At 59.5% G+C, this 56,053-nt stretch carries 54 protein-coding genes (1 of these 54 cut by a window edge); 28 read left to right on the top strand and 26 right to left on the bottom strand.

Translation table 11 applies throughout. The annotated features are described in order from the left end of the window. Window positions 1-251 precede the first annotated feature (251 nt). Genes HMPREF1257_RS06115 through HMPREF1257_RS06125 form a run of 3 tightly spaced genes read right to left on the bottom strand, consistent with a single transcriptional unit; the run spans window position 252 to window position 2,403 of the window. Window positions 252-1,232, bottom strand: a complete 981-nt coding sequence (locus HMPREF1257_RS06115) for a hypothetical protein (RefSeq protein ID WP_023024463.1) — start codon at window positions 1,230-1,232, stop codon at window positions 252-254. Then, window positions 1,229-2,032, bottom strand: a complete 804-nt coding sequence (locus HMPREF1257_RS06120) for an ATP-binding cassette domain-containing protein (protein ID WP_023024465.1) — start codon at window positions 2,030-2,032, stop codon at window positions 1,229-1,231. The genes HMPREF1257_RS06115 and HMPREF1257_RS06120 overlap by 4 nt, the downstream gene beginning before the upstream one ends. After that, complete coding sequence (locus HMPREF1257_RS06125; RefSeq protein ID WP_034653268.1) at window positions 2,029-2,403, bottom strand: GntR family transcriptional regulator; 375 nt, start codon at window positions 2,401-2,403, stop codon at window positions 2,029-2,031. The genes HMPREF1257_RS06120 and HMPREF1257_RS06125 overlap by 4 nt, the downstream gene beginning before the upstream one ends. Before the next feature lie 208 nt (window positions 2,404-2,611). On the opposite strand from HMPREF1257_RS06125, the gene HMPREF1257_RS06130 reads away from it, so the two are divergent. After that, window positions 2,612-3,787 carry an NYN domain-containing protein gene (locus HMPREF1257_RS06130; protein WP_023024468.1) on the top strand — a complete coding sequence of 392 codons (1,176 nt, stop codon included), beginning with the start codon at window positions 2,612-2,614 and terminating at the stop codon, window positions 3,785-3,787. Here the strand turns inward: HMPREF1257_RS06130 and HMPREF1257_RS06135 are convergent. Together HMPREF1257_RS06135 and trxA are read right to left on the bottom strand one after the other, a co-directional pair. Further along, window positions 3,784-4,521, bottom strand: a complete 738-nt coding sequence (locus HMPREF1257_RS06135) for a PspA/IM30 family protein (protein ID WP_023024470.1) — start codon at window positions 4,519-4,521, stop codon at window positions 3,784-3,786. The genes HMPREF1257_RS06130 and HMPREF1257_RS06135 overlap by 4 nt on opposite strands. A gap of 91 nt (window positions 4,522-4,612) precedes the next feature. Then, window positions 4,613-4,984: a thioredoxin gene (gene trxA / locus HMPREF1257_RS06140; protein ID WP_023024472.1), complete on the bottom strand. Its 372-nt coding sequence runs from the start codon at window positions 4,982-4,984 to the stop codon at window positions 4,613-4,615. Window positions 4,985-5,103: 119 nt separating this feature from the next. On the opposite strand from trxA, the gene HMPREF1257_RS06145 reads away from it, so the two are divergent. Genes HMPREF1257_RS06145 through HMPREF1257_RS06160 form a run of 4 tightly spaced genes read left to right on the top strand, consistent with a single transcriptional unit; the run spans window position 5,104 to window position 9,307 of the window. Beyond that, window positions 5,104-5,304, top strand: coding sequence for a heavy-metal-associated domain-containing protein (locus tag HMPREF1257_RS06145; RefSeq protein ID WP_023024475.1), 201 nt, complete (start codon window positions 5,104-5,106; stop codon window positions 5,302-5,304). Window positions 5,305-5,313: 9 nt separating this feature from the next. Next, window positions 5,314-7,509, top strand: coding sequence for a cation-translocating P-type ATPase (locus HMPREF1257_RS06150; RefSeq protein ID WP_023024477.1), 2,196 nt, complete (start codon window positions 5,314-5,316; stop codon window positions 7,507-7,509). 3 nt (window positions 7,510-7,512) lie between these two features. Further along, window positions 7,513-8,814 carry an MFS transporter gene (locus HMPREF1257_RS06155; RefSeq protein ID WP_023024479.1) on the top strand — a complete coding sequence of 434 codons (1,302 nt, stop codon included), beginning with the start codon at window positions 7,513-7,515 and terminating at the stop codon, window positions 8,812-8,814. 28 nt (window positions 8,815-8,842) lie between these two features. Next, window positions 8,843-9,307: a VanZ family protein gene (locus HMPREF1257_RS06160; RefSeq protein WP_023024481.1), complete on the top strand. Its 465-nt coding sequence runs from the start codon at window positions 8,843-8,845 to the stop codon at window positions 9,305-9,307. 5 nt (window positions 9,308-9,312) lie between these two features. Here HMPREF1257_RS06160 and dnaB read toward each other — a convergent pair whose 3' ends face one another. The 8 genes from dnaB to HMPREF1257_RS06200 all read right to left on the bottom strand — a co-directional run bounded on the left by dnaB (window position 9,313) and on the right by HMPREF1257_RS06200 (window position 17,042). Continuing rightward, window positions 9,313-10,746: a replicative DNA helicase gene (gene dnaB, locus HMPREF1257_RS06165; protein ID WP_023031208.1), complete on the bottom strand. Its 1,434-nt coding sequence runs from the start codon at window positions 10,744-10,746 to the stop codon at window positions 9,313-9,315. Window positions 10,747-11,207: 461 nt separating this feature from the next. Then, on the bottom strand, window positions 11,208-11,660 hold the full coding sequence (gene rplI, locus HMPREF1257_RS06170; RefSeq protein WP_023024485.1) for a 50S ribosomal protein L9: 453 nt from the start codon (window positions 11,658-11,660) through the stop codon (window positions 11,208-11,210). A gap of 48 nt (window positions 11,661-11,708) precedes the next feature. After that, window positions 11,709-12,260, bottom strand: coding sequence for a single-stranded DNA-binding protein (locus HMPREF1257_RS06175; RefSeq protein ID WP_005275799.1), 552 nt, complete (start codon window positions 12,258-12,260; stop codon window positions 11,709-11,711). A 49-nt stretch (window positions 12,261-12,309) separates the two neighbouring features. Beyond that, entirely contained in the window at window positions 12,310-12,600 is a 291-nt protein-coding gene (gene rpsF, locus HMPREF1257_RS06180; RefSeq protein WP_023016353.1) for a 30S ribosomal protein S6, read from the bottom strand. A 122-nt stretch (window positions 12,601-12,722) separates the two neighbouring features. Next, a complete protein-coding gene (locus tag HMPREF1257_RS06185; RefSeq protein ID WP_023024487.1) occupies window positions 12,723-12,911 on the bottom strand; it encodes a hypothetical protein in 189 nt (62 codons plus the stop codon). Further along, the gene (locus HMPREF1257_RS06190) at window positions 12,908-14,299 is read right to left on the bottom strand and encodes a glycosyltransferase family 87 protein (RefSeq protein WP_023024489.1); all 1,392 of its coding nucleotides are present in this window, start codon (window positions 14,297-14,299) and stop codon (window positions 12,908-12,910) included. The genes HMPREF1257_RS06185 and HMPREF1257_RS06190 overlap by 4 nt, the downstream gene beginning before the upstream one ends. Before the next feature lie 16 nt (window positions 14,300-14,315). Then, window positions 14,316-16,592: a transglycosylase domain-containing protein gene (locus tag HMPREF1257_RS06195; RefSeq protein ID WP_023024491.1), complete on the bottom strand. Its 2,277-nt coding sequence runs from the start codon at window positions 16,590-16,592 to the stop codon at window positions 14,316-14,318. 75 nt (window positions 16,593-16,667) lie between these two features. Beyond that, entirely contained in the window at window positions 16,668-17,042 is a 375-nt protein-coding gene (locus HMPREF1257_RS06200; protein WP_023024493.1) for a DUF5318 family protein, read from the bottom strand. A 116-nt stretch (window positions 17,043-17,158) separates the two neighbouring features. Between HMPREF1257_RS06200 and HMPREF1257_RS06205 the strand changes: the two genes are divergently transcribed. The 4 genes from HMPREF1257_RS06205 (at window position 17,159) to HMPREF1257_RS06220 (ending at window position 20,343) form a co-directional block, all read left to right on the top strand. Then, window positions 17,159-18,247 (top strand): inositol-3-phosphate synthase, encoded by a 1,089-nt coding sequence (locus HMPREF1257_RS06205; protein ID WP_023024495.1) that lies wholly within the window; start codon window positions 17,159-17,161, stop codon window positions 18,245-18,247. Window positions 18,248-18,301: 54 nt separating this feature from the next. Beyond that, window positions 18,302-18,796 (top strand): MarR family winged helix-turn-helix transcriptional regulator, encoded by a 495-nt coding sequence (locus HMPREF1257_RS06210; RefSeq protein WP_023024497.1) that lies wholly within the window; start codon window positions 18,302-18,304, stop codon window positions 18,794-18,796. A gap of 94 nt (window positions 18,797-18,890) precedes the next feature. Further along, entirely contained in the window at window positions 18,891-19,862 is a 972-nt protein-coding gene (locus HMPREF1257_RS06215) for a universal stress protein (protein WP_023024499.1), read from the top strand. A 10-nt stretch (window positions 19,863-19,872) separates the two neighbouring features. Then, window positions 19,873-20,343, top strand: a complete 471-nt coding sequence (locus HMPREF1257_RS06220; protein WP_023024501.1) for a hypothetical protein — start codon at window positions 19,873-19,875, stop codon at window positions 20,341-20,343. 21 nt (window positions 20,344-20,364) lie between these two features. Here HMPREF1257_RS06220 and HMPREF1257_RS06225 read toward each other — a convergent pair whose 3' ends face one another. Both HMPREF1257_RS06225 and HMPREF1257_RS06230 read right to left on the bottom strand, forming a co-directional pair. After that, window positions 20,365-21,291, bottom strand: a complete 927-nt coding sequence (locus HMPREF1257_RS06225) for a rhodanese-related sulfurtransferase (RefSeq protein WP_034659474.1) — start codon at window positions 21,289-21,291, stop codon at window positions 20,365-20,367. Between the two features lie 42 nt (window positions 21,292-21,333). After that, on the bottom strand, window positions 21,334-22,830 hold the full coding sequence (locus HMPREF1257_RS06230) for a DUF1846 domain-containing protein (RefSeq protein ID WP_023024505.1): 1,497 nt from the start codon (window positions 22,828-22,830) through the stop codon (window positions 21,334-21,336). 118 nt (window positions 22,831-22,948) lie between these two features. On the opposite strand from HMPREF1257_RS06230, the gene HMPREF1257_RS06235 reads away from it, so the two are divergent. After that, window positions 22,949-23,764 carry an Fpg/Nei family DNA glycosylase gene (locus HMPREF1257_RS06235; RefSeq protein ID WP_023024507.1) on the top strand — a complete coding sequence of 272 codons (816 nt, stop codon included), beginning with the start codon at window positions 22,949-22,951 and terminating at the stop codon, window positions 23,762-23,764. A 17-nt stretch (window positions 23,765-23,781) separates the two neighbouring features. Continuing rightward, a complete protein-coding gene (locus HMPREF1257_RS06240; RefSeq protein WP_023024509.1) occupies window positions 23,782-25,374 on the top strand; it encodes a bifunctional ADP-dependent NAD(P)H-hydrate dehydratase/NAD(P)H-hydrate epimerase in 1,593 nt (530 codons plus the stop codon). Here HMPREF1257_RS06240 and HMPREF1257_RS06245 read toward each other — a convergent pair. Further along, window positions 25,361-25,996, bottom strand: coding sequence for an ABC transporter ATP-binding protein (locus HMPREF1257_RS06245; protein ID WP_023024511.1), 636 nt, complete (start codon window positions 25,994-25,996; stop codon window positions 25,361-25,363). The two genes, HMPREF1257_RS06240 and HMPREF1257_RS06245, sit on opposite strands and share 14 nt — an antisense overlap. Window position 25,997: 1 nt before the next feature. Then, window positions 25,998-26,981 (bottom strand): ABC transporter permease, encoded by a 984-nt coding sequence (locus HMPREF1257_RS06250; protein WP_023024513.1) that lies wholly within the window; start codon window positions 26,979-26,981, stop codon window positions 25,998-26,000. A 152-nt stretch (window positions 26,982-27,133) separates the two neighbouring features. Between HMPREF1257_RS06250 and HMPREF1257_RS06255 the strand changes: the two genes are divergently transcribed. Genes HMPREF1257_RS06255 through HMPREF1257_RS06270 form a run of 4 tightly spaced genes read left to right on the top strand, consistent with a single transcriptional unit; the run spans window position 27,134 to window position 30,834 of the window. Further along, window positions 27,134-28,231: a sensor histidine kinase gene (locus HMPREF1257_RS06255; protein ID WP_023024515.1), complete on the top strand. Its 1,098-nt coding sequence runs from the start codon at window positions 27,134-27,136 to the stop codon at window positions 28,229-28,231. Then, entirely contained in the window at window positions 28,224-28,841 is a 618-nt protein-coding gene (locus tag HMPREF1257_RS06260; protein ID WP_023024517.1) for a response regulator transcription factor, read from the top strand. The genes HMPREF1257_RS06255 and HMPREF1257_RS06260 overlap by 8 nt, the downstream gene beginning before the upstream one ends. Beyond that, the gene (locus HMPREF1257_RS06265) at window positions 28,841-29,824 is read left to right on the top strand and encodes an NAD(P)-binding domain-containing protein (protein ID WP_023024519.1); all 984 of its coding nucleotides are present in this window, start codon (window positions 28,841-28,843) and stop codon (window positions 29,822-29,824) included. Before HMPREF1257_RS06260 ends, HMPREF1257_RS06265 begins: the two co-directional genes overlap by 1 nt. Window positions 29,825-29,859: 35 nt before the next feature. Next, complete coding sequence (locus tag HMPREF1257_RS06270; protein ID WP_023024521.1) at window positions 29,860-30,834, top strand: MDR family oxidoreductase; 975 nt, start codon at window positions 29,860-29,862, stop codon at window positions 30,832-30,834. 77 nt (window positions 30,835-30,911) lie between these two features. On the opposite strand, the gene HMPREF1257_RS06275 is transcribed toward HMPREF1257_RS06270, so the two are convergent. Beyond that, complete coding sequence (locus HMPREF1257_RS06275; protein WP_023024523.1) at window positions 30,912-31,358, bottom strand: MarR family winged helix-turn-helix transcriptional regulator; 447 nt, start codon at window positions 31,356-31,358, stop codon at window positions 30,912-30,914. Between the two features lie 313 nt (window positions 31,359-31,671). Between HMPREF1257_RS06275 and HMPREF1257_RS06280 the strand changes: the two genes are divergently transcribed. Continuing rightward, window positions 31,672-32,310 carry a hypothetical protein gene (locus HMPREF1257_RS06280; RefSeq protein WP_232208529.1) on the top strand — a complete coding sequence of 213 codons (639 nt, stop codon included), beginning with the start codon at window positions 31,672-31,674 and terminating at the stop codon, window positions 32,308-32,310. Window positions 32,311-32,338: 28 nt separating this feature from the next. Here HMPREF1257_RS06280 and HMPREF1257_RS06285 read toward each other — a convergent pair whose 3' ends face one another. From HMPREF1257_RS06285 to leuS, 5 genes are all read right to left on the bottom strand, one after another. Next, window positions 32,339-32,905 carry an NADPH-dependent FMN reductase gene (locus HMPREF1257_RS06285; protein WP_023024527.1) on the bottom strand — a complete coding sequence of 189 codons (567 nt, stop codon included), beginning with the start codon at window positions 32,903-32,905 and terminating at the stop codon, window positions 32,339-32,341. Window positions 32,906-32,939: 34 nt separating this feature from the next. Beyond that, window positions 32,940-33,953 carry a class 1b ribonucleoside-diphosphate reductase subunit beta gene (nrdF, locus tag HMPREF1257_RS06290; RefSeq protein ID WP_023024529.1) on the bottom strand — a complete coding sequence of 338 codons (1,014 nt, stop codon included), beginning with the start codon at window positions 33,951-33,953 and terminating at the stop codon, window positions 32,940-32,942. 39 nt (window positions 33,954-33,992) lie between these two features. Continuing rightward, window positions 33,993-34,466: a class Ib ribonucleoside-diphosphate reductase assembly flavoprotein NrdI gene (gene nrdI, locus HMPREF1257_RS06295; protein WP_023016373.1), complete on the bottom strand. Its 474-nt coding sequence runs from the start codon at window positions 34,464-34,466 to the stop codon at window positions 33,993-33,995. Window positions 34,467-34,601: 135 nt separating this feature from the next. Beyond that, the gene (locus HMPREF1257_RS06300) at window positions 34,602-35,336 is read right to left on the bottom strand and encodes a metal-dependent transcriptional regulator (protein WP_023024532.1); all 735 of its coding nucleotides are present in this window, start codon (window positions 35,334-35,336) and stop codon (window positions 34,602-34,604) included. A 3-nt stretch (window positions 35,337-35,339) separates the two neighbouring features. Next, window positions 35,340-38,186: a leucine--tRNA ligase gene (gene leuS, locus HMPREF1257_RS06305; RefSeq protein ID WP_023024534.1), complete on the bottom strand. Its 2,847-nt coding sequence runs from the start codon at window positions 38,184-38,186 to the stop codon at window positions 35,340-35,342. A gap of 321 nt (window positions 38,187-38,507) precedes the next feature. Between leuS and HMPREF1257_RS06310 the strand changes: the two genes are divergently transcribed. The 3 genes from HMPREF1257_RS06310 (at window position 38,508) to HMPREF1257_RS06320 (ending at window position 43,394) form a co-directional block, all read left to right on the top strand. Beyond that, entirely contained in the window at window positions 38,508-40,061 is a 1,554-nt protein-coding gene (locus HMPREF1257_RS06310; RefSeq protein ID WP_023024537.1) for an alkaline phosphatase, read from the top strand. A gap of 113 nt (window positions 40,062-40,174) precedes the next feature. Continuing rightward, window positions 40,175-42,760, top strand: coding sequence for a hypothetical protein (locus HMPREF1257_RS06315; protein WP_023024539.1), 2,586 nt, complete (start codon window positions 40,175-40,177; stop codon window positions 42,758-42,760). 1 nt (window position 42,761) lies between these two features. Beyond that, window positions 42,762-43,394, top strand: a complete 633-nt coding sequence (locus tag HMPREF1257_RS06320; protein ID WP_023024540.1) for an MOSC domain-containing protein — start codon at window positions 42,762-42,764, stop codon at window positions 43,392-43,394. A gap of 26 nt (window positions 43,395-43,420) precedes the next feature. On the opposite strand, the gene HMPREF1257_RS06325 is transcribed toward HMPREF1257_RS06320, so the two are convergent. Together HMPREF1257_RS06325 and HMPREF1257_RS06330 are read right to left on the bottom strand one after the other, a co-directional pair. Further along, complete coding sequence (locus tag HMPREF1257_RS06325) at window positions 43,421-44,605, bottom strand: MFS transporter (protein ID WP_198010510.1); 1,185 nt, start codon at window positions 44,603-44,605, stop codon at window positions 43,421-43,423. A gap of 218 nt (window positions 44,606-44,823) precedes the next feature. Next, on the bottom strand, window positions 44,824-46,299 hold the full coding sequence (locus HMPREF1257_RS06330; protein ID WP_023024543.1) for an NAD-dependent succinate-semialdehyde dehydrogenase: 1,476 nt from the start codon (window positions 46,297-46,299) through the stop codon (window positions 44,824-44,826). Window positions 46,300-46,609: 310 nt separating this feature from the next. Between HMPREF1257_RS06330 and HMPREF1257_RS06335 the strand changes: the two genes are divergently transcribed. The 6 genes from HMPREF1257_RS06335 to trpA are packed head-to-tail and all read left to right on the top strand — an operon-like array spanning window position 46,610 to window position 53,300. Continuing rightward, window positions 46,610-48,136: an anthranilate synthase component 1 gene (locus HMPREF1257_RS06335; protein WP_023024546.1), complete on the top strand. Its 1,527-nt coding sequence runs from the start codon at window positions 46,610-46,612 to the stop codon at window positions 48,134-48,136. After that, the gene (locus HMPREF1257_RS06340) at window positions 48,133-48,780 is read left to right on the top strand and encodes an anthranilate synthase component II (RefSeq protein WP_023024548.1); all 648 of its coding nucleotides are present in this window, start codon (window positions 48,133-48,135) and stop codon (window positions 48,778-48,780) included. The genes HMPREF1257_RS06335 and HMPREF1257_RS06340 overlap by 4 nt, the downstream gene beginning before the upstream one ends. Next, window positions 48,780-49,799, top strand: coding sequence for an anthranilate phosphoribosyltransferase (trpD, locus tag HMPREF1257_RS06345; protein WP_023024551.1), 1,020 nt, complete (start codon window positions 48,780-48,782; stop codon window positions 49,797-49,799). Before HMPREF1257_RS06340 ends, trpD begins: the two co-directional genes overlap by 1 nt. Window positions 49,800-49,822: 23 nt before the next feature. Beyond that, window positions 49,823-51,250 carry a bifunctional indole-3-glycerol-phosphate synthase TrpC/phosphoribosylanthranilate isomerase TrpF gene (gene trpCF, locus HMPREF1257_RS06350; protein ID WP_023024552.1) on the top strand — a complete coding sequence of 476 codons (1,428 nt, stop codon included), beginning with the start codon at window positions 49,823-49,825 and terminating at the stop codon, window positions 51,248-51,250. A 2-nt stretch (window positions 51,251-51,252) separates the two neighbouring features. Beyond that, window positions 51,253-52,455: a tryptophan synthase subunit beta gene (gene trpB / locus HMPREF1257_RS06355; RefSeq protein WP_023024554.1), complete on the top strand. Its 1,203-nt coding sequence runs from the start codon at window positions 51,253-51,255 to the stop codon at window positions 52,453-52,455. Between the two features lie 2 nt (window positions 52,456-52,457). After that, window positions 52,458-53,300 (top strand): tryptophan synthase subunit alpha, encoded by an 843-nt coding sequence (gene trpA, locus HMPREF1257_RS06360; RefSeq protein WP_023024556.1) that lies wholly within the window; start codon window positions 52,458-52,460, stop codon window positions 53,298-53,300. A gap of 96 nt (window positions 53,301-53,396) precedes the next feature. Here trpA and HMPREF1257_RS06365 read toward each other — a convergent pair whose 3' ends face one another. After that, a complete protein-coding gene (locus tag HMPREF1257_RS06365; protein WP_023024558.1) occupies window positions 53,397-54,608 on the bottom strand; it encodes a dicarboxylate/amino acid:cation symporter in 1,212 nt (403 codons plus the stop codon). A 206-nt stretch (window positions 54,609-54,814) separates the two neighbouring features. Between HMPREF1257_RS06365 and HMPREF1257_RS06370 the strand changes: the two genes are divergently transcribed. From HMPREF1257_RS06370 to HMPREF1257_RS06380, 3 genes are all read left to right on the top strand, one after another. Beyond that, on the top strand, window positions 54,815-55,291 hold the full coding sequence (locus tag HMPREF1257_RS06370) for an SdpI family protein (RefSeq protein ID WP_034659431.1): 477 nt from the start codon (window positions 54,815-54,817) through the stop codon (window positions 55,289-55,291). Window positions 55,292-55,596: 305 nt separating this feature from the next. Beyond that, on the top strand, window positions 55,597-55,812 hold the full coding sequence (locus HMPREF1257_RS06375; protein WP_232208530.1) for a catechol 1,2-dioxygenase: 216 nt from the start codon (window positions 55,597-55,599) through the stop codon (window positions 55,810-55,812). A gap of 119 nt (window positions 55,813-55,931) precedes the next feature. Continuing rightward, window positions 55,932-56,053, top strand: partial view of a Rieske 2Fe-2S domain-containing protein gene (locus HMPREF1257_RS06380; RefSeq protein ID WP_023024565.1) — the beginning only. It continues 244 nt past the right edge of the window; the window shows 122 of its 366 coding nt (coding positions 1-122); the start codon lies at window positions 55,932-55,934; the stop codon falls past the right edge of the window.

The raw sequence follows: 56,053 nt of genomic DNA on the forward strand, positions 1-56,053 counted from the left end.
AAAAAATAAGTACATTGGCACACTATTGAGTTCTCAGACATCATCACCACACAACAGCTACATGCTCTAAAGCATGGAACTCGTTGCGAGTAAAAAGTTGTTTTTTGTCAGGGCCTGTTTTCCTATCGCCGCTTCAGCCAGAAACAACTTCTTGTCTCTGTGGGGCGCTGTCGGTCGCGCTGACTCGTATTAAGTTACACACCACTTTAAAGTTTCACAAACACGCAGGTCAGAACCGCTTTTAGCCACCTTTATTTCATGCCAAACCAGCCCGCAAGGCCTTTCTCCCACAGGCTGCTTATGCGGCGTGCATATATCGGCAGGGTTACGGCCCATACGGCGTAGATGCCAAGGCTGATAAACATTCCCATCACGGCCGAGAAATAGCCTTGGATGAAAAGCCATACCAACGCTGCGATGCCGAGAAGGTACGCCACAAAGACTCCAAGGGTTCTCTTCTCTAGGAACTCGAGGTACGTAAGGCCCGGGACGGTGACGCCCGCGATGGCGGTCATGGCGGCGGCCACCTCGATCGTGGTTCCCCCGAGGGATAAGGCTAAGCCCACGGCGGCGCAACCAAAGATGAAGATGAGCCCAGTCGCTGCGGTCATAGTCGCCCAGCGGCGGCGCGTGCCGCCGAGCGTGACGTAATCCCTGAGCGTATCGCGCAACATGCCCATGGTTCCGCCGAGGAAAGAGAAGAAGAGGAACCAAGCAATGAAAGCAATAAAATCCATCGGTTCCCACCGCGTGGTCATTAGCGAAAGCACAACGTTGATGGCCAAGAATACGACGGCCATGAACCATCTGCGGACCTGGCGGCGGTATACAGCCTGCGCGTCGAGCGTCGGCGGGAAACGCCCAAGCTTGGATGCAATTCCCAAAGGGGTCGTCGAATAGCCTGTCCTGTCTGGGGTAGGTTTCCTCCACAGCGCCCATGCCAGAGCCACCGCATAAACCGGCAACGCCCACCAGCCCTGCCGTGCACCCGTTCCTGCCATGGCCACAACAGCAAAAACCGTGAGCATAATTCGGCGGTGTTCATTCCAAATCTGTGAGCTCAGGCCTAGTACTTGGTACTTATCAAAACTGGGTTGATACGTGAGGATGGGCAAAACTGGTAGGAGAAACGTGAAAGATCCCCACTTATCGCCAGCTAGTGCCGGATAAAGCGAGATGATGAGTAGGACGGTGACCCAGGCCCAATCCGTTGTGTGCCATAGAAGTTTCATGACTGCTCCTCCAATGCTCGGACAGCCTTTTCAAGTGACACCTCTGCTACCCGGAGGTGATGCTCGTTGGCATAGCGGAAGACGGGATCGGGCGAGGTAGTGCGGGCATCGACAAGCACCTGGTCTCCCAGGCTGGTTGAAGCGCGCTCCAATACCGGCAGGTCCAGTGCGGAAATTGCCTCGGAGATCGCCTCTTCGGGCCCGCTGACTTCCAGGAAGGAATCAACAAATTCATCCACTGGACCGCTGATGGGGTGCTCCCCCATGAGGGAAATAGTGTCCAGCAAGCCCTCTATCTCGTTGAGGTGATGGGTGGATACCACGATGGTGCGACCGTGCTCTTCCCGGAGGACCCGGTAAAAGAGTTCGCGCCGCGGCAGGTCGAGGCCCAGATAAGGCTCGTCCAAAAGCATTATTTCGCAGCCAGAGGCAACGGCGAAAACAAATCCCAACGCCGATTTCTGTCCACGCGAGAGCGCAGAATACGCCTTATTGGGGATGTCAAAGCGCGCGATGAGGTCGTCGTAGCGCTCCGCATTCCAGTTGGGCCACCGCGCCTGACCAATGGCGCCGAGCTTCTTGCTACCCCACGAATCTGGCAGCGGATTGTCGATGCCCATGAGGATTACCCGGTTGAGCACGGATTGGTTATCAAAGGGCTGGCGGTCAAAGACCGTGATGCGGCCGGATTGAATTTGGCCGGCGATTTTTCGAAATAAGGTCGTCTTGCCAATTCCGTTGCGGCCGACCAAGCCATGGGTAAGACCTGCGGAAAAAGTGAAATCGCGGGTAGTAATCATGAGTACATTCCTCTGCTTTCTGCAACCCGATCGAAAAGGTCATGGAGCTGGGCGCGGTTGTAGCCCAGACGAACTGCTTCATCGACAAGCGGGGCCATATATTCCGCTGCGAAGTCGCCCCGCCTGCGCTCACGAATGGCACCCGAGGCACCCTCGGCCACAAACATGCCGATGCCCCGCCGCTTTTCCAGCACCCCTAGGTCCACCAAGAGGGTGATCCCCTTTCGCGCGGTTGCGGGGTTGATGTTGTGGAAATCCGCCAACTCATTGGTGGAAGGTGCCTTATCGCCCTCCGCCAGAGTGCCGTCCACAATGGTGTCTTCCACCAAAGACGCAATCTGCCGAAAGAGCGGTTGCGTGGAGTTATCCATCATCACCTTCGGCTCGTTAGTTACTTAGTTAGTTGTGTAACTAACCATATAACACACTTGCCGATGCCGCAATGGTCACCGAAAACTTTTCATTTGCGGCCAATATGCTGGGAATTGGCGAATTGTGATCGACGTTTCGGGGTGAATAAGGCACACTGGAGGTAACAAAGAATTTTATTTAGAACAATTAGAACGGAACTTAGGAGCCATGCTTGAACGCACACTTGTCTTTGTCGACACCTCATACCTGCTGGCGAGCTTTTATAACTCTTGGGAAACGGGGGCTCGCGCGCAGCTAGAAATTGATCTGCCTGAGGTGGTCAGCACCATGGGCGGGATGATCGAGGAGCAATTAGGCAACCCGATTCAGCGCCAATACTGGTACGACGGAATCCCGGATACCGGTCCGCACCGCTACCAACGCGCCCTTCGCACCTGCGAGGGCGTGCAATTGCGCACGGGCCAACTCATCGAATGGGGTGAGCGACGCACCCAAAAGGGCGTGGACACCCGGCTCGTGGCCGATATGGTCATGGCCGCCGTGAAGAACCAGTTCACCGACTTTGTGCTGGTCAGCGGCGACGCGGACATGATTCCCGGCGCGCAGACCGCCGTAGACAATGGCATCCGCGTACACCTGTACGGGTTTGGCTGGGATTCCATGTCCGCAGCGCTGCGCCATACGTGTGATTCCACCACCATTTTGGATCCCCGCGAGGACTTCGCGGATTCCATGGAGCTGCAGGTCCTCGAGGGACCCCTTCCCCCAGTGGTGCGCGATGCAACGCAGAAGGCAGAGGGAGCAGAAGAGGAGCTTCCAGGCGCCGAGCACTGCGACGAGTGCGAGGAGCCCTCCGAGGTGGAAACCGCATTCGGCACCCCAGAAAAGCCCACGCCGGCACCTACCCCAAAGCCTGCGCCACCTCAAAGCGCACAGCAGGCCGCAACGCCAGCCCCGGAAGATCAGGAAAAGCCCTCTGCAGAAGCGGAGAAGGGCCCTACCGAAGAGGCCGAGGCTACCGATCAGGCAACGCCAAAGCCTGCGCCGAAACCGTCAATGATGGCACCGCGGCGCAAGCTGCGCTCGAAGTACGTCCCGCTGCCAGAAGAGGTCTGGAGCTCTGCCGGGTTCCAGTCCCCATTCGATGTGGGCCAGCAGTACGCATCGTGGTGGTTTGATAATGCCGCCAACTCAGAGCAGCGCGACCAAGCCCACTTACTGTCTGGCGGCGGATTACCACCGGAAATCGACCGCCCGCTGCTGCAGTTCGCCTGCGAAACCCTGCATGAATACACGCTGACGGAGACCCAGCGCGTGAACTTGCGCGATGGGTTCCACTCAGGGATTCGCGGCGTGCTAATTAATATCCGCCGCGAGAATTAATCGCCGGATTCGATTTCCTTCTTCTTGGCCATATCGGCGCGCAGCGCATCTAGCCGCGCGCTGGCCTTCATGTCGTTGCCGGCCGCTTGAATCTCGCTCATGCGGTCGCCACCGGTTGCCTGCTGCAACTCTTGTGCGCCAAGGGCATCGGCATAGCGCTTTTCAATCTTGGAGCGGACGGAATCCAGGCTCGGCACGGAATCATCGGGCTTGAGCTCGTTCATGGAATCGAGTGCTTCCGCGTTCTTTTCCTGCATTGCAGCCTGATCCGCCTGCGCTTCCAGCTGGTTCACCTGCGCCAGCTGCTCCTTAAGGCGGGCCTCGGATTGTTTTTGCTGGTTCTTGGCTTGTTCAGCCGCCTGCTCCGCAGCCGCGTACTGCTGCTTGACGTCTTCTAATTCCTGCTCCACCGCGACGAGCTGGGAGGCCACTACCTCAGCAGCTTGGTTGTACTCATTCGCCTTCTGTGGGTCCTCAGCGGAATCCGCGAGCTCCAGGGCGCGCTCGGTCTGGGATTGGTAATCCTGCTGGGACTTCACTAGGCGGTTCATCTGCATTTCCAACTGAGACTTGTGCCCGATAATCTCTGCCGCATGATCCGAGATTTCCTGGTGCTGTTCCTTGGCGGCCTTGACCGCCTGCTGGATTTGGACCTTTGGATCGGCGTTCTCATCAATCTTTTGATCGAGAGAACTCATCACGTACTTCCAGCCCTTGCTGAAGGGGTTAGCCATCACTATCTCCTTTGGTCATAAAAAAGACGCTTTCTAGCGAGTTTAGCGATACTCACCAGAAAGCGCCGTGGAAGCTCTGAAAATTCAGATTCTATGCCTGCTGTGCGTTCTGCTCTTCAACCTGGCGGCGAACGTCTGCCATATCAAGGTCCTTAACCTGCTTGAGCAGATCCTCCAACGCTGCGGGCGGCAGTGCGCCGGCCTCGCGGAATACGAGGATCCCATCACGGAAGATCATCAGGGTAGGAATGGACTGAATCTGCAGCGCGGAAGCAAGGCCCTGGTTTGCCTCGGTGTCCAGCTTGGCAAAGGTAGCATCGGTGTGCTCCTCGGAAGCCTTCTCGTAGACAGGGGCAAAGCGCTTACATGGGCCGCACCAGTCCGCCCAGGCATCGACAAGCGTAATGCCTTCGCCGGTTACGGTCTGTTCAAAGTTCTCTTCAGTGACGTCGATAGTAGCCATACTCGTTGTAACTCCTTTACGTTGTGGTTTATTCCCCACCGTACCTAAATTTCTTCCTTGCCAGATACCCCTAGGGGGTATAACATAGAAGCATAAGCAATCGAGAAAGGATGATTATCATGGCAACGAAGAACTACACCGTAGAAGGAATGAGCTGCGGACACTGCGAAATGTCCATCCGCGAAGAGGTAGGCGAAATCGCCGGTGTTGAGGAAGTTTCTGCGGACCACACCACTGGCGCCGTGTCTGTCTCCGGTAGCGATTTCACCGATGAACAAGTAGCAGCTGCCGTAGCCGAAGCCGGATACACCCTTAAGTAGGCGAATACTATGTCACACGTTGATCTCGGGGTCTCGGGCATGACCTGCACGTCCTGCTCTTCCCGGGTAGAACGCAAGCTCAACAAGGTAGACGGCGTGGAGGCGAGCGTTAACTTTGCCACCGAATCCGCCTCTATTGAGTTCGATCCAGAAACGTCCACGGCCGCGGATCTGATCAAAGTCGTGGAAGGTGCAGGATACAGCGCCTTCGATATGTCTGGCAGTGATGACGCCGACCAGGGCGGGGACGCAGACGCAGAAGGCACGCCGGTTGATGATGCCCGCGCTGCAGAACAGCAGAGCCTGCTGCGGCGCACCATCATCTCCGCGGTATTGTCTGCGCCCATCATGTTCGTCTCCATGGTGCCTGCCCTGCAGTTCCAGAACTGGCAGTGGGCCTGCGCCATGCTGGCCACCATCGTCTTCATCTTTGGTGGCGCCCCCTTCCACTCCGCGACGTGGACCAACCTGAAGCACGGCTCGTTCACCATGGATACCTTGATTTCCATGGGTACCTCGGCCGCCTACCTATGGTCCCTGTACGCACTCTTCTTTGGCAACGCCGGCGAGCCCGGTATGACCATGAGCATGTCGTGGTCCTCCAGCTCCGCCGAGATGGACCATATCTACTTTGAATCTGTGGGAATGGTCATTACCTTCCTGCTCCTCGGCCGCTGGTTCGAGGTCAAGGCCAAGGGGCAGTCTTCTGAGGCGCTGCACACCCTTTTATCCATGGGCGCGAAGGAAGCCTCCGTGCTGCGCGATGGCAAGGAATCGCGCATCCCCATCTCTCAATTGCAGGTGGGCGATGTCTTCGTCGTGCGGCCAGGCGAAAAGATTGCCACCGACGGTGAGGTCGTCTCCGGCAATTCTGCCGTGGATGCCTCCATGATCACCGGTGAATCCGTCCCGGAAGAAGTGGGCGTGGGCGATACCGTTACCGGCGCCACCATTAACGCTTCCGGCAAGTTGGAGGTCAAGGCCACCCAGGTGGGCGAGGACACGGTCCTTTCCCAAATGGCCACCTTGGTTACCAACGCACAGGCATCCAAGGCGCCCGTGCAGCGCCTAGTGGACCGCATCGCGCAGGTCTTCGTCCCGGTGGTGATCGGAATTTCCGTCCTCACTCTGCTGGTACACCTCATTTTTGGCGGCGTGGCGCCGGCGTTTATCGCCGCTGTCTCCGTGCTGATCATCGCCTGCCCTTGCGCGCTGGGCCTTGCTACCCCGACCGCCATCTTGGTCGGCACCGGCCGCGGTGCCCAGCTGGGCCTGCTCATTAAGGGCCCGGAGATCCTTGAATCCACCAAGCAGGTCGATACCATCGTGATGGATAAGACCGGCACGGTTACCGCCGGGGAAATGTCCGTTACGGCCGTGCATGGCGATGTCCTCGAGTACGCCGCCGCCGTCGAACGGAACTCCGAGCACCCCATCGCCCAAGCCATTGCCCGTGAGCGCGACGTTGAGCCCGGTACCGATTTTTCCACCAGCACCGCTGGCGTGGAAGCAACGGTGGATGGGGTGCGCGTGGGCGTCGGCAAGCCGCGTGGAGACCTAGGCCAGTACGCTGAGGCCTTCCGCGAGGCAGAGGCCGCGGGTGCTACCCCGGTGGCGGTGTACCTCGACGATGAGCTCGCTGGGCTCATTGAGGTTCGCGACACCGTCAAGCCCACCTCCGCTGAGGCTGTAGAGCAGATGAAGCAGCTGGGCCTAACCCCGCACCTGCTGACCGGCGATAACGAGGGCGCGGCCAAGCGCGTGGCAGAGGAAGTTGGCATCACCGAGGTCACGGCCGGCGTGGTTCCGGAGGAAAAGGTCGACGTCATCAAGAAGCTGCAGTCCGAGGGGCACAATGTGGCCATGGTTGGTGACGGCGTCAACGATGCCGCGGCTCTTGCCCAAGCTGACCTTGGCTTGGCGATGGGCGCCGGTACCGACGTTGCCATCGAGGCCTCCGATATCACCCTGATGAATGGGGACCTGCGGTCCGCAGCCGATGCCATTCGCCTATCCCGCCGCACGCTGCAGATCATTAAGGGCAACCTGTTCTGGGCCTTTGCCTACAATATTATTCTCATCCCCGTGGCGGCCTTTGGCCTGCTCAACCCGCTATTTGCCGGCCTTGCAATGGCATTTAGCTCCGTATTCGTCGTCTCCAATTCCCTGCGTCTCCGGAAATTTTCTAGCCAGCGCTATGATTAGCGCATGCTCAGCCGCAATGAACGATTAGACCGGCTCCCGGTCACCAGCAAACACAAGCGCCTACTCCTGGGCTCTGGCCTAGGGTGGGCGCTCGATGCTATGGATGTGGGGCTCATTTCCTTCATCATGGCCGCCTTGGCCGTGCATTGGGATTTGAGCAGCACCCAAACCTCCTGGCTCGCCTCCGCTGGCTTCCTCGGCATGGCACTGGGCGCCGCATTTGGCGGGCTCCTTGCGGATAAATACGGCCGCCGCCACGTCTTCTCCCTCACCCTCATGGTCTATGGCCTGGCCACCGGTGCCTCCGCCCTGGCCAGCGGGCTGGCCATACTTATTGTCTTCCGCTTCATCGTCGGGCTCGGCTTGGGCGCGGAGCTGCCGGTTGCCTCCACGCTCATCTCCGAATTCTCGCCGCGCCGCATCCGCGGGCGCATGGTGGTCCTCCTTGAGGCCTTCTGGGCGCTCGGCTGGATCCTCGCCGCGCTCATCGGCACCTTCATCGTTGGTGCCGGCGAGAACGGCTGGCGTTGGGGCTTTGCCGTGGGGCTCATCCCCGCCGCCTATTCGATCTACGTGCGCCTGGGCTTACCGGAATCGGTGCGCTTCCTCGAATCCAAGGGCCGCCACGACGAGGCCGAAGAGATCGTGGTGTCCTTCGAGGAGGCCGCCGCGGGCCAGCCGCTTGACGATGCCCACCCGGAACCCACCGCCTCCACCGAGACCTCCATTTGGGGGCCGAGCCTGCGCCGCCGCACGGCGGCGCTGTGGACCATTTGGTTTTGCGTCAATTTCTCCTATTACGGCGCCTTCATCTGGATCCCGTCCCTGCTGGTTGCCGATGGCTTCTCGCTCGTAAAATCCTTCAGCTTCACCCTCATCATTACCCTGGCACAGCTGCCGGGCTATGCCACCGCCGCCTGGCTCATTGAGGTCTGGGGCCGGCGGATTACCCTCGCCGTATTCTTGGTCGGCTCCGCCGTATCCGCCGGGCTCTATGGAACCGCAAGCTCCGAGGTATTCATCATCATCGCCGGGTGCCTGTTGTCCTTCTTCAACCTCGGTGCCTGGGGTGCCCTGTATGCCATTGGTCCCGAGCTCTACCCCACCGCGCTGCGCGGGCGCGGGACGGGCGCCGCGGCGGGTTTTGGCCGCATCGCCTCCATCGTGGCACCGCTTATTGTGCCGCCATTGATCGCGGCGACCGGCGCTGGATTCCTTTTCGTGCTCTTTGCGGCCGCATTCGCCAACGCCGCCGTTGCGGCATTTACTTTGCCTGAGCTGAAAGGCGAGGCCCTTGCTCGATAAATTAGCCCTTAGCGCCTGGATCGGCGTCATGGTGGCACTGACCACCCTGAAGGCCTTCTTCCAGATCGGTTACCTGTGGAAGCCCGAAAATCAACGCGTCCGCGAGCTCCATTTAGTTCCCCTCGATGAATTCTCTGGCAATAGTTGGTTCGCCCCGCTTTTTGAGTACGCCGGTAATACCGCCTTCTTCATCCCCTTCGGACTCCTAGTATTTACGCTATGCCGTTCCGTGAAAGTATCCACGGCCTGGGGTTTCGCGCTGAGTTTAACCCTGGAGACGGCCCAATATACCTTCGCGCTAGGCCGCACGGATATCGACGATCTGCTGTTTAATACCCTCGGCGCGCTCATCGGTGCAGCGATCGCCTACTGGTGCGGCCAACGCTTCTTCCCGGTTTGGCGGTGGCTCTCTCTGGCCGCTGCGGCGGTCTTTATCGTGCTGGTAATTCTGGGTCCCCGATTAGGAGACCCCGCCGCCGTCGTGGACCTTTAAACCTCTTATCCGTGCGCCATGTTGACGAACTTGGAGTAGTGCAACTGGTGGGCCACCTGCACCGTATCAATGGGCCCGCCGCGGTGCTTAGCCAAGATAATATCCGCTTCACCGGCGCGCTCGTTATCGCGGTCCTGCGAGTCTGGGCGGTACAGCAGCATCACCATATCGGCGTCCTGCTCCAAGGAACCGGACTCACGCAGGTCAGCCAATTGCGGCTTCTTATCGTTTCGGGCTTCAGGTCCACGGTTCAGCTGCGAAATCGCAATCACCGGCACCTCAAGCTCCTTGGCCAAGAGCTTGAGCTGACGCGAGAACTCCGAGACCTCTTGCTGGCGTGACTCCACCTTTTTGCCCGAGGACATCAGCTGCAGATAGTCCAAAACAATGAGGTCGAGGCCATGCTGCTGCTTGAGCCGACGTGCCTTGGAGCGAATCTCCATCATCGTCAGGTTCGGAGAATCATCAATGAATAGCGGCGCATCTTGGATGCGGTTAAGCGTGTCATCGATCTTCGCCCAGTCTTCCGTGGACACCCCACCACTGCGCATATCGGTAAGCTTGACCTCGGATTCCGCAGAGAGCAGGCGCATGACGATCTCTGAGGCGGACATTTCCAAGGAAAAGATGACGGAGGACTTGCCGTGCTGCAGCGAGCACGATCGAATGAAGTCCATCGCCAGCGTGGACTTACCCACACCGGGTCGCGCCGCCACGATGATCATCTGGCCTGCGTGCAAACCGTTGGTGAGCTTATCCAGATCAATAAATCCTGTCGGCACACCCAATTCAACGCCGCCGGCCTGCTGCAGCGCCGCCAACTCATCAATGGACGGGTCAATCAGATCCCCCAGCACGCGGTAGTCCTCGGCGGTTTTGCGCTGGGCGATGGCAAAGACTTCCTGCTGGGCCCGGTCGATCACCGATTCGATCTCGGCATCCTCCGTGCCCGAAAAGCCCAGTTGGACCACGCGCGTACCGGCATCCACGAGCCGGCGCAGGACGGCCTTTTCCGCCACGATTTCCGCATAATAGCGGGCGTTGGCAGCGGTAGGAACCGTAGCCAAAAGCGTGTGCAAATAGGGCGCTCCACCAACGCGCTCAAGGTTATTGAACCTATCCAACCGAGAGGAAAGGATAAGCGGGTCAATGTCTCGGCCCGCCGCGTAAAGGTCCAGCATTGCGCCATAAATTAAGGCATGGGCCGGATAATAGAAGTCATCGGGTTCGAGCTCTTCAATAACCTCCATGACCGTATTGGGGCTAAGCAGCATAGCGCCCAATACGCCCTGCTCTGCTTCCCGGTCCGACGGCGGTTGGCGATACTCCTCGTAGCGCTGCGGTTGGTCCTGTTGATACCGCGGCCGGCGCGCTACCGCATTATCCGGCGCCGGTGGTTCCGGCGGAAGCTGTTCATCATCAAAGCTCGCGTTGGTCATATGTCCCCTTTGTGTCCGTGAAGCGACCTTGCGTAACGCTGTCCAAGTGTAGACGAGCCCCCGGACACTACCTGCCTGGGCATAACTCCGGCACTTATCCACAGGGACTTGTGGAATTACCAGGTAGGCCGATCGCTGCATTTCTTTTACCGAGGTCACGACTGTGGATAACTCGTCACCTTCCTGACCTGCAAAGATAATAACGGCTGGTCAGAGGGGTTATTTACAAGTGTGAAAATTCCCACAACGTGACCGAAAATGAGGCATGACCAGCGCTTAAGTCCGGCAAAAATCTTAGTACCCGCGAACCCTGAATTCCACATTCATCCACAGATTTTCACAGTTATCCACAGGCCAGTTGGGTAGGCAAAAGGCCCCAGGAATTCTCCACCTCACATAGAGAATTCGTGGGGCCTTAAGCCGTGCTGTTGTCTTTGGGTCTGTGGACCGTCGAGCGCTGCTTAAGCAGCGACGACCGAGAAGTTCACCTTGCCGAGCACGTCAGCGTGCAGCTTCAGCTCGACCTGGTAGTTGCCGGTCTTCTTGACCAGGCCCTTGGGCATATCAACGATACGCTTATCCAAGTTAGGGCCACCGGCCTTGGAGACGGCCTTGACAATGTCTTCCGCGGTAACGGAACCGAAGAGCTTGCCGGAAGTGGAGGTCTTAACCTTGACCTCAACGTTCGTCAGCTGCTCAAGCTGGTTGCGGACCTCGCGTGCGTGGTCCAGGTCGCGAATTTCGCGAGCTTCCTGGGCGCGCTTGATGCCCTCAATCTGCTTCTCAGCGCCGCGGGAAGCCACGATGGCCAAGCCGCGGGGAAGCAGGTAGTTACGTCCGTAGCCGTCCTTAACCTCAACAATTTCGCCAGCGGCGCCGAGGTTCTCAACGGCAGCGGTGAGGATCAGCTTCATGATCCCTGCCTTTCAATTGAGTTAGTTGAATAGTTGCGGGTGACAGACTTAGAACGGGGGTTCAGAATCAGCGCCTCCGAAGCCGCCAGCTGGCGGTGCGGAGTTCCACGGATCCTCTGCAGGAGCCTGGTTCTGCTGCTGCGACTGCTGTTGTTGCTGGCCTCCAAAGCCGCCCTGATTATTGTTATTCGAGCGCTGCTGCTGGCCCCCGCCATAGTTGCCGCCGCCCTCACGGGGATTGCGGTTTACCTGTGCGGTGGCGTAGCGCAGCGACGGACCGACCTCATCGACGTCGATCTCAAATACAGTGCGGTTTTCACCCTCGCGGGTCTGGAAGGAACGCTGCTTCAAGCGGCCGGTAACGATGATGCGCATGCCCTTGCTCAGGGTCTCGGCGACATTCTCCGCCGCCTGGCGCCATACGTTGCAGGTCAGGAACATAGCTTCGCCGTCTTCCCACTGGTTCGTCTGCGAATTGTAGCGACGAGGCGTGGAGGCGACGCGGAAGTTAGCTACCGCCGCACCCGCTGGGGTGAAGCGAAGCTCGGGGTCAGCAACTATGTTGCCCACCACCGTAATGTTGGTATCTCCCTGTGCCATGTCTTTACTCCTTATCGGTTACGTGGATTGTGTCTGATCCCAGTATCCGCTACTTGCTGTCGGTGCGCAGAACCTTGGTACGCAGGATGGTGTCGTTCAGGTTCAGGCGGCGGTCGAGCTCGGAAACCGAAGGGTGCTCGCACTCCAGGTTAACGACGGCGTAAATGCCCTCTTCCTTCTTCTCGATGGGGTATGCAAGGCGACGCTTGCCCCATACATCGAGGTTCTCAACCTTGCCGCCGTCCTTGCGGACGATGTCGAGGTACTTATCTAGGGACGGGGTTACGGTGCGCTCATCCTGATTAGGATCCAGAATGATCATGACTTCGTAGTGACGCACGGACCTCATCACCTCCTATGGTCTAGTCGTTTTCGGCTGCATCACCTTTGCGGATGCAGCAGGAGGGTACGTTGCGTCAAGCAACCCCACCACAGTACCGCAGATGACCGGCGAAAAGAAATCTATCCCGTCGTGGTGGAGGCAAAAAAGATAGCACACGTCGCGGGAATGAGGGTGAGAAAAACAATGGCGAGAATGCCCAAGAAGATGGGCCCGCGCTTATCGTCCCTGTTATGAAACAGCCAAAAGGCCGCCATGACGCAGATAAAGCCTAACAAGATCGACGCCATGCCAATTAAGGTCACAATCATTGAAATACTCCCGCCACTGGGTCGCGGCCCTGATGCGCCGCACGCACTTTATCTTCTGTCTTATTCCACATTTGCCGCAGCACAATCACCGCCATCGCGATGATGAATCCATCGCGCACGAGGATCGCCACATCCAAAAGCTCGTGTGGAATGCCCTTATTATCAATGCCCAGCATGTGCCACATAAGCAGGGGCCATACGAGGGCATCGGCAAGCGCCCAGCCCAAAACCAACCGCCAACGCGGCACGGCCAAGGCCGCCGGGACCACCAGCCAGAGCGAATACTGCGGGGACCATACCTTATTGACCAGCAGGAAGGCCGCAATGATGAGGAATACCAACTCTGCCACCCGCGGGGTAAGCGGGCTGCGCCAACCGGCTAAGGCAATACCGGCGCACAAGAGGAGGAATGCCACGAGGGAGAAGGTATTCAAAAAATTCTGGCTGAAAGAAATGCCCAAATTCCGGCTAATCAGGGCATAGAAGGTGGTCCATTCCGCGCCGCGCTCCTGGTTCAGGCGGAAAAATTCCGCCCAGGCGGATGGGTATTTCAGGGCGACGGGAAGGTTGACCACGAGCCAGGCAGCGGCCGATGCGACGGTCACCTTGGTAAAAGCGTCCCAGCGGCGATTGCGCCAAGCAAGGACGAAAAACGCGCCAAGCAGGAATACCGGCCATAATTTGAATGCGGTTCCAAGCCCGATGAGGATGCCGGCGAGCCAAGGGCGGTGGCGGCTAATGGCCAGTAGCGCGCCGACGGCAAAGGCGATGGCTGGTATATCCCAATTGCTAAAGGCGTGGACGATAATAAGCGGGCTGGCAGCTACCAGGATGGTGTCCCACGTGCGATTTCCCACCAAAAGGTAGACCATGTAGATGACGCCGACCCAGATGCAGGCTATGACCATGGCGGTGAGCCCAAAGTACCAGCCAGCGGCGGGCACCCCGGCCCATTCCACGAGCCCATAGGTATGGCGCGCAATCCAGCCCATCAGGCCTTGGAACATGCCCGCCAATACCGGGTATTCCATGTAGCGGGTCAGGCCATCTTCCTGCCAGGAAAAGGCGTAGGGAAAGCCCGGTTGATCTAAACCGCGGCCTTCATAAAGCGGGACGATGTCGTTATAGCAAAAAGAGGTGTACTGCCGGTTAGCGGACCAATCCAGGTTAATGGTGCCGCCTTCGCCGCGGGTCCCACCAGCGCAATTCGCCTTGGATAAGAACCCGCCGGCTAAGAAAACCCAGGCCACCGCGATCAATGCGCGCAGTGGGGTCCACCATTGCGCGCGGCTACCCCGGGCAAAGCGTCCCCTCGGCCCGCCCAGGAACTCGATGACGCCTCGCGCCATCGGTTCGTCTGCGGCGGACAAGCGCTGGTCTTGGCTCACGCGTACCGCTCCTTGCTTAGCCTAAGAGGTCAGCCAGACCGCCTTCGCGGTCAAGGATGTCATCTAAAGACGGAGCTTCGGGTGGGGCTGGCTCGTTATTGCCGCCGCCATTTCCCCTATTGCCCTCGTTTCCCCTATTGCCGCCGTTTCCGTTATTGCCGCCTTGGGTCTCCGGCTGCTGCGACGGGGCATCGCGACCCGCATCCGGGCTTTCCGCAGGAGCTGGGCTGGCCTCTTCTTCAGGGGCGCCATTTTGCGCTGGACCAGTGTAGTTCTGGGTACTTTGCCCGCCGGCGCCACCGCCTGGGTTATAGGCCGGAGCGCCACCGCCGGCAGAAACCGTGCCGAAGCGGACGGGGTAAGCCGAGGGGAATTGCTGGAATTCCTGGTCCGCCAAGGAGTTATCCAACACGGACTTCCAGATCTTCGTCGGTGCGCCAGCACCGTACATGATGCCGCCATACTGGTCGAAGATAGCCGAGGTGTTATCCGCCGTACCGACCCACACGGAGGTGGCAAGCTGCGGGGTAGCACCTACCATCCACGCATCCTTGTTAGTTCCCGAATCACCCAGCTGGGTCGTACCGGTCTTGGATGCCGAAGCGCGTCCGCCCGCCAGAGAGCCGTTGGACCATGCCGCCACCGGACCCATGGCCTCGAGAACGTTATTGGCCACATTGGAAGAAACGCGGCGCTCGCCCTCATCGTCTGGGTGCTCATACAGAACTTCCCCGGCGGCATTTTCTACGCGCTGCACAAAGTGCGGGTTGTGCCAGACACCCTGGTTCGCAAGGGTGGACATCGCGGTTGCCATGTCCAGCGGACGGGACTGGTACTGGCCCAAGACCACGCCTTCGAAAGGCTGCTTGCCCTTTTCAGTCAGCGTCTCTTCGATACCCGGAAGCGAGCGGGCAACGCCCAAAGCGTGGGCCATATCCGCGGTGTCTTGGGTACCGTTTTTCAGATCGCTCTGCAGACGCAAGTAGGAAGTGTTCAGGGACTGCTTGGTGGCCTCGCGCAGGTCGCACACGCCGCAGCCGCCGCCTACGTTGGTGACCAGATCGGAACCCGGCAGCTGGTACGGCGCCGAGGAGTAGTTGGTATCCAAGCTAATGCCCTGCTGCAGTGCAGCGGCAAGCGCCATGATCTTGAAGGTCGAGCCGGTCTGCAGCGGGGCGTTGGCGTAGTCCCAACCGTTGGAATCATGCCCGCCGAAGTAACCGCGCACCGCACCCGTCTTCGGGTCAATGGTTACAGAGGCCGCGCGCGCATCCTCTTGCAGCGGCGCCAACTGGTCATCGACTGCCTGCACTGTATTGTTTTGCACGTTCATATCGATGGTGGTGGTAATGCGCAGGCCACCGGTAGAGACCTGGTTTTCCGAAATTCCCACCTCTTCAAGCTCGCGGATGACCTGGTCCTTAATGTGACCATTAGCGCCCGGGGCTTCCGTATATGCCGAATACTCAGAGGGGTCGCGCGTCTCCGGGAAGACCATCCCATCGCGCTCTTCCTTGCTGAGATCGCCCATGTCCACGAGGCCATCAAGCACGTAGTTCCACCGGTTTTCGGAACCTTCCTGGTTCACGCGCGGGTCCAGACCAGACGGCGACTGGATAAGGCCGGCGAGCATAGCACCTTCCTCTGGAGTGAGGTCCTTGGCGTCCTTATCAAAGTAGGCATTGGATGCAGCCTGGATGCCATAGGCATTGCGGCCGAAGTAGACCGTATTCAGGTAGGCGTTAAGGATGTCCTCTTTTTCCCACTCGTTGGTCATCTTGATGGAATAAATGAGCTCGCGCGCCTTGCGCACGTAGGAGTATTCGTTGCCCACCAGGGTGTTTTTCACGTACTGCTGGGTAATCGTGGAACCACCACCGGCGGTGTCATTGCCGGTGACCTTACCCAGTACCGCGCGGCCCAAACCGGTGAAGGAAAAGCCAGAGTTATCCCAGAAGTCGCGGTCCTCGGCGGCGAGCACGGAGTCCTGCACAAAGTCGGGTACCTCATCCAAGGTCACGTGCGTGCGGTTGCCTTCCGGCGGCACCAAGCGCGCCAGCTGGGTGTCGTTATCGGAGGCATAGATGGTTGAGACCTGGTTATTGGCCAGCTCTTTGGGCTCCGGAACGGTGTATTGCGAATAGGCATACGCAAAAAGGCCTGCAGGCAGTGCCACAAAAACCACTAGGAGAGCCACAACGACCCACGGCCAGATGCGGCGCTTTTTGGGTTCTTCGCCTTCTTTACGGCGGTCCACCTTAGTGGACTCGCCAGTAGATTCCTTCTCGGTCACTGATTCGTGTCCTCATTCATCCCTGGTAACAATCTAAATAATTGCAGCTTACTGCCTAAGGCGGTGCGTCGAAAACTAACACGCGTTAAAAGCCGTTGCAGAACGCAACAAATGATTCCAGCGGCAGTGCCGGCAGACCTCCACCTCGTGCACGGTAAATTCCAGGCCTTCGCCGACAAATTCCGCTATTTCTTTCTCGCTGCGGGCGCTCCCGGCGCGCCGACCCAGGCTCTCGCCGTACACCCACCGGGTTAGGCGCAGGTTCTCCCCGCAGACCGGGCAAGGCTTATCCATGGTGCGCCCGTGGTGCTCGGCGGCGGCCCGGAGGAGGAAGTCCGCGTCACACACCTCATCGCGCCCCAAGTGCCCGGCGCGGTATTCGCGGACGTGTTGGGTGCGCTCCCATTCGTGGGAAAGCTCGTGCTTAAAGGCAACGGAATTCACCCGCATTATCTTAATTTCCTCTTCTTGATCGATCCATATGCCGTCGTGCTACCACCAGGCATAATTTCTGGCCTAACGTTGCGCAGGCACCACACAGCAACGAATTTATAAAGGAGCATAGTGTGTCTGACAAAGTAAAGGTCGCCATCGTCGGCGTCGGCAATTGCGCCACGTCCCTTATTCAGGGCGTGGAGTTTTATCGCAACGCCGCAGCAGAGGAAAATATTCCTGGCCTGATGCACACCCAGTTCGGGCCTTACCACGTCGGCGATATTGAGTTCGTCGCGGCCTTCGACGTCGATGGGGACAAGGTGGGCAAGGATCTTGCGGAGGCTACCCGCAGCTCCCGCAACTGCACCATCACCATCGCAGACGTTCCAGACCTCGGGGTCACCGTTCAGCGCGGCCCCACCATGGATGGCCTGGGGCGCTACTACCAGGAATCCATCACGGAATCGGACGAAGCTCCTGCCGATGTCGCAGCTGCCCTCCGCGAGGCCGGCGCCGAGGTTGTTGTTTCCTACCTGCCGGTTGGTTCCGAAGAAGCGGATAAGTTCTACGCCCAAGCCGCCATCGACGCCGGTTGCGCATTTGTGAACGCCCTGCCGGTCTTCATCGCTTCTGACCCAGAGTGGGCTAAGAAGTTTGAGGACGCCGGCCTACCCATCGTGGGCGATGACATCAAGTCCCAGGTTGGCGCCACCATTACCCACCGCGTTTTGGCAAAGCTTTTTGAAGACCGCGGCGTGCGCCTGGACCGCACGATGCAGCTCAACGTGGGCGGCAACATGGACTTCAAGAACATGCTGGAGCGCGAGCGGCTTGAGTCTAAGAAGATTTCCAAGACCCAGTCCGTGACCTCCAACGTGCACAACTCCCCTATCGCTGGCAAGCGCGCAGACCGCAACGTCCACATCGGCCCGTCGGACTACGTGGAGTGGCTGGATGACCGCAAGTGGGCCTATGTCCGCTTGGAGGGTTCTGCATTCGGCGAGGTCCCGCTGAACCTGGAGTACAAGCTCGAGGTCTGGGACTCCCCTAACTCCGCCGGCATCATTATCGATGCCGTCCGTGCCGCCAAGATCGCCTTGGACCGCAAGGTTGCCGGACCGGTACTTTCCGCTTCCTCCTACCTGATGAAGTCCCCTCCAGTGCAGAAGGGCGACGATTTCGCGCGCAATGAGCTGGAAGATTTTATTAAGGGAAGCTAATTTTTTCGTCGCGATACTACCGCCAGACGGTAGGGCACGATAGAATTTAGTTTTATGACGCAACACCATGATGAGACGGCCCCAACGAAGTCCCCGTCCGACTACGAGGACGCGGTAGAGGTAGCGCGGGACATCCAACCGGCGCTCAATAAGTTAATTCTTATTTTCCAGCGCACCGCAGAGGGTTCATCGCTGACTACCTCGCAGGTCTCCATCATGAACCAGTTGCGCTTGCGCGGGCCTTCCCGCGTATCCACCATTGCCCAGGCGGAGCTTATCCGCATGCCCACCGCATCCAACGCGCTCTACCAACTAGAGCGCCGTGGGTTCGTGGAACGCCACCGCGATGAGGAAGATCGCCGCGGCGTGCTGGTCGCGCTCACCCAGCTGGGCGAGTCCGAATTGTCCATAGTTTCCGGGCAACGCGCCGCGGCCCTTGCAGAGATTATGCGGTGGCTCGAGCCCGAGGACTTGGCCACCGCGCGCGAGATGGGTGCGGTCATTTCCAAGCTTGCGGATGTATACCGCCCCACCATGGATAGCGAGTAGCAGGCTTGCGGCCGCATGCAATTTTAGTTTTGCGGCCACAACAGACGATAATGAGCCTTAGTACTCATTAAGCTTTCGCATACATATTCATTCTATGGGCAAAAAATCTAAACAACCGCTGCTGCCGACCCTGCACAAGGGCTCGGCCGAAGAGCCGTTGCGCATCCTCATTTCTTGGAGTCCTTCCTCTTCCGGTACGGAACCCCTCGACTTCGCCGCCTGGCTATCGCGCACCGCGGTGATTGAGGTGCGCGTTATTTCCACGGTTTTCCAGCCTTGGACCACGACGTCTTTGTCCAAGCTGGGCGGGAAATACAAGAAGTGGTTTAAAGAACAGAAGCAGGCGTGCGCTTCTGCCACCGCCGCAGCCCTGACGGAGGCAGGTATCCCGGAAAAGTACTGGGATGATACGCCCTCCGTGCTTGTCGATGGCCCCTCTCGCCCCCAGCTCCTTACTGAGATGGCCCAGGATTTTCAGGCCGATATCATCCTGCTAGGCCCCAACCAGGCCGCGCCCAAGGGCCGCTTTTTCCCCGGCTCAACTGCGGATACCCTCCTGCACTACTCGCCGCAATCCTTAGGGCTTATCCCGCGCAAGGCCAAGTTATCGAAACACGGCGTGACCCGCTTTAATTTTGTCATTACGGAGCGCGGTGACCGTGCGGATAGGGAATTATTAGGCGCAGCCGCGCTGGCAGATCGCTGGGATTTGCCCCTGCGCATCTTGGCTTTCTCAGCGAATGAACTGCTGAATTCCCCGTCGAAGGATAAAAGCGATATTGCGCTCAAGCTCACTGCGGAGTGGCACGAGGATTCGTTGGCAATGCTCGACCGGGCTCGCGACCACATCCAAGATTTCTTCCCCGAGCTCGAGGTCTCCTCCGAGATCGGCTCTGGGGCCGGGTGGTCCGGTGCGGTTGATTCACTCAAGTGGAAAAAGGGCGATCTAATGTTGATGGCCTCTGCCCCTCAAGGGCCCATCGCGCGGGTCTTTTTGGGCTCTACCGCAACCGAGTTACTCCCTCATATTCGCGTACCGGTACTCATTCACCCCGCGACCGACTAGGCTTTAATGTATGAGCTCGCGCCCAGAGCACCCCGAAAACGACCTGACGACCGACGCCGATTATGCCAACCTGCGCCGGCCTGAGCCGCAAAGCTTCGATGATTTGGCAGACGAGCCCGATCCCGTCGAGGTAGCCGCCGCCAACCGGCGCTCTACCCGCCAAGCCATCTGGTACATGGTGTCCGTGCTGGTCATCTCCGCGCTGTACGGCTTCGGCGTCGCGCTCTTTTCGCGCCTTAGCGGCGGCCCACTGTGCGAGGATGGCACCGCAAGCTGGCTGTGCACCGAAGGTCACCGAATCTTCTTTGCCATTTCCACCATGATCATCCCACTGCTGGGCATGATTGGCTGCGCGATCATTATGGTGCGCAAGCTGCGCCGCTACCTTCGCTGGCGCAGCTGGATGGCGATCTTTTGGGTGGTGGCCTTCAACTTCATGATCTGGGCTATTAGCGATATTCAGCTGCTATTGGTGCGCTAACCCCACACCTAGCTGTCCAAGCTAGCTGGCAAGGCGAAGGGCCACTTCCTCACAATCCGGCCTCCCGCAATGCTGGGTTTCCACATTTTGGATGCAGTCATCACAGATGAGCACCTGCTGGCGGCACGTGTCTTCATTAATGCAGTTGTGAAAGGTATTAGTTCCCTTGCCACAGTGCACGCAGTGGCCCAATTGGATAAAGCCCGGATCCTCTAGTCCTTGGCCAAATTCCTGGTGCATGCGCTTGTCAAAGACGTACATGGAGCCTTCCCACAGCCCATCATTGCCGTACTTCTCGCCGTAGCGCACGATGCCGCCGTCGATTTGGTAGATCTCGTTGAAGCCGCGGTTCTTCATTAGAGAGGAAAGGATCTCGCACCGGATGCCGCCGGTGCAATAGGAGACGACCGGCTTGTCCTTCATCCAGTCATATTTGCCGGATTCCAGTTCCTCGATGAAGTCATGGGTGGTGCGCACATCCGGCACGACGGCATTTTTGAACTTGCCAATCTCGGCTTCCATGGCATTGCGGCCATCGAAGAAGACGACGTCATCTCCGCGCTCTTCTACCAGCTTGTTGACCTCTTCCGGCTTCAGGTGCGTGCCGCCGCCCACGACGCCGTTTTCATCCACCTTCAGCTCGCCCGGCGCGCCAAAGGCCACGATTTCATCGCGCACCTTGACCGATAGGCGCGGGAAATCCTCGGCTCCGCCATCGGACCACTTGAACTGCATGCGCTTAAAGCCCGGGTACTCACGGGTTTGGCGCACGTAGCGCTTGCAGGCATCCATGTCGCCGCCGACGGTGCCATTGATGCCGTGTTCCGAAATGAGGATGCGCCCCTTCAAGCCCAGGGACTCGCACAGGGTGCGCTGCCATAGCATGACGGCGGTGGGATCCTCGATGGGGGTAAAGCAGTAATACAGGAGAACTTTGCCGATAGTCACGCCCATAATCTTAGGCGCGCTACCGGCAAGATCCCCAATTCCTTAGCGCTTTTGGTAGAGCGCCTTCTTGCGGGCGAAGACCGGATCCGAGGTCACGAGCACGCCGAGGTTACGGAAGATTCCCTCATCCACCGAGCCCAGGATGGTGGTGGTGTGGACGTCGCAGCCGGCGAGTTCCTTGATCTGTTCCAGCGCCTTGCGGGCATCCTCGTCCTTCGCGGCGGATACGGATAGCGCGATGAGCACCTCATCGGTGTGCAGGCGGGGGTTGGAAGAGCCCAGGTGCTTCGTCTTCAGCGTTTGGATTGGCTCTATCGATTCCGGCGAAAGCAGGTGGGTATCGTCATCGATGCCGGCCAAGTACTTAAGGGCATTGAGCAGCATCGCCGCGGAGCAGCCCAGCAGCGGCGAGGTGCGGCCGGTGATGATGGTGCCATCGTGAAGCTGCATCGCGGAGGCGGGTCCATCGGTTTCCTCCGCGCGCTTGCGGGCCGGGCCAACCACAGGGCGGTCATCGGCTTTGATGCCGGCCTTCGCCATGACGACGGCGGCGCGCTCAGACTGCTCATCGCCCAGCCCGGCGCGGGCTTCTTCCACCTTGGCCTTGAAGTAGCGGCGGATGATTTCCTGTTGGGCGGCGGCGCGGCAGACCGCATCATCGGTAATGCAGTAGCCGGCCATATTCACGCCCATGTCCGTGGGCGATTCGTACGGCGTGGTGCCGGTGAGCTTTTCCAGCAGGGTCCGCAGCAGCGGGAAGGCCTCAACGTCGCGGTTGTAGTTCACCGTGGATTCGCCGTGGGCGCTCAAGTGGAAGTGGTCAATAATATTGGAATCGTTCAAGTCCACGGTGGCGGCCTCGTAAGCGAGGTTGACCGGGTGCTCGAGGGGCAGGTTCCAGATGGGGAAGGTCTCAAACTTGGCGTAACCAGCGTTATTACCGCGCTGGTGCTCGTGGTAGACCTGCGATAGTGCGGTGGCGAGCTTGCCGGAACCAGGGCCTGGGGCGGTGACAACCACCAAGTCCCGGGAGGTTTCCGCGAACTCGTTCTTGCCAAGGCCATCCTCAGACACAATGAGGTCCGTATTCGTGGGATAGCCAGGGATAACGCGGTGGCGGGCTACCTTGAGGCCGAGGCGCTCGAGCTTTTCGATGAACGCTTCTGCCTGCGCATTTCCGTCTTCCACCTGGGTCATGACGATGTTTTCAACCAAGAAGCCGCGGCTGCGGAATACGTCCACCAAGCGCAAGAGGTCATCTTCATACAGGATGTCTAAATCAGCGCGTACCTTGTGGCGGGCAATGTCTTTGGCGTTGATGCACGGGAGGATTTCAATTTCCTCTTTGATGCGCTCCAGCATGGCGATCTTGTTATCCGGGGTAAAGCCCGGCAGCACGCGGGAGGCGTGCATATCATCGAAAAGCTTGCCGCCCATTTCCAGATAGAGCTTTCCGCCGATTTCTTCGCGGCGGGCCTGGATGTGCTTTGACTGCAGCTCTATGTATTTTTCACGGTCAAAACCGATTTCATGCGTCATGATTTATCGACCCTTCAATAGAAATAAAATCAATCCGCGCTTCGAGTTTACTCTTTTTCATTCCCCGGCGCCACGCGCCCTAGTTGGGGTCGACCAACTATTTCACTACACTGAAGCTATGCCTGAAGGTCACGTGATCCACCGCCTAGCCCTCACACTCAACGCGGACTATCGCGGGACGCCACTCAGCGTGACCAGCCCGCAAGGCCGCTTCGCCACCGAGGCGGCCATTCTGGACGGTACAGAAATCGACCACGCAGAGGCCTTTGGCAAGCACCTCTTCGTGCACTTCACCGCCGCGGACCCGGCGCATATCCTCTATATTCATCTGGGACTCATCGGCAAGCTGAGCTTCGAACCGCGTGAGGAAACCCGCGGTCAGATCCGCATACGCATAGACAATGGGACGCAGGCCGCACAGCTGCGCGGGCCCCAATTTTGCCTGCTGCTCACGGAGGAGGACTACCAGGCCCGGCTGACCAAGGTAGGACAGGATCCGCTCCGCGCCGATGCCGACCCCGAAGCCCTGTGGGCCAAGGTGCACAAATCCCGCCGCAGCATAGGCTCCCTCATGATGGACCAGCACCTGTATGCCGGTGTGGGCAATATCTACCGCGCGGAGGCCCTCTTTCGCGCCGGCCTCTCCCCTTTCACTCCTAGTAAGGATGTTTCCCGTGAAACATTCTTCGCCATCTGGAAAGACCTGGTAGAGCTCATGAACTACGGCGTGGAGCACGGCCGCATCGATACCGTGCGGGCCGAGCACTCCCCCGAGGCCATGGGCCGCGACCCGCGCAAGGATGATCACGGCGGCGAAGTCTACGTCTACCGGCGCGCGGGCCTGCCCTGCTACGTCTGCGGCACGCCGATTGCAGAGCAGGTAATGGAGGGCAGAAACCTCTTCTGGTGCCCCACCTGCCAATCCGCTGCTTAAGGCCTATAGTGGCGGGCATGCGACCTGCCTATAGTGTATCCGCCGTTCGTTCCGCCGAGTCCGCGCTCCTCGCACAGCAGAGCCACGATGATGAGCTCATGCGCCTGGCCGCGCGGGGCATTGCCGCCACGGCGAAATCCATGCTGACAGGCCCAGCGCCTCGCCGCATCTCCATCCTGGCCGGGCCTGGCGGCAATGGCGGCGATGGCCTTTATGCAGGCGCTTTCCTCGCCGAGGAGGGCTATGGCGTCGAAGCAATCCTCGTCGCCGGTTCCGCGCACGACCCAGCGTTGCAGGCCTTTAAGGCCGCCGGAGGAACCATTACTGAGCAACCGCGCGCGGAGGCCACAGGTCTGCTTATTGATACCGTCGCTGGCCTCAACTCCACCCGCGGCCTCAGCGGTGCAGGCCTTGCCGCGTACCGCGCGGCCAAGCAGCACGATATCCCGGTGCTTTCGGTGGATATCCCCTCTGGCATCAATGCCGATACGGGCGTGGCCGCGGAGAATGCCGTCGAGGCAACGATTACCGTGAGCTTCGGTTGGGCGCGCGCCGGCCACATCTTCGCCCCGGAATGCGGCACGGTGGTCCTGTGCGATCTGCATCTACCCAACGGGCCGCGGTCCTTTGCGGAGGAACTAACGGCCTCGGCGGAGCCAGCGGGCTATATCGCCAACGAGCCCACCATCGATCTCCCCTTCCAGTGGCCCGCGGAGCCCGTGCTTGCCGATGCCCACTTGGGCCACGTCACCGCCCCCAAGCCCGTGGGCTGCACAGGGCCCATCGTGGACCCCACTCCCCACGCTTCGAGCACGAAATACACCGGCGGGGTCACCGCCATTTGCGCTGGCAGCAACGCCTATCCCGGCGCGGGCATCCTAGCGGCTACCGGCGCGGTGCGCGCGACGCCGTCCATGGTGCGGGTGATAGATAACGATGCCGTGGTCCCCCACTTGCCCGAGGTGGTTCCCCACCCGAGCGCCGAGGACAAGGTGCATGCCCAGGCGTGGGTGGTTGGCCCTGGCCGCGGCACCGATGAGGCAGCGGCCATCGAGCTCCGCGCCGTCTTAGATCGCGAGCTGCCCACCATCCTGGATGCTGATGCCCTGACGCTGCTCGCCCAGAGCGCTGAGCTGCGCGATCGCGTCCGCTCCCACCCGCGTATCATTCTTACCCCGCACGCCGGCGAGTTCCGCCGCCTCTACGAGGCCACCTTCGGCCGCGAGCTCGATCTCAGCGAGGGCGTGGGCCCGCGCCAGCGCGAGCTGGCCGAGGACTTGGACTGTTTTATCCTGCACAAGGGCCGCATCACCACGGTGACCGCGCCCGGCCAGGCCATCTACGGGATGAATGCCGGTCACTCTTATGCGGCCACCGCAGGATCCGGCGACGTATTATCGGGCATCCTCGGCGCCACCATTGCGCAGGTAGACCACGCGAAGGCCGATGCCGAGTACATCATTATGGAGATCCTCCACGCCGCCGCCCTACATCAACACGCGGCTGCCATTGCGGCGCATACCCCCGATGGTTTTGGCATTTGTTCCGCTTCCCAGATCGCCGCGGCGATGCCCCAGTCCATCGCCCGCCTGCTAGTTATGCACCGTTAACGTCCTGCTTGCTCACGCGGCCGTCTTTGACCTCGACCACGTGGTCGGCGAAGGTGAGCAAGGAGCGATCGTGGGTGACCAGCACGGTGGCGGTGTGCATCTCCTGGGTAATATCGCGCAGCAGGCGGATGATTTCCTGGGAAAGGTGGGAGTCGAGGGCGGAGGTGGGTTCATCGGCAAGCAGCAGGTTCGGCTCATCCATCAAGGCGCGCGCGATATTGACGCGCTGACCCTGACCGCCGGAAAGCTGACCGATGCGGCGATTGCCCATGCCCTTGAGACCAACGAATTCTAGCAGCTCATCGGCGCGATCCTTGCGCAGCTTGCGCCCGGCCATGTGGTCCATGATGAGCAGCTGATCGCGCACCTTGAGCGAGGACAACAGGTTGGACTGCTGGAAGATGATGGAGTTCGTGCCATTGACCTCGACGGTGCCGGAGTCCGGCGTGATGAGTCCGGCGCCCACGGAGAGCAGCGTGGACTTACCGGAACCGGACTCGCCCACGATGGCGGTGAGGGTATCGGAGTCGGCGCTAAAGGTGGCATTATCAAGCGCGGTGGTCGTCGTCGTGCCGTCCTGGAAGGTGACGGTGGCGTTGCGAATATCAAGGATGGTGGACATTTTAGGCATTTCCTCCCAATGCATCGAGGGGGTTGGCTTTGGCTACGCGGCGGGTGGAAACCAAGGCACCGGCCATGCCCAGGATCCAGATGCCCACCGCGGGAACGATGATGGTGCGCACGGATACGTCGAAGGGGACGGTGCCGGAGGCCAGCAGGCCAAGCAGCCAGCCGACGAACGCGCCGAGGATGGTGCCGGCTGCCAAAATCAGTGCGGCTTGGGCCAGGGCATCGCGCCGCAGGTAGCGCACCGAGGCTCCCAGGGCGCGCAGGATGGAAAGATCGCGGGTGCGCTGCAGGGTCCACACTGTCAGGAAGGCGACGGTGACTAATGCGGAGATGCCGTAGAGGAAGCCCTGCATGGTCAACAGCGAACCGCGCTCGGACTGATAAGCGGGCAGGCCGGAGAAGGAATCAGACATCTCGACCGAGCCGGGGACCTCTTCGGAGTGCAGGGCAACCGTGCCGACCACACCGTCTGGTGCGTGGCTCACCTTCTGCCAAGTCTGGGTAGATACCCATACCACCGGCGAGTGGGAAAACTGCGTTTCGGCAACGGTGCCCTCTACGGAAAGGTCTACCCCACCGATATTCACGGTGTCGGAGGCATCAATCGTGTCAGACAGGACGGCGCCATCTTTGGAGATGGTGGCGTTGGAATTAGGGATGGTCGTACCGGCCGGCAAGCCCATCACGCCTACCGCGCCCTCGCCCTCCAATTTAGTTTGCGCGGTGCCCAAGGCAATCGCATCGCCGGAAAGATCCTTCTCATGGATCTCGGACTCGTTATACGCGGGCTCTTCGGTAGAAAAGCTGACATAGGGGTGATCCTGCGCCACGGCCTCAAGCGCCGAGGTATTTTGCTTGGACAGGCCCTCCGTCAGGCCGGAAAGCATAACTAGGAGCAGGGTGATAAGCGCTACGGTGCCGCCGATGAGCCCGAAGCGGCCGCGCGCTGCGGTAATTTCACGAATAGCTAAGAACATACTTCTATAGTCCCTTTGTGCAGGTCAGAAGTAATCGGCGGCCTAGTTGAACCTCCAGTCAACCAACTGGTTGATCCCTCATCCACCCTCCGGCAGATACTGTAGAAAATGTGTTTTCTGGACAGAAATTATGGCTCTGGGGCTTACACGCCATGTTCGCGTTCCTGCTGCTTTTCGGCGTGGCCCGCGCCTACATCGATGACCGCCTAGATGCCCGCGCCATCCTTTTGGCCATCGGCCTAGCCGCGGTGTACGCGGCCGCGCGCTGGCTTCCCACCTGGCTCTGGCTCACCGGGCTGTGCCTGCTCTGGTTGGGGCTGATGGTCCACGCGCAAGATTTCATGTGGCTCGAGTTCCCGCTCATCTTCGTCTTCCTGCGCGCCTTGCCCAAGTGGCCCGGGCTTATCTCCATCACGGTGCTGTGGGCGGCGGCCGCCTTCATTCCCGCGTGGCTGCATCCGGATGGCTGGTCCATCGCCGCGGCCATCGGGCCGCTTATCGGCACGACCTTTGCCGCGGGCGTGTTTTATATCCAGCGCCGGTTGCAGGCGGAGGCGGCGCACCACAGGGACATCGCCAAGCAGCTGCAAGAAACCCAGGCCGAGCTGGCCGCCAGCGAGCACCAGGCCGGGCGCTTGGAAGAGCGCGAGCGCCTGTCCCGGGATATCCATGACACCGTGGCCCAAGGGTTGAGCTCCATCCTGCTGCTATCCCGCGCCGCCCGCACGACCGATGACCTAGAGACCAAGAACGAGCAGCTCGCCGTCATCGAGGACACCGCAGGCGAGAACCTAGCCGAGGCCCGTCGCTTCGTCCGCGAGCTCGCCGGGCCCGATGAGCGCCTGGAAACCCAGCTGGATTCCAACCTGTCCCAGATGCGCCGGCGCACGGAGGCTTTGGGCGAGGACACCACCTTTGACCTTGTGGTTTCCGGCAGCGGCAGCGTACCCAGCGATATCAAGCAAGTGGTCGTGCGCGCCGCGCAAGAGGGCCTTAATAACGTGATCAAGCACGCGCACGCCTCCCGCGCGGTGGTCACCCTGGGCCTTTTCGAGGATGCAGTCACCCTGGACGTCGTGGATAATGGGCACGGTGTAGTTGCGCCCCCGCGCCACGGCGATGACAGCGGTTTTGGCTTGCAAGGATTGTCCCAGCGCGTGGAGAGCGTCGGTGGCTCCCTGAGCCTCGAATCCGGCGATGGCACCGCCCTTGCCATTAGAATCCCCCTCAAGGAGCAGCCCCATGGTTAACGTCATGCTTATCGATGATCACCCCGTCGTCCGCGCCGGGCTGCGCGCGATACTCAATACCTTTTCCGATGTCCGCGTGGTCATGGAAGGCGATAATGGCGCGGACGTGGACAAGCTCTTTGCCGATGGCTCCCCCGAGGTCGACGTCGTGGTCTGCGATATCCAGATGCCAGGAGTCGATGGCATCACCGCCACCAAAAAGCTGTCCGAGGCCGGTGGCCCGCCCGTGCTTATCCTCACCACCTATGACACCCAGGCGGATATCCTGGCTGCGGTCGAGGCCGGCGCGATGGGCTACCTGCTCAAGGATTCGCCCGAGGAAGAGCTGCACGAGGCGGTGCTCAATACCGCCGCGCGCCGGCGCACCCTCGCCCCAGAGGTGGTCAACCTCTTGGCCCAGCGCGTGGGCCAGCCGGAGCAGTCCCTGTCCACGCGCGAGCTGGAAATCCTCCGCGCGCTCGCGACCGGATCTTCCAATAAGGAGCTGGCCAACCAGCTCTTCATTTCTGAGGCCACCGTGAAGACGCACCTCATTCACATCTATCAGAAGCTGGGCGTGGACACCCGCACGGCCGCGGTGACCGTAGCCCGCGAAAGAAAGCTCATTTAATGCTCGATTGCATCGTTATCGGCGGCGGGCAAGCCGGCCTGGCCACCAGCTATTACCTGCGCAGGAAGGGACTCGACTTCCAGATCCTTGATGCCGATCCCTCCCCTGGCGCGGCCTGGCGCCACGCGTGGCCGTCGCTCACGCTCTTTAGCAATAGCGCGTCTTCCAACTTGCCCGGCTTGCCGATGCCCCACCACGACGGATTTCCGCCCGCCAGCCACGTCATCGATTACTTCACCCGCTACGAGCAGCGCTATGACCTGCCCGTACGCCGGCCGGTGCGGGTCCAGGAGGTCACCCACGACGGCGAGCGCTTTCATGTCACCACCGGTGACGAGCGCCTCACCGCGCGCACCGTGGTGGCGGCTACCGGCACGTGGTCCTCGCCGTTTATCCCCTATTACCCCGGTTCCTTTGCCGGGCGGCAATGGCACTCGGCGGTCTACCCTGGGCCCGATCCCTTCCGTGGCGAGTCCGTCGCCGTTGTTGGGGCGGGCAATTCCGGGGCCCAGATTGCCGCAGAGCTCGTGCTCTCTGGCGTAGATACCACCTGGTTTACGGCGAAGACGCCGCGGTGGATGCCCGATGACGTTGACGGCCGCGTGCTTTTCCAGCGCAACCGCGCCCGCCTTAATGCCATGATGCGCGGTGAGCCCGATCCCGGCGCGGATACCAACTTGGGCGATATCGTCGTCGTTCCTCCCGTCAAGCGCGCCCGGGATGAGGGACTGCTTAAGTCCTCCCCCATGTTCTCCAGCCTCGATGAGGTGAAGGCAGATCACCTCATCTGGTGCACCGGGTTCCGCCCGGCGCTGGGGCCTTTCCGCACGCTTCTCGATGGCCGCACCCCCACCGTCGAGGGCCTGTTCCTCGTTGGCTACGGCACTTGGACGGGACCAGGATCCGCAACGATTACCGGGGTGAGCCCGTTTGCCAAGCAGGCCGCGGGGGATATAGCCAAGCTCTGCTCCCCCAACCTTTAGCTGCCCAAAAATGGTTGCATCACAATTCACGTACCATGGTGAGCATGAGCACGCTACTTGTTACCCGTAACGAAGACAAATCCGTCACTACCTCCTTTGAGGAGGGAGAATTCCTCGGCGAGGGCGACCTGACCGTTGATGTCTCCTATTCCTCGCTGAACTACAAGGACGCGATGGCGATCACCGGCGATCCCGGCGTCGTCCGCACCAACCCGCTGGTGCCCGGCATCGACGTGGTCGGCACCGTATCCGATTCGAATGTGCAGCGCTTGCCGGTGGGTACTTTGGTTGCCTCCTTTGGCGATGGCCTCGGCGAATTCCGCCACGGCGGCTACACCCCGAAGCAGCGCGTCAATTCCCGCGCCACCGTTGCCCTGCCTGCAGATTTCACCGCGGAGCAGGCCGCTGCCGTCGGTACTGCCGGCTACACCGCGGCGCTGTGCGTTAACTCGCTGCGTGGGCTTCCCGATGGCCCAGTCCTCGTCACCGGTGCCACCGGCGGCGTTGGCTCCATCGCCGTCAACCTTCTGCGCAATGCCGGCTACGAGGTCCACGCCATGACCGGCCGCCCCGATGATTACGCCAACTACCTCCACGAGCTCGGCGCACATGAGATCATTGACCGCGCGGAATTCACCGAGCCGGGCAAGCCCCTGCAAAAGGCCGTCTACGCCGGCGCCGTAGACACCTCCGGTTCCCAAGAGCTGGCCAACGTCCTGGCCCGCACCAAGTGGGGCGGCACCGTTGCCGCTACCGGTATGGCAAGCGGCCCCGACCTGCCCGCCACCGTAATGCCCTTCATCCTGCGCAACGTGCACCTGGCTGGCGTGAACTCCGTCGATGCCCCGCTGCACTACCGTCAGAATGCTTGGCAGCTCCTTGCCCGCACCTTGGACCTGTCCATCCTAGAGTCCTTGACCAATACCCTTCCGCTGGAAGATGCGGTGGAGGAAGCACAATCCCTCATCAACGGCAGCCACCACGGCCGCACGGTGCTGAAGATTTCCTAAAGCCTTAGTCCTTTAGGGCCTACAGCTAGAAAGGCACCCCGTCACTCCTGGCGGGGTGCCTTTCATGTTCCTCCGGCCTAGGCGCCGCCCGCCAAGTGCCGCGTGATTTTCCTCGAGATGGACCCCAGCTGCCGCAGCTCCTCTTCCGTCAGGACAGAGACCACTTTTTCATCTACTTTCGCGGTATGGTTCCCCAAGGCGGTGGCGAACGACTCCTCGCCGCTTTTCGTCACTGTGACTTCAATTGCCCGGGGGCCTAGCTCCTCCGCGTTCCGCCTTATCACCAACTCGCGCCGCTCCATCCGGACGAGTTGTCGATGCAGCCGCGATTTCTCCCACCCCAGTTCCGCAGCCAGCTCATGCGGCCGGGTGCTCTGCCCACGGCGACGCAGCAGGACGGCCAGCACAGCATAGTCGGCCTCACTCACATTCGCGGCTGCGTGCAGTGCATTGGCCAACTCCCTATGCAGCGCGCGCTGCATCGCTACAAAGTCCGCCCACGCCGCACTTTCTTCTGGGCGCACAGTATCTCCCCCTTAGGCTTTGACTTAAATAGCATTATATACTGCGCAGTTGATTACTCAACCGATAACTGAGAGGAGAGGTTGATCCATCAACCCCCACCATTTATTAAGGCGCGGGATTTTAACTTCCGATCATTCATAATTGCCATATTTTTGCCAGTTTAAACGCATTTACTTTGCTTTTTGAAAGCTATGTATTGGTACTAACGTGTGCTGGATACTATCTATCATTAGAACTTGCTAAGTAACTACCGGCCGGATTTCGAGTCGGCTGCGTCCCCCGTCGGGTAAGCGGCTGTTTATGATGGCGGGCATGGATAAACTTTTTGGCGCCTGCGGATTCGACTTCCTGGACACGGAGGAACTCATCGCGGAGCTTCCTGCAGACCGGACACTGTGGGACGCACCTGCTTTTGATCAAGTTCTCTACTATGCGGATCCCTCCGGCATAGCTGTCACGGCGATGGAGTACGAGGGGGAGTGGACCGTCTTGCCATCATTCCGAGGCGGGGAAGACGTAGAGGCAACGCTATATCGCGCCATGCCATTTATTGGCATCCTAGACATGGAGGATCTCCGGTGGGCGGTGCTTAGCGATGCCCCCTTCACGCTTCCCACCGGCAACCCCGTAGGCGGTGAAAAACTGCGCGGCCGCGTGCGACCCGCAGTCGTTGCGTTGGACTATGAATTAACGGACCCGGCGGAGTTTTCGCTGCGCTCCCCAGCCACGGAACGGTTTTATCAGAACTACAAGCCCAGCCTGCTCAACCCGCAGGTGGAGCTAGCGGGGACCGTGAACAACGTCGAGAACAGGACCAATAAGTTTGGGGGAGGGGAGTTCTGGGTATGCGAAATCGACAGGCTCCCGCTCATCGTTGATGCCCCAGTTGAGGCGGGCCAGGGAATCCGGGCGCACGGCATCGCGCTCTGCGCCACGGAATACTGGGATTAACCGCCTCGCTGCTTGGTGGAGGTAGATCCTAGTGTTGCGGAGCTGCAGGTACCAACGCTAAAAGACGCCCGAGGTAGTCGCGCACGAAATCGATGGTGCTGGATGGCTCGATCTTTCCATCCTCGCCGATGAGCTGGGGAGAATTGCCCAAGAATACTTCGGGCTGACCGGGCATCGGCATGTCGAAGTAGGACAGGGCTAGGCGCACATTCTTGTGGGAAGAATAGCCACCCATGCGGCCGACGGAGTGGCTGATGATGCCAGCTGGCTTATTCTTCCAGGCGACATCGGAATTGGGCTTGGACCCAATATCGATGGCATTCTTTAAACACGCCGGGATCGTCCGGTTATTCTCGCTAGTGACGAACAAAATGGCATCCGCTTCCTTAATGGCGTTGCGGAAATCGGTGTACTCTTCCGGCGTGGGTTTATCCTCCACGCCAGGATCGTCGTAGTCGAAATCATAAAGCGGGAGTGTGCGCAGGTCATAGCGCTGGCACTCTACGTGCTCGGGAACGAGTTCCATGGCATGGTTGGCGATCTTCTTCGCAATGCTTTCCCGCCGCAGGCTGCCAACGAGTACAAGAAGTTTCATGATGTGTGTCCTTTCGCGTGGAGGCTTGTTGGTTTTAGAAATCCCAGTCGGCATCGGAGGTCTCTACGGCTTTGCCGATGATATAAGAGGACCCCGACCCCGAAAAGAAGTCGTGGTTTTCATCCGATCCTGGCGTGAGTGCCGCGAGGATCTCCGGGTTGACCTGGCATTCCTCGTACGGGAAGAGGTTGGGATAGCCCAGATTCATCAGGGCTTTATTGGCGTTGTAGCGCACGAACGTAGCAACATCATCCATAAGCCCGTACGGTTCATAGAGCTCGCCGGAATAGCGCATCTCCAGGTCATAGAGCTTGCGCACCAGGTCAAAGGTGAATTCGTGCATTTCTTCGCGGCGAGCTTCCGTAGCATGGTCCAGTCCCCGCTGAAACTTGTATCCGGAGTAGTAGCCGTGGACCGCCTTATCCCGCAGGATGAGCCTGATCATGTCAGCGGTATTGGTGAGCTTCCCGTGCACGCTAAAGTGCAGTGGAAGATAGAAGCCGGCGTACAGCAGCAACGAGGATAAGAGGGTAGAGGCAACCTTGCGTTTTAGTGGGTCGTCGCCGTAGTAATGCACCATCACACTGGTAGCGCGCTGCTGCAGCACTGGGTTATCCACGGCCCACGCATAGGATTTTTCGATCTCTTCGGTGCTGGCCAGGGTGGAAAAGATGGACGAATAGCTCCGCGCGTGCACCGCCTGCATGAAGGCGATATTGGTATAAACGGCCTCCTCATGTTCCGTCCGAGCATCTTGAATCTGACTAATTTCGCCCACGGTAGCCTGCACGGTATCCAGTAGCGTCAACCCGGTAAAGACGCGAATGGTGAGATCGCGCTCGGCTGGGTCCATGCGGGACCAGTCATTGCGGTCATTGGAAAGCGGGACCTTCTCCGGCAGCCAGAAATTCGAGGTCAGGCGGTTCCACACCTCTAAATCCTTATCATCCCAGATGCGATTCCAGTTCACTGGGCGCAGCGGCGTGGAGGCATCGTGGCGAAAATGCGGCGGGGTTTGGGATCGCTCAATGAGCTCTTGATATTTCATCGGTACTTTCTCTTTTCTTTGTCTTCGAGGCCCTAGCCATCAGGCAATGGACGCGTGGGCGGTGGGGTAGAGGTGGTGCGCAAAGAAGTCCTGCAACCCCTCCCGTACGCGGGCAACATCGCGGTCGGTACCGAGCAGCTCAAAACGGTAGAGCTCAGGCACGCCGCACTTTCGGGCTATCTGTGGCCCGGCGCAGCAATACGCTTCACCAAAATTGGTATTTCCAGAGGTGATGACGCCGCGCAGGAGTGCGCGATTTTCCGGAACGTTGAGGAATTGGCGCACCTGCACCGGAATCGCCGCCTTGATATTGCCGCCGCCGTAGGTCGGGACGATGAGCACAAAGGGCTCGGTGACATAGAGCATTCCTTCACGCTTCGGCCGCAAAGGAATGCGTGCCGCTGGAAAGCCCAGCTTGTGGACAAAACGGTGGGTATTTTCACTGACCGAGGAAAAATACACAAGATTAGCGGCGGTCTTAGTGCCGCAGGGTGGCGTCGAGGCTGTAGTCATTTCGCTCCTTAGTGGCTGCGCCGAAGCGCACTTTCTGCTTCAACTACAGATTTAACGTACTTTTAACTACGTCGCAACTAACCACCGTTGACATGCGCAAATACCCCACCTTCCAAAAGAGGAAGGGCAGGAAAGTTACATGCGCACCCACACGGCGCGGGCTGCGTGAGAGCTCAAAGAAAACGCCGCGGAATGCTCATCTTGGGCACGCTCATTCTCGTTGTTTTCTACGCGCACAGCCATTCCGCCGGAATAGGGCTGGCTATCGCGCACGCTCACGACAGCGCCGATGGTCACATTATTCTCGCTGAAAAAGCGCAACAGATCGGCGTCTGCATCACTTATGCGATCGACTACACCGGCCTCACCGGGCTCCAGATCGCTGAGTTTGCGCAGATCCCCTGGCTCGGACGCGGGGGTCGCGGCATAGTCCGCCGGATAGTCACCCGTGGCGCTGGGGATGGGGTCTCCATGCGGATCGCGGCTCGGAAAACCCAGTTCAGCGTCTATGCGCTCTAGAAAGAAATCGGAGACGCAGTGCTCCAATTGCTCAGCCTCCGCATGGACCTGGTCCCAGCGGTAGTGCAGGGATTCCACCAGGAAGGTCTCGATGAGGCGGTGCCGCCGCACCATGGCAAGGGCAAAGGCACGCCCCTCGGTACTCAGCCCGATGGCACCATACGGCGTATGGGTGACGAGACCCTTTTTCTCCAGCCGCCGCACCGCATCCGACGCGCTGGAGAGCCGTACGCCTATGTGCTGGGCGAGCATCTTTACCGTCACGGGCTCGTCATGCCATTCGCCCAGCTTAAACAGGGCCTTGAGATAGTCCTGATTGGACGGCGAGAGGCCCGAGACGTCCACGCTCATTGGTTACTTAACCACCAAGTTCACCATCCGGCCAGGAACGTAGATCTTCTTCACCACGTTCTTACCGGAGGTGAGGTCAGCCACCTTGGCATCGGCAAAAGCGGCCTCGAATACGGCGTCTTGGTCAGCATCGGCTGCGACGTTAATGCGGGACTTAACCTTGCCGTTGATCTGGACCGGTACCTGGATCTCATCATCTACCAGGTATTTCTCCTCAAAGGAGGGGAGTGGCTCGTAGGTGATGGTCTCATCGTGGCCAAAGCGCTGCCACAGTTCCTCCGCAATGTGCGGGGCGATGGGGGAGACCAGCTGTGCGATGGGCTCCACCGCCGCGCGCGGCGCCTCGGTGCGGTAGGTCTTGGTCAAGTAGTTGACGTACTCGATGAGCTTGGCCACGACAGTGTTCAGGCGCAGGTTCTCATAATCATCGCGCACGCCAGCAATGGTACGGTGCAGCTGTTTTAGGTCATCCTGAGTGAGCTCGGCATCGGTAGTAGCCACTTCACCGGTGTCCTCATTGATGGCCAGGCGCCACAGGCGCTGCAGGAAGCGCTGCGAACCGACGACGTCCTTGGTCGCCCACGGGCGGGAGGTATCCAGCGGACCCATGGACATCTCGTACACGCGCAGGGTATCGGCACCGAAGTCGCGGCAGATATCGTCCGGGGCCACGGCATTTTTCAGGGACTTGCCCATCTTGCCGTACTCCTGGTTGACCTCTTCGCCGTTGTAGTAGTACTTGCCGTCCTTTTCCTCTACCTCCGCGGCAGGGACATACACGCCGCGGGAATCGGTGTAGGCGTATGCCTGAATATAGCCCTGGTTGTACAGGCGGCGATACGGCTCCTGCGAGCTGACAAAGCCCAGGTCAAAGAGCACCTTGTGCCAGAAGCGGGCGTAGAGCAGGTGCAATACGGCGTGCTCGACGCCGCCGACGTACAGATCCACACCGCCTGGATCGTTCTCACCGTGCTCATCTGGACGCGGGCCGGTCCAGTAGCGCTCGTTTTCAATATCGCAGAAGGCCTCGCTATTGCGGGGATCGATATAGCGCAGCTGGTACCAGGAAGAACCCGCCCACTGGGGCATAACGTTGGTATCGCGGTAGTAGGTCTGCGGGCCATCGCCTAGGTCCAGCTCTACCTCTACCCAGTCGCGGACCTTGGCCAGCGGCGGCTGCGGCTCCGAGTCCTTATCTTCTGGATCGAAGGAGGCCGGCTTGTAGTCTTCCACCTCGGGCAGCTCAACTGGGAGCATCGACTCTGGCAGCGGGTGGGCCATTCCCTCCTTGTCGTAAACGATGGGGAAGGGCTCGCCCCAGTAGCGCTGGCGAGCGAAGAGCCAGTCGCGCAGCTTGTACTGAATCTTGCCGCGGCCGGAGCCGTCCTTTTCCAGCCATTCGATGGCCTGGGCGATGGCCCCCGCCTTATTCAGGCCATTGAGGTCCAAGCCCTTGTCGTTGGCGGAGTTTACCAACGCACCGTCTTCAGTCCAGGCTTCTTCCTCGATATTGCCGCCGGAGACGACCTCCGTAATCGGCAGGCCAAAGGCCTGGGCAAACTCATAGTCACGCGTATCGTGCGCGGGGACCGCCATGATGGCACCGGTACCGTAGCCGGTCAGCACGTAGTCCGCGATGAAGATCGGGATGCGCTTACCGGAGACCGGGTTGGTGGCATAGGTACCCAAGAATACGCCGGTCTTTTCCTTGTTTTCCTGGCGCTCCAAATCCGACTTCGCCGCGATATCCGCGCGGTAGGACTCGACGGCTTCCTTCGGATCATCGTTGCCGTAGGTCCAGCGCTCGTCCACGTCATCGTCGTAGGGGATGGGGGACAAGAGGGCATCGACAAGCTCATGCTCCGGTGCCAAGACCACGTACTCCGCGCCAAAGAGCGTGTCTGGCCGCGTGGTAAACACATCGATGCCGTAGCCTTCCGCGGGGAAAGTTACCTCTGCGCCGCGGGAACGGCCGATCCAGTTGCGCTGCATGGACTTGACCTTCTCCGGCCAATCAAGCAGCTCCAGATCATCGAGCAAGCGATCCGAATACGCGGTAATGCGCATCATCCACTGGGACAGGTTCTTGCGGAAGACCGGGAAATTGCCGCGCTCAGACTTACCCTCCGCGGTGACTTCCTCGTTGGCCAAGACGGTGCCCAAGCCCGGGCACCAGTTCACCGTGGAGTTGGACAGGTACACCAAGCGGAACTCATCGACGGCCTCGGCCTTTTCCTGCGGGGACAAGTCCTCGTAGTAGCGCCCGTCCTTAGTGGTGCGCTTATTGGCCTCCAATTCCTTGATGAGCTCAGCAATGGGGCGGGCCTTTTGCTGCTCTTCATCGAACCAGGAGTTATAAATCTGCAGGAAGATCCACTGGGTCCACTTAAAGAACTCAGGATCCGTGGATTCCACCGAGCGGCGCGGATCGTGGCCCAAGCCCAGCATGCCCAGCTGGCGGCGCATGTTGTCGATATTTGCCATCGTGGTGGTCCGCGGGTGCGTACCGGTCTGGATGGCGTACTGCTCGGCCGGCAAGCCGAAGGCATCGTAGCCCATGGTGTGCAGCACATTTTTGCCCAGCATGCGGTTATAGCGGGCATAGGTATCGGTGGCGATATAACCAAACGGGTGCCCCACGTGCAGGCCCGCACCGGAAGGGTAGGGGAACATGTCCTGCACGTTGAGCTTTTCCTTGGGCAGCTCGCCCGCACCCGTGGCTAGCGAACCGACCGGGTTCGGCGCGTTAAAGGTCTCGTGGTCCTTCCAATACTGCTGCCAAGTCTTTTCGATCTGGTTCGCCAGCTCAGGGGTGTAGCGGTACGACGTGGAATCGCTCGGTTTAGTCATAAACACACAGTGTAATAGCCCCAGCCCGGCGCGGGGTAGGCAGAGGTGGGTTTTGCTTCACTAATTCGGCGCCGTACCGGTAGTCAGCCGCAATTCCTCGCCATGACTCCTGCGGTGAGTGAGGGGGGCTAAGGCAAAGAACAAAGAGTGCCTCGGGATGTTCTGGCAGTGTTTAGGAGCTATTAACGCGCAGTTCCTTTCGTAGTTGAATCGCGCCTTTATCTTCAACTCAAGGCTTTGCGCCCAGCTATGTCTGGGTTACTTCTCTCTTGTTTGCAGGGCCACCATCTCTTCGTCTCTCACCTCCACAAAGGACAATTCATGCGCACTTCTCTCCGCATTGGCGCCGCTGCCGTAGCCGCGACCGTAGCTACCGCTGGCGCAATTGCCCCAGCCACCGCCACCGAATTCCAGAGCCCAAAGAACATCATCTACATGATTGGTGATGGAATGGGCTACGGCCACGTGGCGTTTAATAACCTCTACGAAACTGGCCAGTCCAAGTACCTGGTCGATGGCGCTTTTAGCGCCGAAGGCCCAGAGGAACTCGATGGCGATTCCGTGCAGCGCTTCGAGGACTTCAACCGCCTGTCCATGACCACCTACCCCAATGGCTCTTCCTACGACCCACAAAAGGCGTGGGCAACCCACGAGTACGTGGATGAGGGATACACCGATTCCTCTGCCGCCGGCACCGCCATGTCCACCGGTGTGAAGACCGATAACGGCAAGCTTGGCGTTAATGATTACGGCCACGAGCAGGAAAACACCTCCGAGCGCGCCAAGAAGGCCGGAAAGTCCGCCGGCGTGGTCTCCTCCGTGCCGTTTAGCCACGCCACCCCAGCTGCCTGGGCCGCGCACAATATCTCCCGCAATAACTACCAAGAGATTGCGGAGGAGATGTTCAACTCTGACCTCGATGTCATCATGGGCTCCGGCCACCCGTTCTATGACGATGACAACAAGAAGCAAGATGAGGCCAAGTACAAGTACCTGTCTGAAGAGGTCTTCAACAAGCTATCGTCCGGGGAGTCCGACTGGAACTACGCCGAAACCAAGGAGCAATTTGAGGCCTTGGCCCAAGGTGATGTCGCGGCGGGGGAGAAGTACTTCGGCCTGGCGCCTGTGGCCTCTACCTTGCAGCAGGCACGCTCCGGCGAGTCCACAGTGCCTTATGACACTCCGTTCAACGATGTCGTGGATCTTCCCACCATGACCACCGGCGCCCTCAATGCACTGGGCCAAAATGACGAGGGCTTCCACGTCATGATCGAAGGCGGTGCCATCGACTGGAGCGGCCACGGCAACGAATCCGCCCGCGATATCGAAGAGGTACAGGACTTCAATAAGTCCGTCGATGCCGCCATCGACTGGGTAGAAGAAAACTCCTCCTGGGATGAGACCCTGCTAGTCGTTACCGCTGACCACGAAACGGGATACCTCTCCGGTGCCAATGAGCGCTCTGAGGGCAAGTTCAACTCCATGAACGGTGGCGGCAGCAACACCCTGCCCTCTGGCCACCAGTGGTACTCCACGCAGCACACCAACCAGCTCGTCCCATTCTTCTTCAAGGGCGCTGGCTCTAAGGCCCTTCGCGCGAAGGCCACCCACACCGACCCCGTGCGCGGTGACTACATCGATAACACCACCTTGGCCAAGCTCACCCTGAATGAATGGTGGGTCAAGCACGATGACCAGGGCAGCAACGACAACGCCGACGCCGGTGACGGTGACGGCTCCTCCAAGAGCGGGCTCCTCGCCGGTATCGCGGGCGCCGGTATCGCGTCGCTGGCTATCGGGGCCATTGCCTTCTTGGCCCAGCAGCTGGGCATCATCACCATCAACCCGAATGCTTGGCGGAACTTCTTCCACTAATCCAGGCGATTAATCTCGCGCAAAGGCTTTCACTTCCACGGTGGTGAAAGCCTTCTTATTGCCTTCTGCCTGCAGAATCCACATCTTTTCAAAAATGATCTAGGCTGGTGTAAATGAGCCAGGAGAAGTTTCGTAGCCAGCTATCATCTTTTCTAGACGCGGCGGTATTTCAGGGGGTTCCGCATCTTCGCCTCTCGCCGGATACCGATACTTTAGAGCTTTACCTGCCAGCCGTGAGCGCGGCTTATGAACCAGAAGACCCCCAATGGACCGTGACCACACAGTTGCTGGACGGCACGGAGGTCACCCGCAAGTTTTATTACGTCGCCGGTGAAGAACCTGGCCTGTGGGTGTCCATGCCACAGCCCTTTACCCACCTTGCCGTTACGTTTGCGGAGCAGACGCTGGAGTTTGCGGGTATTGCCAATGGCGGCCTGCTACTTGATTCCGCGCACCGGCCCGTCGATAGCATGCAGCCCATCCCGCAGGGCGCGTATACCTTCATCGCACCGACCGGCACGCAGCTAACCCCCGCCCCGGATAACCAGCCGCGCCCGCATAGCGCGTGGGAAGGCTGGTCCATCTTTGAGGTAGCGGCAGAAGATTCCTTCTCTATTGCTGTGCCGCGCCAGGACAAGGCCACCATCACCGTTGCGGAAGGCGCGGATTTTTCCTGGGATATGGCGGTCAAGTCCCTGCCCAACGCGCGCGGGCTGGACGGCGAGCTGGTGTACACGAAATCCCCGCGCCTCTTGGTCAATACCCCACTGCACCTGCAGCTGACCTATGTCCCCATCGGTGGGGAAGAGGAGGAAATCTTAGAAGATGAGCTGCCGGAGGGAATCCATGAGGTTCTACCCGGTGACGTATTCGAAGACCCTTGGGTGGGCCGGTACCGCTTTAGCCTGTACAAGGGCGAGGAGCTTGTCGATGTCCTCTACCTCAACTTTGCCGAGACGCTCCACATGCGCTCCAAGAACGAGGGACCGCGCGGCACCAACTTCCGCTTCATTGATGCGCTGGGGAACCTCTCACCGTTTAGCTATGCGCTTGCCTCGTCCCCCGATAAGCCCATTCACATGGAAAAGGGCCAGCGCGTATTTGGGGAAGACGAATCGGTGCGCGAGGAGACCATCAGCAGCGAGGCCGGCTACGAGCTGACCTTTGAGGTCATTCCAGCGACCATCCGCACGCGTGTAAAGCGCACTGCGGCAGAGCCCGTGGATTATATGGATAAGCAGGTCATCCTGGCGGATCAGCTGGATGCGGATGCGCTGTTTACGGTGCACTCGCCGGAGCCGCTGCCGCTGGCAAAATTCGTGGTCATTGATAAGAACCAGAAGATCCGGGATCTCGTCACCGCCAATGGCTCGACGGAGGCGACGACGGCCCTCTCCGTGCCGAATCGCGCCCTCAAGGCAGCGCTGACAAAGAAGTCCTCGCTGGAGCTCTACCTCCTGTGGTCCACGCTGTCCTATGAGGAGTACCTGGAGGGCCTGCCGGATAAGGAGCGCGCGGCGCACCTTAAGCGCAGCATGGACCGCCGCGTGATGGAATACGAGGCAACCGCGGCAAGCGATCTGATTTATGCCGCCATCGCCACGGTGCGCAAGGCGCCACTGGTGGCCCGCGCCACCATCGAAGATGGCATCTTGATACCCGAGCAAACCCACGAAGAGGAAGTGGAGCTTTTGGCGTGGGCGTGGCCGCTCGGCAACCCCGCCAGCGAGCCGCTGCCCTTGGAGCCGGTGGAGGAGGGCTTCGAGCTACCAGAAGAACTGCACGAGGCTGGCGATCTCATCGTGGACTTCCGCGAGGATGAACCGGCCAGCGATCTCGCCGCACCGCAGTACCCACCGGCAAGCTCGCTCATCATCTTCCACGACGGCGAGAGCGAGAATACCGCCGGTATGTGGGAGACCTATGCCGCCCTGCGCCGCCTTGCCCCCAAGGCCAAGGAGACCTTTGAGGGCGTTATCAGGAACATCGAGGCCGATCCGCGCGCCAGCCTCGATGCGCTCATGCAGGTGGACTTCGAGCGCGGCCAGCGCATGCGCGCGTTGGTGCGCACGGGCCTAATTACCCGTTCCTTTAGCAGCGATGGGGAAGAGGCCGCGGAACCTTCTTCGGTGCTCGCCGCGCTTGCCGATGCCAACCAGGCCCACGTCGAACACTCCGGCTCCCCCTCGCTGTGGCGCACGGCCACCACGGGAGTAGACGATGTCACCCGCCCCATGCTGCTCATGAGCGCCACCGGCGAGGCCCCAACGCCTGCAACGGACAGCGCGCAGTTATGCGATGACGCCCACCGCATCGCCGCGCTGCGCGAGTGCTTCGATAACGACTTGGCACTGACCCGCCTGGGGACCATGTCCAACCTGCGCACTACCGCGCTGCAATTGCGCGTGACGCTGCAACAATTGGGCGTAGATAAGTCGGTATTGCACACACTGCTCGCCCTGGACGCCTTTGGGGATGGAAACACGGATCTTGGCGGCTCCGCCTGGATGCCGTTTATTTCCTATGTCTTTGCCATTGCCGCACGTGGGGTGGCCAATGGGAAGCTGACGGATGCGGCCGTGGCCTCCGCGCTAGATAACGCCCTCCCGCAGCTCGCGGAGGCGGTCTCGCTGGCTCCGGAGCTGTTTTACCGGGATATTCTCACTGCAGAGGCCCTTACCCGCGACTACAGTGACTGATATGCAGGTTATTTCCACCAACGTCGCCGTGCGCAGGCCGGATCCGAGCGGGAGGCATGAGTTTTCGGGCATCGACAAGCGCCCGCAAGACTTCATCGATATTTCCGCTCCCGGACCCAATTACGGCGATGGTTCCGGCGTGCGCGGCGATTCTATCGGCGATAGCGAGCACCACGGTGGAAGTGACAAGGCGGTCTATGCCTATGCCCGCGAGGAGCTGGATTATTGGGAGGATTCGCTGGGCCGCACGCTGGGTTCAGGGGCCTTTGGGGAAAACCTCACCACGCGCGGCATTGATCTCTCCGCGCTGCTTATCAATCAACGCCTCCACATCGGCACGGCTACGCTCGAGGTCTCCATTCCCCGCCAGCCATGCGCAACCTTTTCCGGCTGGGTGCAGGAAAAGGGCTGGCTCAAGCGGTGGACTGCGCGCGGTGATTGCGGCGTGTACTTCCGCGTCATCTCGCTCGGGCGCATTTCTGCCGGGGATGCCATAATCTGCGGCCCCGCCCCCGCGCACGATATCACCATGCGCATGGCGTTTGCGGCCAAGATGGGGGACCGGGCGATGGCCCGGCGCGTGGTCGATGCCAAGTGCTTGCCGCCCCAGCACGCAAAAAAGCTCCGGGTATAAACCCGGAGCCAAAAATCTGTGCCGCTTTAGGCCGGCTGCGTGCCCTCTGTGGCGCTGATAACGGGCGCCTTCGCCTTGGGGTAGCGGCCGTGCACCATGTAGTAGTACACCGCCGCGACGACGATGAGGCCGGCGAGGATGAGGTACATCGTATCGAAGCCCGTGGCGCTCACGATGGGGCCAAGCCCGAAGGGGGCGAGGCCGATGCCGAAGTCCATCAAGAGGAACATCGTGGAGATGCCCGCGCCTATCTGAGCGGCCGATACAGAGCGCACCGAGATGGCCTGGCAGGCGGGGCTTAGCGTGCCGTATCCCATGCCCGTAAACGCACCCGCCACCACGAGCATGACGTCATTGCTGGGAAAGCCCATGATGATAAGGGCGATGACGAAGGAAACTAGGCCCAGGTACATGACCGAGTTATCGCCCTTGTGGTCCTGGATGCGGCCCAAGAAAAAGCGCATGATGAGCATGACTACGGCGTAGCCGATGAAAAAGAGGCCGGCGCCTGTGGCCAGGTCCTCTTCGCGCGCATAGGCGTTGAGATAGGTGACCACGCCGGAGTAGGCGATGCCCACCAAGAGCATGAAAAGGCCAATGGGCACCACGTTGGGGTGCACGGCATTGCTCAGCTTGAAAGCGGGCTTTTCCTCATCGAGCTCCGCCGGGTAGCGCAGCACGAGCGCCAGCACGAGGGAGACGATATTGGAACCCAGGGCGACCGCGAAGAGGGTGTTGTAGCCAATGTTATTGGCCAAGAACAAGCCCACTGCGGGGCCGAAGGCGGTGGCAAGTGTGGTGCCGAGGGCAAAGTAGCCGGTGCCCTCCGCGCGGCGCTGTTGGGGGATGACGGATTGCGCGACGGCCATGAGCGCCGTAGAGGTCAACGCATAGCCCGCGCCGTGAAACAGCCGCACGAGGATGAGGACAGCCACGTTATGGGCCACGAAATAGCCCACCGTCACGATGCTGACGAAGGCCAGCGAGGTCAGGGCGGCGCGCTTTTGCCCCACGCGGTCCACCAACCAGCCGGAGAAGATGCGCATGAATGTCGCACCCAAAACAAAGGCGCTGGAGGCAAAACCACTGACGGTATCGGAGGCCCCAAAGCTCTCGACGGCATACAGGGCCATGGTCGTCACCGTTAAGTAGAAGACTAGAAACTGACCAAAATTAGCCACCCACGCCAACAGAAACGTGGGTGTAATCAATGGCGGCTGAGCCGCTGAATTCGTTGTTGACAAGACTCACTCCAATTAAAAAATAAAAAATCTTCCCAACCGCGCACGGCCCAAAAGGGCCGCGTGCGGGGAGAAGGAAAGCAATCACAATTATGCGGGGAGTGAGTATACGCCGCTGGCACTTAAATGTTTAATCAAACACGGTTATAAGCGCGCTCTAAACAGTGATTGCGTTGCCGGCTTAAGGCCTAAGCGTTGGCATAAGGGTCGCGGATGCCCAGGTACTGCACGGAGGTGTATTCCTCGATACCTTCCGCGCCACCCTCGCGGCCCATTCCGGATTGCTTGACGCCACCGAATGGGGCAGCGGCGTTAGAGATAACGCCGGCGTTGAAGCCCATCAGGCCGAACTCTAGGCCATCGGCGATGCGCCACAGGCGGTCGGAATTCTCAGTAAAGACATAAGATGCCAAACCGTATTCGGTATCGTTTGCGATCTCGAGCGCCTCTTCCTCGGTGCTGAAGGTGATAATCGGGGCGACTGGACCGAAGATCTCTTCCTGGGCGACGCGCGTTTCACGTGAAACATTGGTAATCACCGTAGGCTCGTAAAAGTAGCCAGCGCCATCCCCGCGCTTACCGCCGGTGGCGATGGTAGCGCCCTTTTCTGCGGCATCGTCCACAAGTGCCGCAATGCTCTCCAAAGCCTTGGACTCGACGAGCGGTCCGCAGGTAACACCTTCGTCCATACCATTGCCCAAATTGAGCTTCTCGAATTCCGCAACGAGCTTCTCGGAGAACTCCTCGGCTACAGATTCGTGGACCAAGAAGCGGTTTGCTGCGGTGCAGGCTTCGCCAATATTGCGCATCTTGGCGCCCATCGCACCCTGGACCGCTTGGTCAATATCTGCGTCCTCAAAGACAATGAATGGGGCATTGCCTCCCAGTTCCATGGAGGTACGCAGTACGTTATCGGCCGCGCCCTTCAAAAGGGTTCGGCCCACTGGGGTAGAACCGGTAAAGGAAAGCTTGCGCAAGCGGTCATCGGCAAGCAATGGCTCCGAAATTGCAGATGCAGACTTACCGGCTACGACGTTGAGCACACCCTTTGGAAGCCCAGCATCGATCATGGTCTGCGCAAAGTACTGCGCGGTCAGGGGAGTCAGCTTGGCCGGCTTGAGCACCATCGTGCAACCCGCTGCCACCGCGGGAGCCACCTTGCGGGTAGCCATGGCCAACGGGAAGTTCCACGGGGTGATCAAAAGGCAGGGACCCACCGGCTTGCGGCGAGTGATCATCCGCAGCGTGCCTTCCGGAACGGTTGCGGCGCGACCGTAATCGCGCACCGTTTCTTCACTAAACCAACGCAGGAACTCGCCGCCATAAGTGACCTCACCCTTAGCTTCCGCGAAGGGCTTACCCATCTCTAGCGTCATCAGGGCTGCGAATTCATCCGCCCGCTCCTGTACTAGATCGAATGCTCGGCGCAGAATCTCCGCGCGCTCGCGCGGCGTGGTGCGCGCCCATTCATCCTGCACGGCACAGGCGGCGTCGAGGGCAGCAATCGCATCATCCGAGTTTGCGGAAGATAGCGTCGCCAGCGTCTCGCCCGTCGCTGGGTTTTCTACGTCAAAAGTCTCACCGGAGGTGGAATCGCGCCACTCACCACCAATAAGCAATTGGGTGGGAACCTTTGCAATTACCTCTTCGATATTAATACTCACTTATCGTCACCTTTCTTGAAGATATAGACCTGCACCACATTACCCTGAATGAGCGCGAAGACCACTCATTAGATACCGATTGAATATTTTTGACTTGTTTCTTCCACGCTATAGAAATTTAAGCTAGGCTAGTGCCCATGAAGAAAATGACTACTCGTTGGTGGTGGCGCGCGTAACTCGCGGGCCTTTCTTCGCAACCCATTTTTAGGCTCGCATTCTGCGGGCCTTTCGGCGTTTTCAGTGCCTTTGCTCGCGGATACCTCGGGTCCCTCGCACTCTGTTCCTCAGTTACTCCTGAAAGGGCACTGCAATGACATACACCGCCACCCGCGATATTGCTTATTGCCGGGATGCCTCAGCGCTATTTCATAGATTGGCGCGATCGAGCGATTCCTTATTATTGGAAAGCGCTGATATTGAAACCAAGAAAAACCTCACGTGCCTGGCCGTGCTTGATGCCGCGGCAAAGGTGACCTGCACCGGCCAGCGGGTTCGCGTCCTCGCGCTCAGCCCAGCGGGGGAGCAGCTCATCACCATGCTGCAAGCCCGCTTCGCTAACCGGATTGTTTCACGTGAAACCACGGAAATTGTTTTTGAGTTCTCACCCTCCAACGAGTCCGATGAACGGCAACGGCTCCTAGATGAATCGACGGCGGATATCCTCCGCGCGCTGCAGCGCGATGATTCCTATTCCTCGCCCCTATTGCCCTTCGTCGCCGGTGGGTTTGCCTATGACTATTTGGCCACTTTTGAAAACCTGCCTGAGGTAGGCGAGGGGCCCAATAAGTTTCCCGATTATGAATTCCTTGTCGCTCAAACTGTTCTCGCGGTGGATCACCTTACGCAGACCGCGCGGGTAGAGGGCTGGGATATCGACCGAGCCCGCTTGGAAGACACGCTCGATGCACTAGCTGCCACACCCATCGACGCGATAGGGGACCCAGCGCCTAGCCAGCCCGCGGGAACCTTGACTGCAACCGCGGATATTGATGATGCCGCGTTTTGCAATCAGGTAACGCGGCTCAAGGGCAATATTGATTCCGGCGATATTTACCAGGTCGTCCCCGCCCGCACGTTCACGGTGGACTGCCCCGATGCCTTCGCGGCCTACCGCCAGCTCCGGGAGACCAATCCCTCGCCGTATATGTTCTATCTCCGGGGGGCGGATTACGAGCTCTTCGGTGCATCACCGGAATCCAATTTAAAGTTTGACCCAGAGACGCGGCAGGTGGAGCTCTATCCCATTGCCGGAACCAGGCCCCGCGGGCTCAACCCGGACGGCACCATCAACGATGAATTAGATATCCGCAACGAGCTAGAAATGCGCACGGATACCAAGGAACTAGCCGAGCACACCATGCTGGTAGATCTCGCGCGCAATGATCTCGCCCGCGTAGCAGCGCCCGGCACGCGGCGGGTGGCAGACCTGCTCCAAGTAGATCGCTACTCGCGGGTCATGCACCTGGTCTCCCGCGTGACCGCCATCTTGCACAAAGACTTCGATGCCCTCGATGCTTACCGCGCCTGCATGAACATGGGAACGTTGACCGGCGCGCCCAAGCTGCGCGCCAGCGAGCTCATCCGCCAAGCCGAACACAAGCGCCGTGGCTCCTACGGCGGCGCAGTGGGATACCTGCGCGGCGACAGTGCCATGGATACCTGCATTGTCATTCGCTCCGCCTTCGTGCACCGCGGTACGGCTGCTGTTCAAGCCGGTGCCGGGGTGGTGCACGATTCCGTCCCGCAATCCGAAGCCGATGAAACCCTGCACAAGGCCTATGCCGTTCTCCACGCCATTGCCCTCGCGCACAACGCCACCCTGGAGGTACAGCGATGAATTCGCCGCACGTGGTTCTGCTCGATAACCACGATTCCTTTGTCTATAACCTTGTCGACGCCCTCGCCGGCTACCGCACCACCGTCTACCGCAACAGCGTGTCCGTCGCGGAGGTGCTCGCATCCGAGCCCGATATTATTGTCCTTTCCCCAGGCCCCGGCCACCCACGCGATGCTGGATGCATGATGGAGCTTATCGATGCCACCTTGGGCACCATCCCCATCCTCGGTGTCTGCCTGGGTTTCCAGGCGCTACTGGAATACCACGGTGGCGGGGTAGGGCCCTGCGGACCCGTACACGGCAAGTCCATGCCTATGACGCTTACCGATGCCGGCACTGCCCACCCAGTCTTCGCCGGGCTAGCCACCGATGCCGATCCCGCCCAACCCGGCGTCCCCGGCACCCAGGTTCCAGTGGCCCGGTATCACTCCTTGGGGTGCACGCACGTTCCTACCGGCATGCGCGTACTCGCGGAGACGGAGGCGGATATCGGCACCATCGCCATGGCAGCCGAAACGGACGATGGCATGGCGCTGGGGGTGCAATTCCACCCCGAGTCGATCCTCTCGCCCCGTGGCCCAGACATTCTAGACCGTTTCATCTATCAACTATCCACTACTCCCACTATGGAGCTAAAGCACTAATGACGAACCAAAGCCCGCTAAAAACGCTGCAAGCTTTCTTAGATAATCCCGCGCCAACCGTGGAGGAAGCAACGGAGGTCTTCACTCCGGTTGCCGTCGGTGATTATGACGATATTCAGATCTCCGCGTTGCTTACACATATCCGCACCCGCGGCGAGACCCTCGCGGATATTACGGGTGCCGCCAAGGCATTCCTGAATGTGGGCCACCCATTTCCCATTACCGGTGAAGGCCTCATGGACTCCGCGGGAACGGGCGGCGACGGCGCGAATACCATCAATATCACGACGGCCGCCTCCTTAGTCGCCGCCGCTGGGGGAGTGAGGATGGTCAAGCACGGCAACCGATCCGTCTCCTCCAAGTCCGGTTCCGCCGATGTGCTTGAGGCACTGAATATTCCGCTGGACCTCGACGTGGACCGCGCCGTCCGGCAGTTCGAAGCCTCCAACTTCACCTTCCTCTTTGCTCCGGCCTACAACCCGGCCGTGGCCCACGTGCAACCGGTGCGCAAGGCGCTCGGGGTCTCCACCATTTTCAATACCTTGGGACCCTTGCTCTCCCCGGGACGGCCCGAGCTACAGATCATGGGCATTGCCAACCCAGCACAAGGCCCCATGATCGCTGAAGTTTTCCGAGAACTTGGGCGCACGCGAGCGCTCGTCGTCCACGGCGCCGGTACCGATGAGATCGCCACCCACGGCACCACACAGGTCTGGGAGCTGAAGGACGGCGAGATTTCGCACTATGAGCTCACGCCGGAGGGGTTGGGCATCGCCAAGCATGAGCTCAGTGAGCTCGCCGGCGGCGACGGACAAGATAATGCCGAGCACGTGCGCGCCATCTTTAATGGCTCGGGTAAGCCGGCGCACTATGATGCGGTCGCGGCATCGGCTGGAGCGATGTTTTATCTGGATGGCACCGCGGCGACGATTGCGGAGGGCGTCGCGCATGCCAAGGGGCTCATCGATGGCGGGGACGTGGACCGCTGGCTGCGCACCCACGAGGAAGCCGAATACTAAAGAAACCACACTAGGGATAAGAAATGACAGAACAAAAACTGCCGACGGTGCTCGAGGGGATTGTGGCTCAGCGCCGCACACACCTTGCCGGCATTCGCGAACGCATCGCGCACGTAGACGTAGACAGGCTTGAGCCGTCCCGCCGCTCGCTTTTTGCCGCGCTCAATGGCACTAACCGCTTCATCATGGAGTGCAAGTCTGCGTCGCCATCCCTCGGAATGATTCGCGAGGATTACCGCCCCGGCGATATCGCGCGTATCTATTCCCGCTATGCGGATGCCATTTCCGTGCTGTGCGAGCCCGAGCGGTTCGGCGGGGATTACGATCACCTCCAGACCGTGGCCCAGTCCACGCACCTGCCGGTGTTGTGCAAGGATTTCATCGTCGATCCGATTCAGGTCTATGCCGCACGCTACTATGGCGCGGATGCGATTTTGCTCATGATGTCCATCGTGGATGATGAGACCTTTGCACAGCTGAAGTCCCTGGCGGATAAGTTAGGCCTCGACGTCCTCACTGAAGCCATCACCAGGGAGGAGGTGGATCGCGCGCTGTCCTTTGGGGTGGAGATCATCGGTATTAATAACCGCAACCTCCATGACTTGAGCATCGATCTCTCCCGCACCGAGCAGCTCGCCGGGTACGTGCCTGACGATAAGGTCGTCGTCTCCGAATCCGGCATCCGCGATAACCACACCATCCGGCGCTTGGGCGCCCACGCGAACGCCTTCCTCGTCGGCTCCCAACTCACCTCCCACGAGGACATCGACCGCGCCGCCCGGGATCTGCTCTTCGGCGCGAATAAGGTCTGCGGAATCACCGCCGCCTCCACCGCCCAAGCCGCCCGCGCCGCCAGTGCCCGCTACGGAGGGCTCATCTTCGCTCCGGATTCCCCGCGCAATGTTTCACGTGAAACCGCCGAGAAAATCATCGCCGCCGAACCCGGTTTGGATTTCGTAGCAGTGAGCCGCAGCGACGACCCTTCTGAGTTGCGGGAGATAGCGGCAACGCGTGGCCTGTCCGGAATCCAGTTGCACGCCCCATTCCAGGGCAGCGTGGATGGAGAGCTCGAACTGATCGAACGCGCACACGCGGCCCTCGCGGATACCGACGCGGAGCTTGTTTGGCGGGCTATCGACATAACCAACCCTCAGTGGGTAGACATAGCGCCGAAGCTCGCCGCACAGGTCGACCGCCTCGTGCTCGACTCGGGGAGGGGTGGCACCGGGCGAAGCTTTGATTGGACGGCAATCCCGGACGACATCAAAGCCCACAGCCTGTTGGCCGGTGGCCTCAACCTCGCGAACCTGGAAGGGGCACTCAAGGTGGGAGCTGCGGGACTCGACCTGAATTCGGGATTAGAAACGCGCCCTGGGCACAAAGACGCCGCCCTGATTTCTCAAGCCTTCCGCACCCTCCGATTATTCAACCAACCTGACAAGAAAGATTAACCATGCCCGATTCACGTGAAACAATCCTTCCCGCATACTTCGGGGAATTCGGCGGACAATACGTGCCGGAATCCCTCATCCCCGCATTGGATCAATTGGAACAGGCTTTTGTCGATGCCCAGAATGATCCCAGCTTCCGCGAAGGACTCGCCGGATTGCTGCGCGATTACCTAGGCCGCCCGACTCCCATCACCGAGGTTAAGAAGCTAGGCGGCAAGGCGCGGATCTTCTTGAAGCGCGAGGACCTCGTCCACGGCGGGGCCCATAAGACGAACCAGGTGCTTGGCCAAGCCCTATTGGCTAAGCGCATGGGCAAGAAGAGAATCATCGCCGAGACCGGCGCGGGCCAGCACGGCACGGCGACCGCTTTGGCATGTGCGCTGCTCGATCTCGAGTGTGTGGTCTACATGGGCGCCAAGGATGTCCAGCGCCAGCAGCCCAACGTCTTCCGCATGGAACTTATGGGTGCAAAGGTCATCCCCGTTGATACCGGCTCCGGGACGTTGAAGGATGCCGTCAACGAGGCACTGCGCGATTGGACCGCTACATTCCATGAATCGCACTACCTACTCGGCACCGCGGCTGGCCCACACCCATTTCCCACCATTGTGCGCGAATTCCACCGCGTCATTTCTACTGAGGCCAAGGCCCAGCTCCTCGAGAAGACGGGAGGCCTGCCCGATCTCGTCGTCGCCTGTGTGGGCGGCGGTTCCAACGCCATCGGCATGTTCGCGGACTTCATCGATGAAGAAGGAGTGGAATTGGTAGGTGCTGAGCCAGGCGGCGCGGGCCTCGATTCCGGGGAACACGGCGCCACCATTAACAACGGCACCGTGGGCATCCTCCACGGAGCGCGCAGTTACCTCATGCGCAATTCTGACGGTCAGGTGGAAGAATCCTATTCCATTTCCGCCGGCCTGGATTACCCCGGCGTGGGGCCGCAGCACGCGCACCTGCACGCCACCGGTCGCGCAAAATATGTGGGGATCACGGATGCAGAAGCTCTAGAGGCGTTCCAACTCTTGTCCAAGAAGGAAGGCATTATCCCCGCCCTCGAATCCTCCCACGCCCTGGCCTATGCACTGAAGCGCAAGGAAGAAGACATCACCATCCTCGTATCACTTTCCGGCCGCGGCGATAAGGACATCGATTATGTCCGCCACACCTTGGAATCCCACCCCGAACTGCAACTCAAGGAGAACTAATCATGGGCAGCCGTTACGATGAACTTTTTGCCGCGTTGCGTGAGAAGAATGAGGGTGCGTTTGTCCCTTTCATCATGCTGGGCGATCCAACTCCTGAAGCTAGCCTGGATATCATCCGCAACGCAGTCGCCGCCGGGGCGGACGCCCTGGAGCTCGGCGTCCCCTTCTCGGATCCAGTCGCGGATGGTCCCACCATCCAGGCTTCGCATATCCGCGCCCTCGATGGGGGAGCGACCCTTGATAGCGCCTTGGATCAGGTGCAGACGATTCGGACCGAATTCCCCGATTTGCCCATCGGCATGTTGATCTATGGCAACGTTGCCTTCGCCCGCGGGGTGGAGCAATTTTATGCGGAGTTCGCGCAAGCGGGCGCCGATAGCATTTTGCTTCCCGATGTCCCCGTGCGCGAAGGCGCCCCTTTCATTGCCGCGGCAAAGGAAGCTGGAATCGACCCCATCTTCATCGCCCCCTCGCGGGCCGCAGAGCACACGCTTGCCGGCGTCGCCGAGCATTCGCAGGGATATATTTACGCGATCTCCCGCGATGGTGTAACGGGCACCGAAAAGGAATCAGAAACCACCGGCCTCGACGAGGTGGTCTCCAGCATTCAGCGCTTCAATGGGCCTCCGGTGTTACTTGGTTTCGGTATCTCTTCGCCACAGCACGTCGCCGATGCCATCGCCGCAAACGCCGCTGGCGCCATTACCGGATCCGCAATCACTAAGATCATCGACCGCCATGTTTCACGTGAAACCGGCGCCCCGGGAAAGATCAATGATGCGGATGCCTTACATGCGGAGCTGACCGACTTCATCTCCGCGATGAAGGAAGCAACCAAGAAATAAAGCGTCCTCCGAGCGGTAGCGCCACAAAAAGCCCCCTGGCTTCCTCCCACATTCATTGAGTGGGGAAGCCAGGGGGCTCAATTGTTTCACGTGAAATTAGGCCGCAGTCTCTGCCTCTTCTTCATTGAGGGTATCGACCTTGTCGCGGGCGAACTTATCGACGACCATCGCAATGGCGCCATCGCCAGTAACGTTTGCTGCGGTACCGACGGAGTCGATCGCGATATAAGCGGCGATCATCAGCGCCACCATTCCGTCATCAAAGCCCATCATGTCCGCCAATAGACCAACGGCCACCATAACGGCGCCGCCCGGCACGCCTGGTGCAGCGATCATCATAATGCCAAGCAGGAAGATAAAGCCCAGACCGGTGCCGGTGCTGATATCCATATTCGCCATAAAGACGATGGCGAAGGCGTAGAGCGTCAGCTTCATCATGGAGCCGGACAGGTGAATAGTCGCGCACAGCGGGATTACGAAGCTCGCGACCGGCTTAGAAATACCGTTGCGCAAGCTGGACTCCAAGGACACCGGAATCGTTGCCGCAGACGACGACGTACCCAATGCCGTGAAGTATGCCGGAAGCATATTCCGCAGCGCCTTAAAAGGATTCTTCCCTGCGATTGCCCCGGCCACCACGTACTGGAGCACGAGATAAACCAGCGTCATGACAACAGCTAGGATCAATACCTTTGCAAAGGCGGAGAGCACCTCGCCGATATTGCCGTTCATACCCAGCCCAAGGAACATGCCGAAGATGTAGAACGGCAAAATGGGAATAACGAATCCCCAAATCACCTTAACCACTACATTTTCCAGTTCCTTGGTGACGGTGTAGAGAGTATCGGACTTGACCGTCGTCATCGCGACACCAATACAGAAGGACAGCAATAACGCCGTCATCACCTCAAACGGTGGTGCCATCTCCACCTCGAAATAAGGCTCGAGGGAACCTTCGTCGACATCCGACACATTGGTCACTAGTGTTTGGCCCGCCAACATCGAGGGATAGAGCCACTTTGCCAGGCCATAAGCAATCAAGCCTGCCAGAATGGTGGAGCCATAGGCGATGCCTGCTGTCACTCCCAACCACTTTCCTGCGCCCTTGCCAAGGCCAGCAATCGCCGGTGCAACGAGCGCGAAAATCAAGACAGGAATGAAGAAATTGAGGAAGTTACCGAATAGACCGTTAAACGTGGCAAAGGCTCGACCGAACCATTCGGGCGCAAAAAGGCTAACGACAATGCCAAGCACGATGGCGAGAACGATTCGGAAAAGGAGAGAGTCCGCTATTTTCTTGAGATTCATGCAATCACAATCAGGTTAGGTGTTCCCAGTCCGAGAACGCACGTGGGTGCGTTCCAGCGGAAGGAGAGACAACGTGGTGCAGGTGCAAAACCGAGCGAATATCTATCGATCGATCCAAATTGAATATTACCCGAGCCGCCTTATATTTAAGACACAAGCCCCGTAGGTTAATTTCCAATATGGCGTTACAGGATTACACTAAGGATATGGTCGCAGTGGGAATCATATTTTTAGTCCTTGCCGTTTTCCTTATCGCGGTGGGCGCGCTCGCCGCCACCAAGCGGTTGCCCGGCAATAAATACACCGGCTTGCGTTTACAAGAAATCCGAAAGTCACGAGAAGCATGGGATAATGCCCACGCCGTCGCCGGTCCCTTCTGGGCCCTAGGTGGAGTATCGCTACTTTTCGGTGGCGTCGTAGCCTTCCGCGCGGAGGGTTGGATGTGGCTCATTCCGGTCACCACTTTCGTCATCGCGGTCCTCGCGCTTTCCGTCGGTTCGAACCTTGGATCCCGCGCGGCATTTCTTTATGAGCAAGCGCATGCCGATGACGAGGGTTGTGGCGATAGCTGCAACTGTGGCTCCGGCGGCTGCGGTGGGGAAGAGGCCTCCACTGACTCCGCCGCCCAGCCCGAGGTTGATCTGGGCGCACTCCGCCAGGCCGCCCGCCACTCTGATAACTAAATAATTAGCTTTCGCTTTTTCTCCCTCCCGTCCCTGTTCGGCAATCGCCGCATACAGAGACAAGCGAGGGAGATTTTTTATGACACTGTGACGTTATTGTTCTGGAACACGGATCTGCACCCTTTTCGTCACAACTAAATTAAACTAGCCATTCACCATGGTGCATTCCATATTGGGCCCCGCCTATATTGGAATTATTCCACTTACTGCGCTTCCTGTGGAAATTCCTGGAACTCGCATAGAGGTTCCGCACAGCTCGGCTCAGCCACTACACCTGGCGCAGGCAAGGGTAGACAATGGTAGGCATGAAGAAAACCACAGCCCTCGCCGCAATCGCCGTTTCCACTTTCAGCATCGGCTCTTATGTCGCCGATTCACACCGGATTGATCCAGAATCACAAGCCGCAGGAGGGGAGGGGCCACACCCCATCGTTAATGACTTGGGTCTAGATTCCGGCACATATGAACTCACGCCCACCGAGTCTGGTTCCGTCGACACCTGGAACGGCAGCCTTTCCTAATGGCGTGTTTCACGTGAAACCTGTACCGAACCGTTTTACTTCTGATGCCTGCAAACACTTCACTAACCGTTGCCGAAATCATGTTCCGGCCTTAAACCATTCAGGATAGAGTAGGGGCTATGACTATCTGTTCACGCCGCATGTTCCTGCTCGGATCCGCTACGACTTTCGCAGGTGCGTACCTCGCGGCCTGCGGCTCAGAACCATCCGCGGAAATCGCGGCAACGGTCATTCCCGTAGG

Source organism: Corynebacterium sp. KPL1814, from assembly GCF_000478175.1.
GTDB lineage: Bacteria > Actinomycetota > Actinomycetes > Mycobacteriales > Mycobacteriaceae > Corynebacterium.

What these genes read in the sequence shown, in the direction of transcription:
- HMPREF1257_RS06115 (WP_023024463.1), bottom strand. Translation starts at nt 1,232, where the DNA reads ATGAAACTTCTATGGCACACAACGGATTGGGCCTGGGTCACCGTCCTA.
- HMPREF1257_RS06120 (WP_023024465.1), bottom strand. Translation starts at nt 2,032, where the DNA reads ATGATTACTACCCGCGATTTCACTTTTTCCGCAGGTCTTACCCATGGC.
- HMPREF1257_RS06125 (WP_034653268.1), bottom strand. Translation starts at nt 2,403, where the DNA reads ATGGATAACTCCACGCAACCGCTCTTTCGGCAGATTGCGTCTTTGGTG.
- HMPREF1257_RS06130 (WP_023024468.1), top strand. Translation starts at nt 2,612, where the DNA reads ATGCTTGAACGCACACTTGTCTTTGTCGACACCTCATACCTGCTGGCG.
- HMPREF1257_RS06135 (WP_023024470.1), bottom strand. Translation starts at nt 4,521, where the DNA reads ATGGCTAACCCCTTCAGCAAGGGCTGGAAGTACGTGATGAGTTCTCTC.
- trxA (WP_023024472.1), bottom strand. Translation starts at nt 4,984, where the DNA reads ATGGCTACTATCGACGTCACTGAAGAGAACTTTGAACAGACCGTAACC.
- HMPREF1257_RS06145 (WP_023024475.1), top strand. Translation starts at nt 5,104, where the DNA reads ATGGCAACGAAGAACTACACCGTAGAAGGAATGAGCTGCGGACACTGC.
- HMPREF1257_RS06150 (WP_023024477.1), top strand. Translation starts at nt 5,314, where the DNA reads ATGTCACACGTTGATCTCGGGGTCTCGGGCATGACCTGCACGTCCTGC.
- HMPREF1257_RS06155 (WP_023024479.1), top strand. Translation starts at nt 7,513, where the DNA reads ATGCTCAGCCGCAATGAACGATTAGACCGGCTCCCGGTCACCAGCAAA.
- HMPREF1257_RS06160 (WP_023024481.1), top strand. Translation starts at nt 8,843, where the DNA reads ATGGTGGCACTGACCACCCTGAAGGCCTTCTTCCAGATCGGTTACCTG.
- dnaB (WP_023031208.1), bottom strand. Translation starts at nt 10,746, where the DNA reads ATGACCAACGCGAGCTTTGATGATGAACAGCTTCCGCCGGAACCACCG.
- rplI (WP_023024485.1), bottom strand. Translation starts at nt 11,660, where the DNA reads ATGAAGCTGATCCTCACCGCTGCCGTTGAGAACCTCGGCGCCGCTGGC.
- HMPREF1257_RS06175 (WP_005275799.1), bottom strand. Translation starts at nt 12,260, where the DNA reads ATGGCACAGGGAGATACCAACATTACGGTGGTGGGCAACATAGTTGCT.
- HMPREF1257_RS06185 (WP_023024487.1), bottom strand. Translation starts at nt 12,911, where the DNA reads ATGATTGTGACCTTAATTGGCATGGCGTCGATCTTGTTAGGCTTTATC.
- HMPREF1257_RS06200 (WP_023024493.1), bottom strand. Translation starts at nt 17,042, where the DNA reads ATGCGGGTGAATTCCGTTGCCTTTAAGCACGAGCTTTCCCACGAATGG.
- HMPREF1257_RS06210 (WP_023024497.1), top strand. Translation starts at nt 18,302, where the DNA reads ATGACGCAACACCATGATGAGACGGCCCCAACGAAGTCCCCGTCCGAC.
- HMPREF1257_RS06215 (WP_023024499.1), top strand. Translation starts at nt 18,891, where the DNA reads ATGGGCAAAAAATCTAAACAACCGCTGCTGCCGACCCTGCACAAGGGC.
- HMPREF1257_RS06220 (WP_023024501.1), top strand. Translation starts at nt 19,873, where the DNA reads ATGAGCTCGCGCCCAGAGCACCCCGAAAACGACCTGACGACCGACGCC.
- HMPREF1257_RS06230 (WP_023024505.1), bottom strand. Translation starts at nt 22,830, where the DNA reads ATGACGCATGAAATCGGTTTTGACCGTGAAAAATACATAGAGCTGCAG.
- HMPREF1257_RS06235 (WP_023024507.1), top strand. Translation starts at nt 22,949, where the DNA reads ATGCCTGAAGGTCACGTGATCCACCGCCTAGCCCTCACACTCAACGCG.
- HMPREF1257_RS06240 (WP_023024509.1), top strand. Translation starts at nt 23,782, where the DNA reads ATGCGACCTGCCTATAGTGTATCCGCCGTTCGTTCCGCCGAGTCCGCG.
- HMPREF1257_RS06245 (WP_023024511.1), bottom strand. Translation starts at nt 25,996, where the DNA reads ATGTCCACCATCCTTGATATTCGCAACGCCACCGTCACCTTCCAGGAC.
- HMPREF1257_RS06250 (WP_023024513.1), bottom strand. Translation starts at nt 26,981, where the DNA reads ATGTTCTTAGCTATTCGTGAAATTACCGCAGCGCGCGGCCGCTTCGGG.
- HMPREF1257_RS06255 (WP_023024515.1), top strand. Translation starts at nt 27,134, where the DNA reads ATGTTCGCGTTCCTGCTGCTTTTCGGCGTGGCCCGCGCCTACATCGAT.
- HMPREF1257_RS06260 (WP_023024517.1), top strand. Translation starts at nt 28,224, where the DNA reads ATGGTTAACGTCATGCTTATCGATGATCACCCCGTCGTCCGCGCCGGG.
- HMPREF1257_RS06265 (WP_023024519.1), top strand. Translation starts at nt 28,841, where the DNA reads ATGCTCGATTGCATCGTTATCGGCGGCGGGCAAGCCGGCCTGGCCACC.
- HMPREF1257_RS06270 (WP_023024521.1), top strand. Translation starts at nt 29,860, where the DNA reads ATGGTGAGCATGAGCACGCTACTTGTTACCCGTAACGAAGACAAATCC.
- HMPREF1257_RS06280 (WP_232208529.1), top strand. Translation starts at nt 31,672, where the DNA reads ATGGATAAACTTTTTGGCGCCTGCGGATTCGACTTCCTGGACACGGAG.
- HMPREF1257_RS06285 (WP_023024527.1), bottom strand. Translation starts at nt 32,905, where the DNA reads ATGAAACTTCTTGTACTCGTTGGCAGCCTGCGGCGGGAAAGCATTGCG.
- nrdF (WP_023024529.1), bottom strand. Translation starts at nt 33,953, where the DNA reads ATGAAATATCAAGAGCTCATTGAGCGATCCCAAACCCCGCCGCATTTT.
- nrdI (WP_023016373.1), bottom strand. Translation starts at nt 34,466, where the DNA reads ATGACTACAGCCTCGACGCCACCCTGCGGCACTAAGACCGCCGCTAAT.
- HMPREF1257_RS06300 (WP_023024532.1), bottom strand. Translation starts at nt 35,336, where the DNA reads ATGAGCGTGGACGTCTCGGGCCTCTCGCCGTCCAATCAGGACTATCTC.
- leuS (WP_023024534.1), bottom strand. Translation starts at nt 38,186, where the DNA reads ATGACTAAACCGAGCGATTCCACGTCGTACCGCTACACCCCTGAGCTG.
- HMPREF1257_RS06310 (WP_023024537.1), top strand. Translation starts at nt 38,508, where the DNA reads ATGCGCACTTCTCTCCGCATTGGCGCCGCTGCCGTAGCCGCGACCGTA.
- HMPREF1257_RS06315 (WP_023024539.1), top strand. Translation starts at nt 40,175, where the DNA reads ATGAGCCAGGAGAAGTTTCGTAGCCAGCTATCATCTTTTCTAGACGCG.
- HMPREF1257_RS06320 (WP_023024540.1), top strand. Translation starts at nt 42,762, where the DNA reads ATGCAGGTTATTTCCACCAACGTCGCCGTGCGCAGGCCGGATCCGAGC.
- HMPREF1257_RS06335 (WP_023024546.1), top strand. Translation starts at nt 46,610, where the DNA reads ATGACATACACCGCCACCCGCGATATTGCTTATTGCCGGGATGCCTCA.
- HMPREF1257_RS06340 (WP_023024548.1), top strand. Translation starts at nt 48,133, where the DNA reads ATGAATTCGCCGCACGTGGTTCTGCTCGATAACCACGATTCCTTTGTC.
- trpD (WP_023024551.1), top strand. Translation starts at nt 48,780, where the DNA reads ATGACGAACCAAAGCCCGCTAAAAACGCTGCAAGCTTTCTTAGATAAT.
- trpCF (WP_023024552.1), top strand. Translation starts at nt 49,823, where the DNA reads ATGACAGAACAAAAACTGCCGACGGTGCTCGAGGGGATTGTGGCTCAG.
- trpB (WP_023024554.1), top strand. Translation starts at nt 51,253, where the DNA reads ATGCCCGATTCACGTGAAACAATCCTTCCCGCATACTTCGGGGAATTC.
- trpA (WP_023024556.1), top strand. Translation starts at nt 52,458, where the DNA reads ATGGGCAGCCGTTACGATGAACTTTTTGCCGCGTTGCGTGAGAAGAAT.
- HMPREF1257_RS06365 (WP_023024558.1), bottom strand. Translation starts at nt 54,608, where the DNA reads ATGAATCTCAAGAAAATAGCGGACTCTCTCCTTTTCCGAATCGTTCTC.
- HMPREF1257_RS06370 (WP_034659431.1), top strand. Translation starts at nt 54,815, where the DNA reads ATGGTCGCAGTGGGAATCATATTTTTAGTCCTTGCCGTTTTCCTTATC.
- HMPREF1257_RS06375 (WP_232208530.1), top strand. Translation starts at nt 55,597, where the DNA reads ATGAAGAAAACCACAGCCCTCGCCGCAATCGCCGTTTCCACTTTCAGC.